Genomic DNA, 55,307 nt, shown 5'->3' with positions numbered 1-55,307 from the left:
CGTCGTGCCCGGCGGCGTGCACGACCTCGCCCTGTCCGCCGACGCGCCACGCCGGGCCTACCTCGACGGCGTCCTGGCGTGGCTCGACGCCCGCCTGCCGGACGTCCGCCCCCCGGGCCTCGAGCCTCCTCGTGCCGTCACCGACCGCACGACCGTCGACACGCTCGAGGACCAGGAGCAGCCGTGAGACCGACCCCCGCGCACCCGTACCTCGACCCCCGTGGCGCCGACGGCGCGCCGGTGCCCGTCCTCGCCCTGGCGCACCGCGGCTTCTCGCACGGCCGGGAGAACCTGGAGAACTCCCTCGCCGCGTTCGCCGCCGCGGTCGACCTGGGCTTCCGGTACGTCGAGACCGACGCGCACGGCACCGCCGACGGCGTCGCCGTCGCCCTGCACGACGCCTCCCTGGACCGCACCACCGACGCCACCGGCCGCGTGGCCGACCTGCCGTGGTCGGTCGTGCGGCACGCGCGCATCGGCGGCACCGAGCCCGTGCCCCGCCTCGACGAGGTGCTCGGCACCTGGCCCGACCTGCGTGTGAACGTCGACGTCAAGGAGGACTCCGGGGTCGAGCCCACGGCCGCCGCGATCGAGCGGACGAACGCGCACGACCGGGTCTGCGTCACGTCGTTCGACGTCGGGCGCCGCCGCGCGACCCTCGCCCGCCTGACCCGCCCGGTCGCGACGTCGGCCGGGCGCCGCGAGGTGGCGGGCTTCCTCGCCGGCGCCCGTCTGCGGGTGGACGCCCTCGTCCGCCGGGCGCTGCGCGACGTGGACGCCCTGCAGGTCCCCGTCTCCGAGGGTCGCGTGCCCGTGGTCGACGCGCGGACCGTCGCCGCCGCCCACCGCGCCGGGCGGCAGGTGCACGTGTGGACGATCAACACCCCCGGGGAGATGGGCCGGCTCCTCGACCTCGGCGTCGACGGCGTCGTCACCGACCGCGCCGACCTGCTGCGCGACGTGCTCGTCGCGCGCGGCCTGTGGGCCTGAGCGCCCCGCCGGTCAGGCCCGCCCCGGGCCCACGCCACCGCCGGACGGCGGCAGCAGCTCGACGCCCCACGTCGCGCGCACCACGTCCCGACCGTCGGAGGTGAGCCGCAGCCCCCGCCCGCTCGTCCGCGCCACCCATCCGGCATCGAGGAAGCGGGCGCCGACGGCGGCGCCGAGCGCACCGGCCAGGTGCACGCGGCGCTCGGTCCAGTCCAGGCAGGCCCGCGTCGTCGGGCGGCGGGCGGCGGCCGCGCCGTCCACGTCCACGCCGAGCCCGCGCAGCCCGTCGGCACCCGCGTCCGTGAGGGCGAGGACGTCGGCGCCGTCCAGCCACCCCCGCGCGACGCACGCCTCGGCCAGCCCCACGCCGAGCCGGCCCGCGAGGTGGTCGTAGCAGAACCGGGCCGCCGCCAGCCGGTCGGCCTCCCGGCTGCGCCGCAGCCCCGCCACGGGCACCGGGCCCGCCAGCGCGCCGAGCGCCTCCAGGGCGTCGGCCACGTCGGGTCCGGCGAGGGCGTAGTACCGGTGCCTGCCGCGGGCCCGGCCGGTCACCAGCCCGGCGGCGACGAGCACCGCCAGGTGCTCCGACGCGGCAGGGGCACCCACGCCCGCCGCCCGCGCCAGCTCGCCGGCGGGGCGTGCCGTGCCGTCCATGAGGAGCCCGACCATCGCCGACCGCGCCGGCGCGGACAGTGCCCGCCCGACGTCGGTGAAGTCCCGGTCCCGCCCGTCACCACCCATGACCCCGACGATACGGTGACGACGCTTCGGCGGACGCCGAGACGTCCCGGGTCTACGGTCGGCGCATGACCGCCTCTGCCGCTCCCGACCCGCAGGACCTCGAGGTCCGCCTGCCCGGCACGCCCGGCGCCCTGGCCGACCTGGGCGAGACGCTCGGGCGCGCCGGCGTCAGCCTGGAGGGCGGCGGCGTGACCAGCCTCGACGGCGGCCGCGTCGCCCACTTCCTCGTCGACGACGGACCCCGCGCGGTCGCCGCGCTGGCGGCGGCGGGTCTCGGCCCCGCGGTCGCCCGCGACGTCGTCACGACCCGCCTCGCCCAGGACGTCCCTGGACAGATGGGCGCGTTCGCGCGCCGCCTCGCGGAGGCGGGCGTCGTCGTGGAGCACCTGTACAGCGACCACGACGGCAACCTCGTGCTGCTCGTCGCGGACGACGACGTCCCGGCGTGCCGGGACGTCGTGCGCGGGTGGGACGCCGAGCGCGAGTCCGCGCGCCCGGCCGGCGGGAGCGCGGGCTAGAGCCCGAGCTGGACCGTCACGCCGGGCCGGCCCGCCGGCGGCTCCTTCGAGATCTCCGCGTAGGCGGCGGCGAGCAGCGTCGGGTCCGGACCCTCGAGGCGCGTCGGCTTCGCCACGTCGTCCAGCACGACGAAGCGCAGCAGGCTGCCGCGCGTCTTCTTGTCGCGCTGCATGGCCGCGAGGAGCTTGTCCCAGCGGTCGCCGCGATAGGTGGTGGGCAGGCCCAGCGACTCGAGGATCGCCCGGTGCCGGTCCACGACGGCGTCGTCGAGCTTGCCCCCGAGGCGGGCGAGCTCGGCCGCGAAGACCATCCCGACCGCGACCGCGGCGCCGTGCCGCAGCTGGTAGCGCTCGGTGAGCTCGATCGCGTGCCCCAGGGTGTGCCCGTAGTTGAGGATCTCCCGCAGCCCCTGCTCCGTGAGGTCCTCGCCCACCACGCGGGCCTTGACGCGCACCGACCTCTCGATGAGCTCGGTCAGCACGGCCCAGGTCTCGGGCGAGGCGTCCGAGCCCTTCCACTCCCGGAGCTCGTCGGCGTGCTCCTCGACGAGCTCGAGGATGCGCGGGTCGGCGATGAAGCCCGTCTTGACGACCTCCGCCATGCCGGCGACGAGGTCCCAGCGGTCGAGGGTCTCCAGGGCCGCCAGGTCGCACAGCACCCCGGCGGGCGGGTGGAAGGCGCCCACGAGGTTCTTGCCCTCGGCCGTGTTGATGCCCGTCTTGCCGCCCACGGCGGCGTCGACCATCGCGAGCAGCGTGGTCGGCACGTGCACGACCTTGATCCCTCGCAGCCACGTGGCCGCGACGAACCCGGCCAGGTCGGTCGTCGCGCCGCCGCCGACGGAGACGATCGCGTCCGACCGCGTGAAGTCGGCCTGGCCCAGCACCTGCCAGCAGAACGCCGCCACCTGGGCGGTCTTCTGCTCCTCGGCGTCCGGGAGCTCGACGGCGAACGCCTCGTAGCCCTGCGCCACGAGGTCCTCGCGGACGGCCTCGCCGGTGGCCTGCAGCGACGCGGGATGCATCACCAGCACCCGCCGCACCCCGTCCCCGAGCAGGCCCGGCAGCTCGCCGAGCAGGTGTCGGCCGACGACGACGTCGTAGGACGGGGCTTCGTTCGTGCTGCCCTGCACGGTCACGCGGACCGTCATGACTGGACCTCCTGTGCCGATGTGCCCGCGGCCGCGTCGTGCTGCGCCGCGCCTTGCTGTGCCGAGCTGCCCCTCAACGCGGCGTGCACCTGGGCGGCGACCTCATGCGGGGGCCGCTCGTCGGAGACCACGTGCACCGTGGCGAGGCGCTCGTAGGTGGGCCGACGCGCCTGCATCAGCTCGACCCACCGCGCCCGCGGGTTGCCCACCAGCAGCGGACGGGACTGGTTGAAGCCGACTCGGGGCGCGGCGTGCGCGAGGGAGACGTCCAGGAAGACGACGGTGCCGCCACCCGCGACGTAGCCCTCGAGCGCCCGCTGGGTGTGCTCGTCCATGATCGCGCCGCCGCCGAGCGCGAGGACGCCGGGGTGGCAGGCCAGGGCCGTGGTGACGGCCTCCCGCTCGAGCTCGCGGAACCGCGGCTCGCCGTCCTCCACGAAGATGTCGGCGACCGGCTTGCCCGCGGTGTCCTCGACGTCGGCGTCCGTGTCCCGGAACGCGACGCCGAGCCGCTGCGCGAGCAGGCGGCCGACCGTCGTCTTGCCGCTGCCGGGCGGGCCGATGAGCACCGCCCGCGGCACACCCGCGCTCATCGCAGCAGCTCGGGGATCGAGCCGAGGTAGGCCTCGGCGTTGCGCCGCACCTCGGCCACCGAGTCCCCGCCGAACTTCTCCACGACGGCCTGCGCCAGCTCGAGCGCCACCATCGCCTCCGCGACGACGGCGGCGGGCGGCACCGCGCACACGTCCGAACGCTGGTGGTGGGCGGTGACGGCCTCGCCCGTCGCGACGTCGACCGTCGCCAGGGCGCGCGGCACGGTGGAGATCGGCTTCATCGCGGCCCGCACGCGCAGCACCTCGCCGTTCGACATGCCGCCCTCGATGCCGCCGGCCCGGTTGGAGCGGCGGTGGATGTGGCCGTCGTCCCCGCGCTCGATCTCGTCGTGCGCGGCCGAGCCGCGGCGGCGGGCGGTGCGGAAGCCGTCGCCGACCTCGACGCCCTTGATCGCCTGGATGCCCATGAGCGCGCCCGCCAGCCGGGCGTCGAGGCGCCGGTCGCCCTGCACGTAGCTGCCGAGGCCGGTCGGCACGTCGTAGGCGAGCACCTCGACGACGCCGCCGAGGGTGTCGCCGTCCTTGCGGCACTCGTCGATCTCCGCGACCATCGCCGCGCTCGTCGTGGCGTCGAAGCAGCGCACCGGGTCGGCGTCGAGGGCGGCGACGTCGTCGGGCGCGGGCAGGTCGGCGCCCTCGGGCACCTCGACCGGGCCGATCGCCACGACGTGCGACACCAGGCGGACGCCGACCGCCTGCTCGAGGAACTTCGCGGCGACCAGGCCGAGCGCGACGCGCGTCGCGGTCTCGCGGGCCGACGCCCGCTCGAGCACCGGTCGCGCGTCGTCGAACCCGTACTTGCGCATCCCGACGAGGTCGGCGTGGCCCGGGCGGGGCCTCGTGAGCGGACGGTTGCGCGCGATCTCGCGCTCGTCACCGGTGCCGGCGTCGACGAGCAGCGCCTCGCGGTCGACGGGGTCAGGCGACATGACGTCGGTCCACTTGGGCCACTCGGTGTTGCCGATCTCGAACGCGAGCGGGCCACCCTGCGTGACGCCGTGGCGCAGGCCGCCGAGGACGCGCACCGCGTCCTGCTCGAACTTCATGCGGGCTCCGCGGCCGTAGCCGAGCCGCCGGCGCGCGAGCGCGGCCTGGATGTCCGCGGTCACCACCTCGACGCCGGCGGGCAGGCCCTCCAGCACCCCCACGAGTGACGGACCGTGCGACTCCCCCGACGTCATCCAGCGCAGCATGCCTGCGATTCTTCCACGCTCGCGCCGCCGGTCCGTCCGGTGGTCAGCGGGCGGACGCCGGCGCCGCCAGGGCCCGGCCGAGCGCGTCGTCCATGGCCGCGATCGGGGCCGTGCGCCCGGTCATGAGGCGCACCTGCTCCACCGCCTGGTGCAGCAGCATCCGCTCGCCCCCGACGACGATGCCGCCCGCGTCCGACCAGGCGGTCGACAGCGCGGTGGGGCGCGGGTCGTAGACGACGTCGAGCAGGACGCCGGCGGGTGTGCCGCCGTGGGCGGCGAGCGCGGCCGCGACCGGGTCGGCGGCGTAGGCCGGCATGGTCGAGACCACGACGTCGGCGTCCCGCAGCGCGCCGAGCGACGCCGTCGGGTCGAGCACCTCGAAGCGCGGGCTCACGCCCATGCGCGCCGCCGCCTCCTGCAGCCCGGCCGTGCGGCCGAGGGAGCGGACGAGGACGCGCGGCGTCGTGCAGCCGAGCTCGCCCAGCGCGGCGAGCGTGGACGCGGCGGTGGCGCCGCCCCCCAGGACGACGGCGCTCGCCGCTCCCGTGCCGCGACCGCGGCCCTGGGCGCCGAAGCCCTCGCGCAGCGCGGTGACCAGGCCGTAGACGTCGGTGTTGGTGCCCGTGAGGGTCACGCCGCACTGCGCCGGGCCGACCAGCACCGTGTTGACGGCGCCCACAGCCACGGCGAGCGGGTCGACGTGGTCCACCAGGTCCATGACCGCGTGCTTGAGGGGCATCGTGACGCTCAGGCCGGCCCAGCCGAGGTCCAGGCCGCGGACGAGCGCCGGCAGGTCCTCGACGGTCGTGTCGATCGCCGAGTACTCCCAGCCCTCGAGGCCGAGGGCGTCGTACGCGGCGGTGTGCAGGATGGGCGAGAGGGAGTGCGCGACGGGGTGGCCCAGCACCGCCGCTCGTCGGGTGACGGTCATGTCAGCCGGCGTTCTCCGAGGCCCACTTCTGGTACTCGGCGCGGTACTCGAGGAACTCCTGGTAGTTGTCCGTGAACTTGGTCTCGCCGGTGTCCAGGTTCACTGTCACGTACCAGTTCCAGTCGCCCTCGGGCGGGTCGAGGACGGCCTCGACCGACGCCTGCCCGGGGTTGGCGATCGGCGTGGGTGGGAGCCCGGTGTTCTTGCGGGAGTTGTACGGGTCGCTCGCGTCCGCGAACTCCGACTTCGTGATCTCGTCCGCCGGCTTGCCGAGCCCGTAGGAGTTGATGGCGTCCAGGTACAGCGCCTCGTCGCGGTCCAGGCGGTTCTCGATCACGCGCGCGACCTCGCCCCGGTACCCGTCCGGCGCCTCCTTCTCGACCAGCGACGCCTTGTTCAGGACGTCCTGCCAGTCGGACTTCTCGACCCCGAGCGACTCCAGCTCCTTCTTCGTCTGGTTCACCATCGCCGCGAGCAGCGTCGCCGCGTCGTCGCCCGGCTGCACGGTGTACGTCTTCGGGAACAGCCAGCCCTCGGCGTTGCCCTCCGCCTGCTTCGGCAGGCCGAAGGACTCCGGGTCGTCCAGCGCCTTCTCGAGCTGCTTCGGCGTGATGTCCGTGACCGAGCCGACCTTGTCGACGACCTGCTCGACCGTGTACCCCTCGGGGATGGTGACGTTGGTCTGCAGCTTCTCGTTCTTCACCAGCGCGGCGACGGCGTCCGAGGCCTTCATCTCGGCCTGCAGCTGGTACGTGCCCGGCTGGATCCCGGCGGCGGCCGGGTTCTGGCTGAACGCGTCGCTGAACGCGCCCACGCTGGCGACGACGCCGGCCTCCTGGAGCACGGTGCCCATCTGGCCGCCCGACGCGCCCTCGGGAATGACGACCTCGACCGGGTCGCCCCCCGGGCCCGGGTAGTCCTCGTTCTGCGAGCCGATGAACGGCAGGTCCCCGACGAGCGAGTCCATGCGGTCCCAGAGCAGGTAGGCCCCGGCGCCCACGAACCCGAGGACCACCACCAGGACCACCGCGGTGCGCTGCCTGCGGCGGCGCTTGCGCTTGGCGGCGGCCCTCCGGCTGGCGGCCGAGCGGCGCCGCGAGGGTGCCGCCGGCGCCTCCTGGAGGGCGGGGTGCTCGAAGAGGTCCGTCACGCCGGGTTCTTCCTTCTGACAGGGCCTGGGGTGGGCACGGTGGGTCGGGTGCTGCTGTCCGGGCTGGTCAGGCGCCCGGTCGCTGCCGCTCGACGAGCTCGCCGGCGCGCTCCCCCGCCGACCGCTCCACGTCGAGTGCAGATTGCAGAATGATAACGGCTGCGGCCTGGTCGACGACAGACCGGTGGGTCTTGGTGCGTCGCCCCGCCGAGCGCAGCTGCGCGTGCGCCGTCACGGTCGTCATCCGCTCGTCCACCAGACGCACCTCGACGGGCGCCACGGCGGCCGCCAGCCGGGTGGCGAAGTCGCGCGCGTCCGCGGTGGCCGCACCCTCCGCCCCGGACAGGTGCCGCGGCAGCCCGACGTACACGACCGCGGCGAACCGCTCCTCGGCCTCCGCCGCGATGCGCGCGACGTCGGGCGTCACCGCGGGCGCCCCGTCGGCGCCCGCGGGCACGTCCAGGACGCGCGGCACGGTCTCGACCGGCGTCGCGACGAGGCCGTCGGGGTCGCTGCCCGCGAGCCCGATGCGCGCCTTGCCGACGTCGACCCCGAGCCGCGCGCCCCGCGGCAGCCCGCGGGGCGCGTCCGGCTCCGGCAAGCCCGACCCGTACGGTCCCGTCACGCGCCCGCCTGGGCCGCGCGCACGCCCTCGGCCACGCCGGCCAGCGCGGCCGGCAGCGCCGACGCGTCGGTGCCGCCGCCCTGGGCCAGGTCCGGCTTGCCGCCGCCCCCGCCGCCCAGCGCCTTCGCGGCCACCTTGACGAAGTCGCCGGCCCGCAGGCCCGCGTCGCGCGCCCCGGCGTTCGTGCCGACGACCACCAGGGGACGTCCGCCCGCGACGCCGCCGACGGCGACGAGGACGGCCTCCGCGTCGCCCAGGCGCCCGCGCACGTCGAGCACGAGGGCGCGCAGGTCGTCGGCCGAGGCCACCTCGCCGGCGTCGTGCGCCACCACCCGCACGTCACCGACGCGCTCCGCCTGCGCGGCGAGCGTGCCCGCCGCGGCGAGGATGCGGTCCTGGCGCAGGCCCGCCAGCTCCTTCTCGGTGTCCTTGAGGCGCGTGAGCAGCGAGCCCACGCGGTCGGCCAGCTCGTCCGGGCGCGCGCCCAGGAGGCCGGTGAGCTGGCCCACCAGGGCGTGCTCCTTGGCCTGGAAGCCGTACGCGCCGTCGCCCACGAGGGCGTCCACGCGGCGCACGCCGGAGCCGATCGAGGCCTCGCCGAGCAGCGCGACGCGGCCCACCTCCCCGGTGGCCTTGACGTGCGTGCCGCCGCACAGCTCGCGCGACCAGTCGCCGCCGATCGAGACGACGCGCACGGTGTCGCCGTACTTCTCGCCGAACAGCGCCATGGCGCCCAGCTCACGGGCGCGGGCGATCGGCATCGTCGCGTCCGTCACCTCGAGGTTCTCGGTGAGGCGCGCGTTGACCCGCTCCTCGATCTCCCCGAGGGCGTCCGCCGCCACCGGCGTCGGCGACCGGAAGTCGAAGCGCACGCGGCTCGGGGCGTTCTCCGACCCGGCCTGGGTGCGGTCCGGCCCGACCATCTCGTGCAGCGCCTTGTGGATCATGTGCGTGGCCGAGTGGGCGCGGCTGATCGCGACGCGACGGGCGACATCGATCGTCGCCGTGCCGGGGTCGCCCAGCGCCACCGTGCCCTCGACCAGGCGGCCGCGGTGCACGGACAGGCCCTTGACCGGGCGCTGCACGTCGTCGACCTCGATGGTCGCGCCGCCGTCGAGCACGATCGTGCCCTGGTCGGCGAGCTGGCCGCCGGCCTCCGCGTAGAACGGTGTGCGGTCGAGGACGACCTCGACGTCGGCGGGCGCGGTCGCCGCGGGGGCGGGCACGCCGTCGACCAGCAGGCCCGCGACGGTCACCGCAGACTCGGTGTCCGTGTACCCGAGGAACTCGACCGGCGCGGAGAGCTCCTTGTTCAGGGTCTCGTAGGAGCGCAGGTCGGCGTGGCCCGTCTTCTTCGCGAGCGCGTCGGCGCGGGCGCGCTGCTTCTGCTCCGCCATGAGGTCGCGGAACGCCTTCTCGTCCACCTGCACGCCCTGCTCGGCCGCCATCTCGAGCGTGAGGTCGATCGGGAAGCCATACGTGTCGTGGAGCTGGAACGCCTCGGCGCCGCCGAGCACCGGGGTGCCGCCGTCCGCTCCGTCCGAGGCCCGCGACTTCGCACGACCCACGGCCGTGTCCAGGATGGTCGTGCCCTGCGCGAGGGTGCGGCGGAAGGCGTCCTCCTCCGCGTACGCGACGTCGCTGATGCGGGCGAAGTCGGCCTCCACCTCCGGGTAGGACGCCTTCATCGCGTCCTTGGACACGGGCAGCAGCGAGGGGAGCGCGACCTCGTCGACGCCGAGGAGGCGCACGGCGCGCACCGCGCGACGGACGAGGCGGCGCAGCACGTAGCCGCGACCCTCGTTCGACGGGCGCACGCCGTCCCCGATCACCATGAGCGACGAGCGGACGTGGTCCGCGATCACACGCATCCGCACGTCGTCCTCCGGGTCGGCACCGTAGCGCTTGCCCGTCAGCTCCTCGACGCGCGCGATGACGGGGTACACCTCGTCGATCTCGTAGAGGTTCTCCTTGCCCTGCAGCAGGTAGGCGATGCGCTCCAGGCCCGCGCCGGTGTCGATGCTCTTGTGCTCGAGCTCGCCCAGCAGCGGGTAGTTCTTGCCCTGGCCCTCGCCGCGCACGAACTGGTCGAAGACGAGGTTCCAGATCTCCAGGTAGCGGTCGCCGCCCGGGTCGACCGTGCCGCCCACGGCGTCGGGGCCGTACGCGGGGCCACGGTCGTAGTGCCACTCGGCGCAGGGGCCCGCCGGGCCGGGCTGGCCCGTGTCCCAGAAGTTCTCCTCGCGGGGCAGGCGCACCACGTGCTTCGGGTCGAGCCCGACGCCCTTCGTGAGCGCGTCGAAGGCCTCGGCGTCCTCCTCCCAGATGGTCACCCAGAGACGGTCGCCGTCGAGGCCGTACCCGCCCTGGCCCTGGTCGGTCGTGAGGAGCTCCCACGCGAAGTCGATCGCCTCGCGCTTGAAGTAGTCCCCGAACGAGAAGTTGCCGTTCATCTGGAAGAACGTGCCGTGCCGCGTGGTGCGGCCCACGTTCTCGATGTCGTTGGTGCGGATGCACTTCTGCACGCTCGCGACCCGCGGCCACGGCGCAGGCTCCGTACCGAGGATGTACGGGATGAAGGGCACCATGCCCGCGATCGTGAACAGGATCGACGGGTCCGGCGAGACCAGGGGTGCGCTGGGCACGATCGCGTGGTCCTTCGACTCGAAGTAGTCGAGCCAACGCTTGCGGATCTCGGCGGTGCGCATGGTGTCCTTCAATGATGTCGAGGCTGATGACGAGCCTGACGTCGAGGCCGATGTCGAGGCTGACGTCAGACCGGTACGGCTGATGACGGGCGTGACGAGCGGGTGGCCGCCCGCCGGGGGCGGCCGCCCCCTATTCTCGCGCCCGCCGGGGGATGGTCGGAACGGGATTTCGCGGAGCGGGTGTCAGAACGAGTAACCGAGGTCCGCCTCGTCGGCGGCGATCTCGGCCTCTGCGTCAGGCACCGGGTCGCGCCGTCCGTCGGGCGCCGACGCCGCGTGCCGGGCCCGTCCGGGCCCTCCGCGCAGGTCGGCGGCGCGCAGCCCGCTCGCGCGGACGTCGTCCGGGTCGGGCTGCCCCTCGGCGAGCAGCGCAGCGGTGAGCTCGGCCTCCCGGGCGGTGCGCGCCTGGGAGAACTCCCGCCGGAACGTGGCGACGAAGGTCTCCGCCCGGCGTCCGGCGTCCTGCGCCGCACGCTCCGCGCGGTCGACCACCGCCTCGGGCGCGTACTGCGCCACGATCTTGCGGCCCCGCTGGACGACGACGACCGTCACCACGACGCCCACGCCGACCCAGAACAGCCGGCGCATCAGCGGCCGGCCTTCGCGTCGTCGCCGCGGCTCGAGCGCGAGGCCCGGGCGAACGCCTGGCGCACGCCGTAGGAGAACGCCGCGACCTTGACCAGCGGGCGGCCGAGCGTCGAGGCGTACAGGCCGGCGAGCGCCGACACGTTCTCGCTGACCTGGGCAGCCGAGGTCGTGATCGTGTCCACCTTGACCAGCTGGTCGTTGGTGGAGGCCACCGTGGTGGCGGCCTCGTCGAGGATCGGCACCGAGTGCTCCGTGACCTCGCGGATGGAGCGCGTCGCCTCGTCGAGCACGCGGCCCAGCTTCACGAGCGGGATCGCGAGCAGGCCCACGAGCAGCACGAACGCGACGGCCGCGATGAGCCCGGCCACGTCACCCATCGACATCAGATCTCTCCTCGCACAGGCGTCAGACGGTCGGTCGTCACCCTATCCCGGGTGACCGGCCACGAACGGCGGACGCCCCGCCCCCCGCGAGGCGGGTGACGGGGCGTCCGAGGTGCTGCGGGCTCGTCCGCGGCGATGCGCAGGATCAGCGCGCGTAGAACTCGACCACGAGCTGCACCTCGCAGGTCACGGGGACCTCGGCGCGCTTCGGCTTGCGGGTCAGCGTGGCCGACAGCTTCTCGAGGTTCACGTCGAGGTAGCCCGGCACGGCCGGCAGCACGTCGCGGTGCGCGCCGGCGGCGGCGACCTGGAACGGCGTGGTGGTCTGCGACTTCGGCTTGACCTGGATGGTCTGGCCCGGCTTCACGCGGAACGACGGACGGTCGACGATCTTGCCGTCCACCAGGATGTGACGGTGCGTCACGGCCTGGCGGGCCTGCAGGATGGTGCGGCCGAAGCCGGCACGCAGCACGAGCGCGTCGAGACGCGTCTCGAGGTCCTCGACCATGACCTCACCGGTCAGGCCCGGGTGCTTGCGGGCGTTCTCGTAGACCTTGAGGAGCTGCTTCTCGCGCAGCGCGTACTGGGCGCGCAGACGCTGCTTCTCGCGGAGGCGGACCGCGTAGTCCGACTCGGTGCGGCGGCGGGCGCGGCCGTGCTCACCCGGGGGGTACGGGCGCTTCTCGAAGTGGCGGACGGCCTTCGGGGTCAGCGCGAGGCCGAGCTTGCGGCTCAGGCGGACCTGGCGGCGCGACTTGGTGACAGCGGTCACTGGTTGCTTCCTGTCCTGTGGTGATGGATGAGGTCACACCCGACGTCCGCCCCGTGAGGGGAGGTCTCGGGTGCGGGACCAGCCGATGGAGCTCCTGCGCGGGGCGGGTGCTCACGGGGCCGAGGTCCCAGGCGGTCGCCGGAAACGGCAACCGCAGCATCTTACCGCATCCCGCGGGGCGCCCCGGCCCCGCGGACCCCACCACCGCCTCCTCCGGCGAGGTCTTGTCGCCGGCGTCGCCCGGGCGGTTGACTGTGCACCGCCGGCACGTCGCCGGTCGATCGCCCGAAGGAGTCGCCCCGATGCCCTCCCCCGTCACGCTCTCGCCCCGCTCCGCCGAGGTGGTCCGCTCCACCCTGCCGGTGGTCGAGGAATCGATCGACGACATCACCACGATCTTCTACCGGACCCTCCTGGACGAGCACCCCGGCCTGCTCGGGTCGATGTTCTCCCCCGAGCGCATCGCCGACGGCAGCCAGCAGCGCGCGCTCGCGGCCGCGATCACCTCGTGCGCGGCGATGCTCGTCGCCGACGAGGACGCCGACCCCCGCGACGTGCTCGCCCCCGTCGCCCGGCGGCACCGCGCGGTCGGCGTGGAGCCGGCCCAGTACGAGGTGGTCCACCAGCACCTGTTCGCCGCCATCGTCGCGGTGCTGGGGGACGCGGTGACGCCGGAGGTGGCGGCCGCCTGGGACGAGGTCTACCGGACGATGGCGGGCACCCTCGTCGAGCTCGAGGCCGCCTGACGCACGGTCGCCGCCGGTGGCGCGTGTCAGGCGTCGTCCAGGATCTGCCGGATCCGCGCCACCCGGTCGGTGACCTGCTTCTCGAACCCTCGGTCGCTCGGGTCGTAGTACCGCCGACCGGAGAGCTCGTCGGGCAGGTACTGCTGCGCCGCGATCGCGTGGGGCGCGTCGTGCGCGTACCGGTACCCCTTGCCGTGCCCGAGCCCCTCGGCGCCCGCGTAGTGGGCGTCACGCAGGTGCGGAGGGACGACCCCTACCCTCCCCGCCCGCACGTCCGCGAGCGCCGCGTCGATCCCCTGGTACGCCCGGTTGGACTTCGGCGCGGTCGCCAGGTGCACGACCGCCTCCGCGAGGACGATCCGCCCCTCGGGCATCCCGATGAGCTGGACGGCCTGCGCCGCCGCCACCGCGGTCTGCAGGGCGGACGGGTCGGCCATGCCGACGTCCTCCGCCGCGGAGATCACGAGACGTCGCGCGATGAAGCGCGGGTCCTCGCCCGCGGCCACCATCCGGGCCAGGTAGTGCAGGGCGGCGTCCACGTCCGAGCCCCGGATCGACTTGATGAACGCCGAGACGACGTCGTAGTGCTGGTCGCCGTCGCGGTCGTACCGCACGGCGGCGACGTCGACGGCGCGCTCGACCGTGTCGAGGTCCACGGCGACCGGGTCCCCGGGCGTGCGGCCGGGGACCGCGTCGGCGAGGGCCGCGCCGGCGGCGGCCTCCAGGATGGTCAGGGCCTTGCGCGCGTCCCCGCCCGCCATGCGCACGAGCTGGTCCTCGGCCTCGTCCGTCAGCTCGACGGCGCCGTCCAGGCCGCGCTCGTCCGCGACGGCGCGGCGCACGAGGGCCCGGACGTCGTCGCCGGTGAGCGGCTTGAGCGTGAGGAGCAGGGACCGGCTCAGCAGCGGGGAGTTGACCGAGAACGACGGGTTCTCCGTGGTGGCGGCCACCAGCGTCACCCAGCGGTTCTCGACGCTCGGCAGCAGCGCGTCCTGCTGCGTCTTGGAGAACCGGTGCACCTCGTCGATGAAGAGGACGGTCTCCTCGCCGCCCGTGGCGAGACGCCGCCGGGCGTCCTCGACGACCTGGCGCACCTCCTTCACGCCGGCGGTGACCGCGGAGAGCTCGACGAACCGCCGCCCGGAGACCGTCGCGACGAGGTACGCCAGCGTGGTCTTGCCCACGCCGGGCGGCCCCCACAGGATCACGGACCCCGGGGCGGCACGGCGCGCTGACTCGTCGTCCGGCTCCACCAGTCGGCGCAGCGGCGATCCCGGCACGAGCAGGTGCGCCTGGCCCGCGACCTCGTCGAGGGCGGCCGGCCGCATGCGCACGGCCAGGGGGGCGCTCGGGCCGCTGCGGCCGGTCGCCGGCGTGCCGCGGGTGCCGGTGAGCGCGGCGTCGAACAGGTCCATGCGGTCCAGCCTACGGAGCGCCACCCACGCCCCGGGCCCGCGTCACGGCTCGGGGGCTGTGATGTAGCGCTCGACGGTCGGGGCGAGCCAGGCGACGACGTCCGCGCGGGACATCTCGGCCGCGGGCCCGAACTTCAGCACGTACCGCAGCAGCGCCATCCCGAGGATCTGCGACGCGACCAGCGTCGCGCGGCGGGGCGCGTCGGCGGGGTCGCGGCCGAAGCGCTCGGCGGCGGGGACGAGCTGGTCCCGGAAGACGCCGCGCAGGCGCTCGGCGCCCGCCGGGTCGGTGACGCCGACGCGCAGCAGCGTGACGAGCACGCCGTCGCGCTCCCACAGCTCCAGGAAGTGCGTGACCAGCACGCGGCCGAGGTCGTCGGCGGGGATCCGCGCGGGGTCGGGGATGTCGAGGGCCACGTCCACCACCCGCGCGAAGAGGCCCTCCTTGGAGCCGAAGTAGCGGATGACCATCGAGGGGTCGATGCCCGCCTGCCCGGCGATGGCCCGCACCGTCGCGCCGTCGTAGCCGTCCTCGGCGAACCGGTCCCGCGCGGCCTCGAGGATCGCGGCGCGGGTGGCGTCCGAGCGCCGGGGTGCGGGGGCGACCTCCATGCCGGGAGCATATGCCAACACCTGTTGACCTCGCGGGCCGACAGGCCTACCGTCGAACATGCCAACGCTTGTTGACCTCGGGAGGGACCATGAGCGCGCGCAACAGGACGACACCGGACTCGGTGGCGGACGTGGTGGCGGACGTGGTGGCGGACGTGGTGGTGGTCGGGGCCGGGCCCACCGGGCTGCTCCTCGCCGGCGACCTCGCCACGGCGGGGGCGCGCGTGACCGTCCTCGAGAAGCGGCCGGCGGGCCTGAGCAACCTCACCCGCGCGTTCGCGGTGCACGCGCGCAGCCTCGAGGCGCTCGACGCGCGCGGGCTGGCGGACGAGCTGCTCGCCACCGGTCGGCGGGTGCGGAGCATCCGGGTGTTCGGGCGGGCCGACGTGCGCCTCGACACGCTGCCCGGTCGGTTCCCGTTCGTGCTCGTCACGCCGCAGTACGAGGTGGAGCGGCTGCTGCGCCGGCGGGCGGAGGAGGCGGGCGCCCTGTTCCGGCACGGGATGCGCGTCGCCGACGTGGGCCAGGACGACGCCGGGGCCTCCGTGCTGGCGGTCGACGAGACCGGCGACGGGGCCGGCCACGAGGGAGGCGACGAGGCTGCCGGCGCCCCGGTCCGGTTCCGCGCGGCGTGGGTCGTCGGTACGGACGGCGTGCGCTCGACGGTGCGCCGGGCGGCGGGCCTGCCGTTCCCCGGGGAGACGGTGATCCGCGCGATGGTGCTGGCCGACGTCCGCCTCGCCCGGCCCCCGCAGGACGCGCTCACCGTGGCGTCGTCCGGGGGTGCGCTCGGCTTCCTCGCCCCGTTCGGCGACGACTGGTACCGGTTCATCGGCTGGGACGAGGCGCTCGACCCCGGCCACGAGGGGCCCGTGAATCTCGACGAGGTGCGCGCCGTCGCGCGGGCGACGCTCGGCGACGACCACGGCATGGCGGAGCTGCGGTTCGCCACCCGGTTCGCCGCCGACGAGCGCCAGGTGCCGCGGTACCGGGTGGGGCGCGTGCTGCTCGCGGGCGACGCCGCGCACGTGCACAGCCCGGCGGGCGGGCTCGGCATGAACACGGGGCTGCAGGACGCCGCGAACCTGTCGTGGCGCCTCGCCGCCGTGGTGCGCGGCGCAAACGACGCGCTGCTCGACGGGTACTCGGCGGAGCGCCACCCGGTGGGTGCCCAGGTACTGCGCGCGAGCGGGACCCTGCTGCGGCTCGCCACCCGCCCGGGACCGGCCGCAGCCGCCCTGCGCGCGGCGGGCGCCACCCTCCTGTCCCGCGCGGCGCCCGTGCGCCGCCGGGCCGCGGGCGTGGTGTCGGCGCTCGGCGTGCGCTACCCGGCACCGCCCGGGGCGCACCCCGCCGCCGGGCGCCGCGTGCCCGACCTGCCGCTGGTCGCGGGACCCTCGGGGTCGCGCCTCGCCGAGGCCCTGCGCGAGGGGCGCTTCGTGCTCGTCGGGCCCGCGGAGGGTGCCCCTGCGGAGGTCCCGCCGGGACCCGGCGAGCTCGACGTCGCCGAGCGGGTGGTCGTGCGGCGCGCGGACGGCCGCGACCCGACGCTGCTCGTGCGCCCCGACGGCTACCTCGCCGACGCCCGCGTGCCGACGACGACGTCAGGGGCGTGAGCTCTCGAACTCCTGGCCCAGGACGTACCCCAGCCGCCGGTACACGCTGCGAGCGGCGACGTTGTGGGCGTAGGCGCCGAGGGTGACCATCGACGCCTCAGCGACGCCTGCGCGGGTCGCCGAGGCCGTCACGGCCGCCCCGATCCCCCGGCCCCGCCACGCCGGGTCCGTCCCGATCGACCCCAGGGTCCACGGCCTCCCCGGCACACGGCGCGACGCGCCCGCCACGGCGCGCACGACGCCGTCGTCGTCCCGCCAGCCCCACCAACGGGACCGTGGCTCGCCCACGGGCAGCTCGCCGTCCGGGTTCGCGACCGCGAGGCAGGAGGCCGCCTCGGCGCGTCCGGCGTCGCCCAGCAGCTCGCCGACCCGCTCCTCACCCGTGACGACGGCGGGCGGTTCCGTGACGGCGTACCAGTCCCAGGCGTCGAACGGCGGGTGGTCGAACGGCGCGGGGACGACGACGCCGTCGCGCGCGCCGAGCGCCGACACCGCGGCGTAGGTGCCGCGCGGCATGGACGCCCGCACGACCGGCCCCAGCCCGTCGGGGCGCAGCTCCGCCTCCGCGGCGATGAGCAGGCGTGCCGCACCCTCGGCGCCCCCCACGGCCAGCAGGCTGACCCCGGTCGCGTCGTGGTCGACGGCCAGCGGGCGGCCGCCGTCGATCCGCTCGCGCCAGCGCAGCCGCACGAGGAACGCGTCGTCGTCGTGCCAGACGTGGCTGGCGTCCCACCCGCCGTGGGCGGCCTCGGCGACCACCACGGGGTGGTGCGCCCAGCGGGGAGGCACGCTCGCCCCGGCCACCTGGGTGACCGGGGCGAGCGACGACGCGTCGGGGAGGAGCGTCACTCCTCGTCGGCCTGGGGGACGGCGTCCACCCCGGCCTCCTTGCGCTGCTCCGGCGTGATCGGGGCGGGAGCCTCGGTGAGGGGGTCGTAGCCGCCGCCCGACTTCGGGAACGCGATGACGTCGCGGATCGACGCCGACCTCGTCAGCAGCGCGACGATGCGGTCCCAGCCGAACGCGATGCCGCCGTGCGGCGGGGCGCCGAACTTGAAGGCGTCGAGGAGGAAGCCGAACTTCTCCTGCGCCTCCTCGGGGCCGATGCCCATGACGTCGAACACGCGCTCCTGCACGTCGCGGCGGTGGATTCGGATCGAGCCGCCGCCGATCTCGTTGCCGTTGCAGACGATGTCGTAGGCGTAGGCGAGCGCGTTGCCCGGGTCGGACTCGAAGCTGTCGACCCACTCCGGCTTGGGCGACGTGAACGCGTGGTGCACGGCGGTCCAGGCGGAGTGGCCGAGCGCCACGTCACCCTCGTCGGCGGCATCTCCTGTCGGCTTGAACAGCGGCGCGTCCACGACCCACACGAACGCCCAGGCGTCCTCGTCGACCTGCCCCGTGCGGTGCGCGATCTCGAGGCGGGCGGCGCCCAGGAGCGCGCGCGCCTCGGCGGTCTTGCCGGCCGCGAAGAACACGGCGTCGCCCGGCTGGGCGCCGGTGGCGGCCGCGAGGCCGTCACGCTCGGCGTCGGACAGGTTCTTGGCGACCGGGCCGCCCAGCGTGCCGTCCTCGCCGTAGGTGACGTACGCGAGACCCTTGGCCCCGCGCTGCTTGGCCCACTCCTGCCAGGCGTCGAACTGGCGGCGCGGCTGCGACGCGCCCCCGGTCATGACGACGGCACCCACGTACTCGGCCTGGAAGACCCGGAACGGGGTCTCGGCGAAGTAGTCCGTCAGCTCGACCAGCGGGTTGCCGAAGCGCAGGTCGGGCTTGTCCGTGCCGTACAGGCGCATGGCCTCGGCGTAGGTCATGCGGGCGATCGGCGTGGGGATCTCGACGTCGATCAGCTTCCACAGGGCGGCGAGGACCTGCTCGGCGAGCGCGATGACGTCGTCCTGGTCGACGAAGCTCAGCTCGACGTCCAGCTGCGTGAACTCCGGCTGGCGGTCGGCGCGGAAGTCCTCGTCGCGGTAGCAGCGGGCGATCTGGTAGTAGCGCTCCAGCCCGCCGACCATGAGCAGCTGCTTGAACAGCTGGGGGCTCTGCGGCAGCGCGTACCAGGAGCCGGGCGCCAGACGCGCGGGCACCAGGAAGTCGCGCGCACCCTCGGGCGTGGACCGGGTCAGCGTGGGCGTCTCGACCTCGACGAAGTCGTGCTCGTCGAGCACGCGGCGGGCCGCCTGGTTCGCCTTGGCGCGCAGCCGCAGGGCGTGCGCCGGCGCGGGGCGGCGGATGTCGAGGTAGCGGTGCTTGAGGCGCGCCTCCTCGCCGATCACCTCGGTGTCCGCGAGCGCCGTCGACACCTGGAACGGCAGCGGCGCGGACTCGTTGAGCACGACGACGTCCTTGGCCACGAGCTCGATCTCGCCGGTGGCGAGGTTCGGGTTGGCGTTGCCCTCGGGGCGGCGACCGACCTCGCCAGTGACCTGGAGGACGAACTCGGAGCGGAGCGGGTGCGCCACCGCCTCGTCGCGGATGACGACCTGGGCGATGCCGGACGCGTCGCGCAGGTCGATGAAGGCCACTCCCCCGTGATCCCGGCGCCGATCGACCCACCCCGTGAGGGTGACGGTCTGACCGATGTGCTCGGCCCGCAGTGAGCCGGCCGTGTGGGTGCGGAGCACGGAGTGTTCCTTTCGAACGGGGTGGGGGACCGCGTCGCCGGTGGCGACGTCCGGGCGCGCTGGCGCGCCCGTGCGAGTCTAGTCGGTGGCCGGCCCCCTTCTGCGAGGAGATTCCCATGGCACCACGGATCGCCACCACGACCGCCGTCGACCGCGACGGGCTGCTGGAGGTGCTGCGGGAGCGTCGGCACGGCGTGCTCGTCACCACCCGGCGGGACGGCTCGCCGCAGCTGAGCCCGGTGACGTTCGGCGTGGACGCGGCCGGCCGGGTGGTGGTCTCGACGTACCCGGACCGCGCGAAGGCCGTGAACCTGCGGCGGGACCCGCGGGCGTCGTTCCTGGCCCTCGGCGACGACTTCGACGACGCCTGGGTGCAGGTGGACGGCGCGGCCGAGGTGATCGACGTGCCCGACTCGGTGGAGCCGCTGGTCGAGTACTACCGGGCCGCCGCGGGCAAGGAGCACCCCGACTGGGACGAGTACCGGGAGGCGATGCTGCGCCAGGGCAAGAGCGTCGTGCGGATCACGATCGAGCGGTGGGGCCCCGTCGCGACCGGCGGGTTCCCCGCCCGGCTGGTCGAGGGCGCCTGAGAGCCTGGTCACACCCACGGCACGGCCCGCCCGGCGGGCCGTAGCGTCGACCCCATGGCGACGTTGCCCGACCCCGTCTGGCCCGTGCTCGTGCTCGCGTTCGTCTCCGCGGGCGACGCGCTCCTGTGCGTGAAGCCGGTGGCGTTCATCGCGCAGTGCTTCCGGGACGTGAACTTCCCGGAGCGCTGGTGGTGGGTGATGCCGTGGATCAAGGCCGCCGCCGCGGCCGGGCTCGTCGCGGGGATCTGGATCCCCTACCTCGGGCTCGTGACCGTCGTCTGCCTGGTCGTGTACTTCGTGCTCGCCCTGACGTTCCACGTCCGAGCGCGGGACTTCGGCCGCAACTTCTTCGTCAACGCCACGGGCATGTTCCTGATGTGCCTGTTCGTGCTGTGGTTCTCGTTCCTGCGCTGAGCCCCACTGTGCCTCGGAAGAGCACCGGGCCTCAGAAGAGCACCTGCTCGACGCCCGTGCCGGCCACCTGGAGGCCGCCGCCGTCGCGCGGCATCCCTGCGAGCGCCCCGACCGGGTAGTCGCCCTCGTCGTGCGGCGTGAGGTCGTCCGGGAACCTCCCCGTGGCGCCCGACCGCGAGCGGTGCCCGGACGAGCGGAAGCCGCGCTCGGTGAGGAGCGGCTCGACCCGGTCCCACAGCCACTGCCGGTAGGCCTCGAGCGCGTAGGTCCCGCGGGCGTACACGCGCCCGTAGCCGGCGACGGCGCGCGGGTGCTCACGCTCCAGCCACTGCAGGTACCACTCGCGGGTGCCGGGCTTGAGGTGCAGCGGCACCACGGTGACTCCCGTGGCTCCGGCGTCCGCGACGGCGTCCAGCAGGCGGCGCAGGTGGTCGCGGGAGTCGGTCAGCCAGGGCAGCACCGGGGCCACCATGACGCCGCAGGGCAGACCCGCCGCCCGCACCGCGCGGATCAGGTCGAGGCGCGCGCGGGGTGTCGGCGTCCCCGGCTCGACCGACTGCTGCAGCTCCTCGTCGGCGGGCGAGTCGGCGAAGCCGAGGGAGACCCCGAGCCCGACCTCCACGCGCTGCGCCGCCTCGGCGATCAACGGCAGGTCCCGACGCAGGAGCGTGCCCTTGGTGAGGATCGAGAACGGCGTGCCCGAGTCAGCGAGCGCCCCGATGATGCCGGGCATGAGGCGGTACCGCCCCTCGGCCCGCTGGTACGGGTCGGTGTTGGTGCCCATCGCCACCGGCTCCCGCGTCCACGACGGCCGGGCAAGCTCGGCACGCAGCACCTCGGCCACGTTCGTCTTCACCACGACCTGGGAGTCGAAGTCCCGACCGGCGTCGAGATCGAGGTATTCGTGAGTGGGGCGGGCGAAACAGTAGGTGCATGCATGACTGCATCCCCGGTACGGGTTGACGGTCCACCCGAACGGCATCTTCGATGCGGCGGGCACCTTCGACAGCGCGCTCTTCGCGAGCACCTCGTGGAACGTGACGTCGGCGAACTCCGGCGTCCGCACCGTGCGCACCAGGCCGAGCCGCCCCAGGGCGGAGCGTTCGAGCCCGGGCAGGGCGCCGTCGTCCGCGCCGACGGTCTGACCATCCCATCTCACGCCATCATTCGAACAGACGTTCGACTCGTTGTCCAGCCCCGCCCGGCGTCAGCGGCGGAGCCGCGCGAGCGCCCGGCGGCCGCGCTCCCGCCACGGCAGCGGGCGCCGCCCGAGCTCCGCGAGCAGCACCGCGACCGTGTCCAGGGCGGCCGCGGTCACCTCGCGCGGGCGGGGCTTGTCGGGGTCGGCCCAGTCGTCGCCGGGCGGGACGGGCAGCAGGTCGGCCAGGTCGCCGTGCACGGTCACGTGCCGGTCGCGCAGCCAGGCGACCCAGGTCTCGCTGAGCCCCGCCACCCACAGGTGGTCGTCAGGCCCCAGCGCGATGGGGGTCGAACGCCGCGGCGCGAGCGCGTCCCCGGCGACGATGCCGTCGACGAGCGGCGACAGGGCGCCGCCACGCCGCACCTCGTCCCCGAGCCGGCGGTTGAGGCCGCGCAGCACCTGCGCCTCGGGCGCCCCGACCGAGGCGTTCGACCGCTCGGCGTCCCGCGGCGCCCAGGCGGGGTCGACCTCGACGGCCTCCAGGAAGCGGAGCCAGAGCGCGTCCCCCGCGCCGCCCGGCGGCGGCGCCGTCACCACGTGGACCCGCGACGCGGGGAGGTCCGCGGCCCACACGGTCAGCACGTGGGTCGGGTCCACGGAGTCCAGGAACGCGGACCGCCCCGCCCTGACCCGGTCGAGGTAGGCGCGCAGCGTCGTCCTCGCGCCGAACTTCAGCGTCTCCTGCCATCCGCTCGCGAGCTCGCGCGCCAGGTCGCGGACGGTGAGCACCACGTGGACCTCGGCGCGGGTCGCGGCCAGGTCCGCGAGCACCCGGGCCGCCTGGTCCCGGTCCGCCCTCGCCAGCAGCTCGTGGCTGAGGACGACGTCGCCCCGCGCCCGTCGCACCTGGCCCACCAGGCGGTCCCATGCGCCGCGCAACCGCCGTGGGTCGATGCCGTGGCGCGCCCCCGTGGCGTCCAGCGCCGCCCAGTAGTGCACCCGCGGCTCGCCCAGCGGCCCGCTGGGGTACAGCACCCCGTGCCGGCGCAGGTCGTGGCGGTTCGCGTGGAGACGTGACTGCAGGTAGGTGGTGCCGGACTTGGGCGCGCCCACGTGCAGGAAGACTCGGCTCGGCATGGGCCCAGCGTCGCACGACGCCCTGTGCGAGCCCTGGACGGCGGCCGCCCGGGGCGCGGCCGGTCACAGCGCCAGCGAGACCCCCGACCGCGACGTGGCGAACAGCCCGTCCGTGCCCTGGAGCGTGAGCGCCGGGACCGGCGCCGCGGCGAGGTCCGACGGCCGGTAGCGCTTGAGGTCCCCGCGGTAGACGACGGTGCCGGGCACGTCCAGCAGCGTCTGCGGTCGCACCTTCCAGCGCGGGACGCCCAGGTCGCACACCCCCGCGTCGCGCAGCACGTGGTAGACGAACTCGGAGCAGAAGAACCGCCGGTCGTCCTCGGACCCGCGTCCGAGCAGCCCGGTCACGAGGCCGGGGGCGTTGTAGGCGTAGGTGTGGCTGTCGAGGAGGAACTCCGCGACGCGCGCCCCCACGGCGTCCCGCTGGCGGGACGTCACGGGGACCTCGAGGACGACGCCCGGCAGCCGGTCCATCCCCCGGTACAGGTCGTCGTCGAGACGCTCGCGCTTGAAGCAGCCGACGAACGGGTTGGACGCGCGGCGGCGCCCGAAGCTGAACATGAGCTCGAGGTCGGCGTCGAGGGCCAGGGCCGCGTGCGTGTACTCGTCCCGCGTCGCGAGGCGGATCGTCCGCGACAGGACGGTGCTGCTGCGGGACAGGACCACGTAGATGCTCACGGCGGTCACCGTACCGTCCCCCGGGCGCCGTCCGGCCAGGTCAGCGGCGAGATCAGGGTGAATCTCAGGGGCGCCTCAGGGTCTTCGGGGGACAACCCCCGCGGGATGGCCCCCGATCAGTTCCGACCGCCCGCGGGGTCCACCCCTCAGGCCGGTCCCCGCCGGCCGCTTCCCGACCCGAGGAGACCCCCGTGATCACCGTGCAGCGCGGCTTCAGCAGCTTCTCCGTCGACGACCTCGACGCCGTCGAGTCGTTCTACCGGGACGTCGTGGGGCTCCGCGTGCACCGCACGTCCATGGGGCTCGAGCTGGACGTCACCGGCGGCAGCGCCGTCTTCGTCTATCCGAAGGGCGAGGCCCACGAGCCCGCGAGCCACACCGTGCTCAACCTCGTCGTGCCCGACGTCGCCGCCGCGGCGGCGGACCTGCACGCCGCCGGCGTGGACCTGGTGCGCTACCCGGGGTTCGCCCAGGACGCCGACGGCGTCGTACGCAGCGACGACCCGCGCCAGGGCCCGACCATCGGCTGGTTCCGGGACCCGGCGCGCAACGTCGTCGCGCTCATCGAGGAGGCCTGAGGCTCATTCCGCGGCGGGCACGACCCGCGGGAAGAGGTCCTCCGCCGGCGGCTGCCACGTCGCGGCGTCCGCGTCCACCTGCTCCCCCGAGCGGATGTCCTTCACCTCTCCGGACAGGACGGCGGGCTCGGTGCCGTCCTCCCCCGGCTGCGCCGGGAACCACACGAACGGGATGCCGCGGCGGTCGGCCACCTTGATCTGCTTGCCGAACTTCGCCGCCGACGGCGCGACGTCGGCGGGGACACCGCGGGCGCGCAGGGCCGTCGCGACCGCGTCGGACCTGTCCCGGTGCGCCTCGTCCGTGACGGCGACCAGCACGGCCGTGGGCACGCCGCGCGTCGTGGCGACCAGCCCCGCGGACAGGAGCCGCGAGACCAGGCGGGAGACGCCGATCGACAGGCCGACGCCCGGGTACGTGTTCTTGCCGTCGGAGGCGAGGGTGTCGTAGCGCCCGCCCGAGCAGATCGAGCCGAGCTGCTCGTGCCCCACCAGCACCGTCTCGTAGACCGACCCGGTGTAGTAGTCGAGGCCCCGCGCGATCTTCAGGTCCGCGACGACGACGCCGGGCGCGCGACGTGCGGCCGCCTCGATCAGTGCGGCGAGCTCGCCCAGCCCCGTCTCGAGCAGCTCCGTGCCCGCGTCGTAGGACGCCGCGAGCGCCCGGACCCGGTCCACCACGGTCGAGTCCGCCCCCGAGATCGCGGCGAGCTCGAGGCACGCCTTGGCCTGCTCGGGCGTGGCGCCCTGCTCCACCTGCAGCAGCTCCGCGACGGCGTCCGGCCCGACCTTGTCGAGCTTGTCGACCTGGCGCAGCACGCCCTCGACGTCGTCGAGCCCCAGGCCACAGTAGAAGCCCTCCGCGACCTTGCGGTTGTTCACGAGGATGCGGACCTCGGGCACGCCGACGTCGCGCAGCGCGCCGAGCGCCTCGGCCATGACGAGCGGGAGCTCGACCTCGTAGTGGTAGGGCAGCTCGCCCGCGCCGACGACGTCGATGTCGGCCTGGACGAACTCGCGGAAGCGGCCGTCCTGGGGGCGCTCGCCCCGCCAGACCTTCTGGATCTGGTAGCGCTTGAACGGGAAGGCGAGCCGGCCGGCGTTCTCCAGCACGTAGCGCGCGAACGGGACGGTGAGGTCGAAGTGGAGGCCGAGCTGCTTCTCGGCCGCCGCACCCCTGTCGCCCCGCGACGCCGCGTCGTCGCCGGCCTGCTCCTCCTGCAGCCGGCGCAGCACGTAGACCTCCTTGGAGGTCTCGCCCTTGCGCAGCAGCTGGTCGAGCGGCTCCACCGCCCGCGTCTCGATGCCGGCGAACCCGTGCAGCTCGAACGTCCGCCGCAGCGTGTCGAGCACGTGCTGCTCGACGACGCGACCGTCGGGGAGCCATTCGGGGAAGCCGGAGAGCGGGGTGGGGCGTGCCATGGGCCTCATCTTCCCAGACGCCGGGGCCGTCTCGGGACCCGTCCCACCGCCGGAGGCGGGGCGGGCGGGACGGATCAGCGCAGGTGCGGGCGCAGGAAGGGGTTCGTCGCCAGCTCACGGCCGACGGTGGTGGTCGGGCCGTGGCCGGGCACGACGCCCAGCTCGGGGTCGAGCGCGCCCACGACGTCGCGCAGCGTGCGTGCCATGGTGGCGGCGTCGCCGCCCGGCAGGTCGGTGCGCCCGACCCCGCCCGCGAAGAGCACGTCGCCGGCGAGGACGACGCCGTCGCCGCCGTCGTGGTCGCCGTCCCGGACGACGAGGAGCGTCGAGCCCTCCGTGTGCCCCGGCGCGTGCAGCGTGCGCAGGCGCACCGCCCCCGCGGCGAGCGCCCCCTCGCCGTCGGGTCCCAGGTCGAGCGGCTCGACGACGGCCGGCGCGCGGTAGTCCTCGGCCCGCCGGCCCGTGGCCGCGAGCGCCTGCGCGAGGGCGCCGCTCACCCCAGGGTCGCCGCCGTCGCGCACCGCGGCGAGGCCCAGCGTGCCGAACGGGTCGGCCAGGCGGTAGGCGTCCGCGGGATGGATGCGGAACGGCACGTCGTACCGCTCGCAGAGCGCCGCGGCGTCCCAGGTGTGGTCGACGTGCCCGTGCGTCGCGACGACGGCGCGCGGGACCAGGCCGCGCTCGGCGACCAGGCGCTCGACGTCGGGGGCGACGCCCGCCCCGGCGTCCACGACCACGCAGTCGGCGTCCCTGCCCTCTGCGCCGGCGACCACGACGCTGCAGTTGGTGGCGAAGACGGGCGCGACGACGAGGAGGATCTGCACCGCGCCACCGTAGCCGCCACGACCCGGCCCGGGGTCGCCGCGGCCGTAGCGGATGTGACCTGCGTCCCGGCCTCTAGACTGTCCCCCGCGCGCGGGAGTTCCCGTGCGGCCACCGGGACGAGGCGAGGAGGACCGCGCGTTGGCGGCCACCAAGCGCGAGCGGGAGTACGCCCGCAAGCGGCAGGAACAGTGGGAGCAGCGGCAGGCGCAGGCACGCGCCCGGCGGCAGCGGACGTTCGCGATCGTGGCGATCGTGGCGGTGCTCGCCCTGGTGGGCGGCGGGTTCGTCGTCGCGAACCTGGGCGGCGCCGCGAACCCCGCAGCGTCGTCGACGCCGCAGGCCGCGGGTGACTGCCCCGCGGCGGAGGTCGGCGCCCGCGACGGCGGGGACCTGCCCGACCCTTCGGCCGCCGAGGACCGCACGTGGACCGCGACCGTCGACCTGTGCGCGGGCGGCACGCAGACGGACCTCGTCCTCGAGCTGGACGGCACCGCCGCCCCGCAGGCCGTCGCGAGCTTCGTGTCGCTCGCGGACCAGGGCTACTACGACGGCACCCCCTGCCACCGCCTCACCACCCAGGGCATCTACGTCCTGCAGTGCGGCGACCCCACGGGGACCGGGACCGGTGACCCCGGCTACTCGTACGGCCCGATCGAGAACGCCCCGAAGGACGACGTCTACCCCGCCGGGACCATCGCGATGGCCCGCCGTGGCAACGACGGCGAGTCGATGGGCTCGCAGTTCTTCGTCGTGTACCAGGATTCGACCATCCCGTCCGACACCGCGGGCGGGTACACGGTGCTCGGCACCGTCACGTCCGGCCTGGACGCCGTCCAGGCAGTCGCTGACGAGGGCGTCGACGGAGGGGCCGGCGACGGCTCCCCTGCGACCCCCGTCATCATCGAAGGAGTGGAGACCCAGTGAGCGAGAGCACCCCCGGCTCGACCGGCCCCGAGGAGACCCCGGCCGGCACCGAGGAGACGGCCGAGACTCCATCGCAGACGACCCCGGACGAGGCGACCCCGCCGGCTCCCGCGGCGGACCCGCAGCCCGCCGCGGGCGAGACCACGGACACGGCTCCCCCGGCCGAGCCCGCGCAGGAGGCCCCGGAGCCCGAGACCGCGGAGCAGGCTCCTGCCGCCGAGGCCGCCGAGACGACCCCCGTGGCCGAGTCGACCGAGACCACGGGGGCGACCGAGCCGGCCGCTGAGCCCGAGGCCGTCGAGCCGACCCCCGCCCCGGCGACTCCCGCGGCGCCGAAGCCGTCCGCCGTGCCGAAGCCGCCCCGCCCGGGGGCGCCCAAGCCGTCGGCGCTGCGCCGCCCGGCCGCGCCCACTCCCGCCGACGTGCCGCCGGCCGAGCCCACGACCCCCGCGGCGCCGGTCGTCCCCCCGGCGCTGGACGCGGCCGCGGCGTCCGCCGCGGAGGCGTTCGGTCGGGTGGACGACGACGGCACGGTGTTCGTGCGGGAGGCCGCCGGCGAGCGCCAGGTGGGCCAGTTCCCCGGCGTGGACGCCTCGGAGGCGATGAGCCTCTACGTGCGGCGCTACCTGGACCTCGACGCCAAGGTGGCGCTGTTCGAGACCCGGCTGGACAGCGCCGACCTGTCGGTGCGCGAGATCGACCAGACCCTCGCGAAGCTCGCGGACGAGACGGGTGAGCCCGCCGCCGTCGGCGACCTGGACGCCCTGCGGGCCCGCGTGGAGGGCCTCAAGGCACGCGCGGCAGAGCGCCGGGCCGCGCTCGAGCAGGAGCGTGCGGCCGCCAAGGCCGAGGCCGTCGCCGCCCGCACCGCGATCGTCGAGGCCGCGGAGAAGATCGCCGCCACCGACCCCGCCAAGATGCAGTGGCGCCCGGCCGGCGAGGAGCTGCGGGGCCTCCTGGACCGGTGGAAGGAGGCGCAGCGCAGCGGGCCGCGCATCGACCGCCCCTCGGAGGAGGCCCTCTGGAAGCGGTTCAGCCACGCGCGCACCGCGTTCGACCGGGAGCGGCGGCACTTCTTCGCCGACCTCGAGCAGCGCAACTCGGCGGCCAAGGCGGCCAAGGAGCAGCTGGTCGCCGAGGCGGAGTCCCTGCAGACCAGCACCGACTGGGGGGCGACCGCCGCCGCCTACCGCGACCTCATGGCGCAGTGGAAGGCCGCGGGGCGGGCCAGCCGCAAGGACGACGACGCGCTCTGGGCCCGGTTCCGGGCGGCGCAGGACGCGTTCTTCGGCGCCCGCGACGCCGAGAACGCGGCGATCGACGCCGAGTACGGGCAGAACCTCGAGGTCAAGGAGGCGCTGCTCGCCGAGGCCGAGGCCCTCCTGCCCGTCAAGGACCTGGCTGCGGCGAAGGAGAAGCTGCGCGACCTCCAGGACCGCTGGGAGGAGGCCGGCAAGGTGCCGCGCGGGGACATCCAGCGCGTCGAGGCCCGCATGCGCGCGGTCGAGACGGCCGTCCGGGGTGCCGAGCAGGCTCGCTGGGACCGCACCAACCCCGAGACCCGCGCGCGGGCCGAGGGTGCCGCGGCACAGCTCGAGGCCGCCATCGAGGGGCTCGAGCGCGATCTCGCGGAGGCGCGCGAGTCGGGCGACGCGCGGCGCGTCGAGGAGGCCGAGACGGCGCTCGCCGCGCGGCGCGCCTGGCTCGAGCAGGTCGTCCGCGCCGCGGAGGACACCCGCGGCTGACGGCGCACGGCCGCCGGCCTGACCGGGTGGGCGGCCCGACCGGACGTCGCGTGCGCGCGACGATCCACAGGCGGTCCCCGACGGGGCTCACGACCGGATAGTTTCCGCGTCGTGAGCCCCTTCGTCGTCCTCCCCGCGCCGCCCGGCCCGCCCGCGGGCGACCGCCTCCGGTCCCCGGCCGCTCCGCGGCGGCTCGGCGACCTGCTCGCGGCGCCAGGACGTCCGTCCGGTCCCCTAGTGCGCCCTGCGGACGTCGGCGGGCGGGCGGCGTGGGACGTCCTCGTGCGCGACGGCTCCCTCGAGGCGGTGCGGGACGACGCGGCCGTCGTCGCCGGCACGACCGTGACCCCCGTGCTGCGGGCCGTGCTGCTGGCCGGGTCGCTGCCCGCGGGGGCCGTGGCCGCCGGGCGCACGGCGGCGTGGGTGCACGCCGGCGGGCGGGCGGGCACCCGGTCCGCCGAGCACCTCGACGTCGCCTACGCGGCCGGCGGGCACCGGCCCGAGCTCTGGGGAGCGGGGCTCGTGTGGCAGGCGCCGATGCTGCGCGGCGACGTCGTCGAGCTGGCCGGGGTGCGGGTGACCGCGCCGCTGCGGACGGTCGTCGACGTGGCGGTGCACGTGCCGGGCGAGGAGGACGCGGCCCGCCTCGCCCGCGACGTCGCGGACTCCTGCGGCCTCGCGCTCCCCGACGCGGCCGCGCTGCTGGAGCGCCGTGCCCGCGTCGTCGGGCGCCCGCGTGCCCGCCGCGTGCTGGCCCGTGCCGCCGCCCTCCGTGCGGCACCCGCCGCCCTGCCCTAGGTTGAGCCGCATGGCCTCCGCCGCACCCGCCGTCGAGCTCGACGCCGCTGGCCGCGCCGTACGCGTCTCCAGCCCCGACCGCGTCGTCTTCCCCGAGCTGCCCGACCGCCCCGGCCTCACGAAGCGTGAGATCGTCGAGTACTTCCTGTCGGTGGGCGACGGGATCCTCGGGGCGCTGCTGCACCGGCCCACGACGCTCGAGCGGTGGCCGAAGGGCTGGTGGCCCGAGGCGGTGATGGCGACGCGCGCCGACAACCGCGGCGACGCGTTTTACCAGAAGCGGCTGCCCAAGGGGGCCCCCGACTGGGTCGAGACCGCGACCATCGCCTTCCCCAGCGGGCGCACCGCCGACGAGGTGGCGCCGACCGAGCTCGCCGTCGTCGCCTGGGCGGCGAATCTCGGCACCCTGACCTTCCACCCGTGGCCCGTGCGCCGCGACGACGTCGAGGCGGTCGACCAGCTGCGCATCGACCTCGACCCGCAGCCCGGCACCTCCTTCGACGACGCCGCGGCCGTCGCGCCCCACCTGCGCGACCTGCTCACGGAGCTCGGCCTCACCGGGTACCCCAAGACCTCGGGCGGGCGCGGCCTGCACGTCTTCGTACCGCTCGCGCCCCGCTGGTCCTTCCAGCAGGCCCGGCGCGCCACGATCGCGGTCGGCCGCGAGCTGGAGCGCCGCCTCCCCGACCAGGTCACGACGAAGTGGTGGAAGGAGGAGCGGGGCGAGGCGATCTTCGTCGACTACAACCAGATGGCCCGCGACCGCACCATCGCCTCCGCGTACTCCGTCCGGGCGAACAAGCGCGCCACCGTCTCCACGCCGCTGGAGTGGGACGAGGTCGGCGAGGTGCACCCGGACGACTTCGACGTCACGACCGTCCCGGCCCGGTTCGCCGAGCGCGGCGACCTGTTCGCCGCCCTGCGCGCCGACCGCGATCCGGAGCTCGACTGCTCCCTCGACGCGGCGCTCGAGCTCGCGCGCCGCGACGAGGAGGAGCACGGCCTCGGCGACCTGCCCTACCCGCCGGAGTATCCCAAGATGCCCGGCGAGCCCAAGCGTGTGCAGCCCAGCCGGGACACCGACCGCAAGCGCACCTGACCGTCAGGGACGCGTGTAGCGCAGGAAGACCGACCCGTCGCCGAGCGGGACGCACTCGGCGCGCGTGAGGTCGGCCTGCATCCCGTCGGGCAGCAGGCGCAGCCCGCCGCCGGCGACGTGCGGCACCACGCGTACCGTCATCTCGTCGACCGCGCCGGCAAGCAGCGCCCCCGCGGCAGTCGTCGGGCCCGAGACCTCGACGACGCCGTCGGTCCCCGCCGCGATCTCGGTCAGGCGCTCGGGGGTGAGCCGCGCCTCGAGCGTGGTGCGGGGCGCGTCGACCGTGCCCTGCTCCGCGACGAGGCCGTCGGAGCAGACGATCTTGTCGATCCCGCGCCAGATCTCGGCGAACTCGTCCGCGGCGTCGCTCTGCCCGAGCTCCCACGTGTCCCACACGCGCATCGTCTCGAACATGCGGCGGCCCACGACGAAGGTCCGCACGTCCCGGACCCGGTCGTTGATGAACGCGTGGACGGCGTCGTCCGGCGCGCCCCAGTCGAAGTCGCCCGACGCGTCGGCCACGTAGCCGTCGATGGAACAGCTCATCAGTCCGTATCTCAGTGTGCCCATGCTCCCCAGACCTGCCCCGGGGCCTCGACTCATCGGCGGCCCGCCGAGCGGTGCGGCTCAGGCGGTGCCCGGCGCCCCGGGCAGGAGGCTCGCGAGGTCGTAGCCGACCGGTTCCTCGAGCTGGTCGTAGGTGCACGACGACGGCTCGCGGTCGGGGCGCCACCGCTTGAACTGCGCGGTGTGCCGGAAACGCGCGCCCTCCATGTGGTCGTAGCCGACCTCCAGCACCCGCTCCACGCGCAGCGGAGTGAAGGAGAGGTCCTTGCCGGCGCTCCAGCGCGACTGCGCTCCCGGGCGCCTCTCGCCCGCGCTGCCGTCCGCGACCGCCGGGTCCTGCCAGTCCGCCCACGGGTGCGCGGCGGCGTCCTCGGTCCCAGGTTCCACGACGAGCGGTGCGAGCTCGGCGTGCAGGGCCGCACGGCGCGCGGCGGGGAACGACGCGGAGACTCCGACGAACTGCAGGCTGTCGGGGTCGTCCTCCTGTGCGTACAGGCCCAGCAGGAGCGAGCCGATGAGCGGCTTCTCGGGCGTCGACGTCTTGTGCAGCCGGTAGCCGGCGAGGACCACGTCGGCCGTGCGGGCGTGCTTGATCTTCAGCAGCGCCCGCTTGTTCGGCTGGTACGGGTCGTCGAGCCGCTTCGCGACCACACCGTCGAGGCCCGCGCCCTCGAACGCCTCGAACCAGTCGCGCGCGACGCCGGCGTCCTGCGTGCGGGGCGTGGCGTGCACCTGCGGCCCGTCGAGCGCCAGCCCGTCGAGCGCCTCGAGCCGTTCGCGCAGCGGCCTCCCGGACAGGTCGTCGTCGCCGAGGGCGAGGACGTCGAAGACGACGAGGCTGGCCGGCGTCTCCGACGCGAGGAGCCGCACCCGCGACTCGGCGGGGTGGATCCGTTGGCCCAGGGCGTCGAAGTCCAGGTGCGCCGTCCGGGCCGCGCCGTCCCCCGGGCGCGCGACCACGATCTCGCCGTCGACGACGCAGCGCTCCGGCAGCGCGTCGAGCGCAGCGTCCACCACGTCCGGGAAGTAGCGCTGCATCGGCCGACCGTTGCGGGAGTCGATCCGCACGTCGTCACCGTCGCGGAACACCAGGGCACGGAACCCGTCCCACTTCGGCTCGTACACCCAGACGTCGTCGTCCGCGGGCTGGTCCGGCACGTCCGGCACCGACTTCGCGAGCATGGGCAGCACCGGCGGTTCGAGCGGCAGCGTCATGCTGGCGAACCTACTCCGGGAGGTGTCCCGGCACCTCCGCTCGCCGGAGCCCGGTCGCCTCGAGCCGCACCCGGACCGTCACCCTGCCGGCGTCGTCCCGGTGCGCGACCGCGTGCCCTCCACGCTCCGCGCCGTCGAGCTCGACCGTCAAGGGAGCACCCTCGCCCAGGAAGTTGCGCCACCAGCTCTTGGCGTCCGGCATCCCGACCCCGATGACGACCTCGTCCCCCCGGCGTCGGAACCCGACCGGGATCGCGAACTCGCGCCCCGACCGACGCCCCGTGTACCGCACGATCGTGAGGGTGCGGCGCAGCGCCCCGCCCCACCGGGGCGAGCCGCGCCAGGCGAGCACCCCGGCGTTGAACCGGGTGACGAAGCGGCGGGCGCGGGGCGAGCCCAGGCTCGGCACGAGGTGTTCCTCCCTGACGTGCGGCGGGACGCCGGTCGGCGCCCCGTCACGCTAGCAAGGCGACCGGAACGGCTCGTCCACGTCCGCCGTCGAGCACGTGCGCGCGCGGCAGGCGGTCGACAGGGGTTTCGGCGCGGCGTTCCTCGCGGCGCTCCCGGAGACGGCCGCCGTCGAGAGCGAACGGGACCTCAGACTCCCGCCGACTCCTGGTGCACGTCGGCGGCCCTCGTCCCGGTGATGCGGTAGACGTCGAAGACGCCGTCCACCTTGCGCACCGCGGTGAGCACCTGCTGCAGGTGGCCCGGCTCCGCCATCTCGAAGACGAACTTCGACAGGGCGATCCGGTCGGACGACGTCGAGACCGACGCCGACAGGATGTTGACGTGGTAGTCCGACAGCACCTTCGTGACGTCGGACAGCAGCCGCGAGCGGTCGAGCGCCTCGACCTGGATCTGCACCAGGAACATCGTGTTGGCGCCCGTGGTCCAGGACACGTCCACCATGCGCTCGGGCTGCGCCTTGGCCAGCTGCTCGGCGTTGGCGCAGTCCGCGCGGTGCACGCTGACGCCCGCGCCGCGGGTCACGAAGCCGACGATCGAGTCGCCGGGCACCGGGGTGCAGCACTTGGCGAGCTTCACCCAGATGTCGTCCACGCCCTTGACGACGACGCCGGGGTCGCCGGTGCGACCGCGACGCGACGGGCGGCCAGGGGCCGCGGCCTCCGCGGCGTCCTCCTCGGTGCCCTCCTCGCCGCCCAGCGACTTGACCAGCAGGTCGACGACGTGCGGCGCGGACGCGTGCCCCTCGCCCACCGCCGCGTAGAGCGCGGAGACGTCGGCGTAGCGCATGTCGTTCGCCAGCCCGACCAGCGCCTCGTGGCTGAGCAGGCGCTGGATCGGCAGGTTCTGCTTGCGCATCGCCTTGGTGATGGCGTCCTTGCCCTGCTCGATCGCCTCCTCGCGCCGCTCCTTGGTGAACCACTGGCGGATCTTGTTGCGGGCACGCGCCGACTTCACGAAGGCGAGCCAGTCGCGCGAGGGGCCCGCGGACTCCGCCTTGGAGGTGAGGATGTCGACCGTGTCGCCGTTCTGCAGCGTCGAGTCCAGCGGCACGAGGCGTCCGTTGACGCGGGCCCCCATGGTGCGGTGGCCCACCTCGGTGTGCACCGAGTACGCGAAGTCGACCGGCGTCGCCCCGGCGGGCAGCGCCATCACCTCGCCCTTCGGCGTGAAGACGTACACCTCCGCGCCGCCGATCTCGTAGCGCAGCGAGTCGAGGAACTCGCTCGGGTCGGCGGTCTCGCGCTGCCAGTCCACGAGCTGGCGCAGCCACGCCATGTCGTTGGCGCGCGGGTCGTCCGACGTCGTCTTGCCCGCCGGAGCCATCTGCTTGTACTTCCAGTGCGCGGCGACGCCGTACTCCGCACGACGGTGCATGTCGTGCGTGCGGATCTGGATCTCGACGGGCTTGCCGCCCGGACCCACGACCGTCGTGTGCAGCGACTGGTACATGTTGAACTTCGGCATCGCGATGTAGTCCTTGAACCGGCCCGGGACCGGGTTCCAGCGCGCGTGGAGCGCGCCGAGCACCGCGTAGCAGTCCCGCACCGTGTCCACGAGGACGCGCGTGCCGACGAGGTCGTAGATCTCCGCGAAGTCGTGCCCGCGCACGATCATCTTCTGGTAGATCGAGTAGTAGTGCTTCGGGCGGCCGGTGACCGTCGCCTTGATCTTCGCGCTGCGCAGGTCGGCGGAGATCTGCTCCCGCACCACCGACAGGTACTCCTCGCGGGCGGGCGCGCGCTCCGCCACCAGGTGCACGATCTCGTCGTACACCTTGGGGTAGAGGGTCTGGAAGGACAGGTCCTCCAGCTCCCACTTGATGGTGTTCATGCCCAGCCGGTGCGCCAGCGGGGCGTAGATCTCGAGCGTCTCGCGCGCCTTGCGCTGCGCCGACGAGCCGGAGACGTACTTCCACGTGCGGGCGTTGTGCAGCCGGTCCGCGAGCTTGATGACCAGCACGCGGATGTCCTTGGCCATCGCGACGACCATCTTGCGCACGGTCTCCGCCTGGGCGGCGTCGCCGTACTTCACCTTGTCCAGCTTGGTGACGCCGTCGACGAGCATGGCGATCTCCTCGCCGTACTCGCGGGTCAGCTCGTCGAGCCCGTAGTCCGTGTCCTCGACCGTGTCGTGCAGCAGCGCGGCCGCCAGGGTCGCGCCGTCGAAGCCGAGCTCGGCGAGGATGGTCGCCACGGCGACCGGGTGGGTGATGTACGGATCGCCGGACTTGCGCTCCTGGCCCCGGTGACACCGCTCGGCAGTCGCGTAGGCGCGCTCGAGCACCGAGAGGTCGGACTTCGGGTGGTTGGTGCGCACGGCCTGGAGCACCGGCTCCAGCGCCGGCGTCGTGGGCGGCGCGCCCCGCACCCCCAGCCGGACGAGCCGGTTGCGCACGCTCCGCCCGGACCCCGAACCGCGGCCCGGGACGGCGCCCTGCCCGGTCGATCCCTGAGGCGCGTTGGCGGCGCGCACGACCTTCGTCTCGTCGCTCATCTGCGCCTCCTTCCGCAACCACCGCGGGGTCGCCGCCGGCCGGGACGGCAAGTCTACGACTCCACGCGGAGCAGAGCCTCGACCGTCCGTCCGGTCAGCCTGTCGCGTCCGCCCAGGCCGGCGAGCTCGAGCAGGAACGCCAGGGCGACCACCTGACCGCCCGACCGTTCCACGAGCTCGGCCGCCGCGCGCGCCGTGCCGCCGGTCGCGAGCACGTCGTCGACCAGGAGAACACGCGCCCCCGCCTCGAGTGTTCCCGTGCGCAGCTCGATCGCGGCCGAGCCGTACTCGAGGTCGTAGTCCACCCGCTCCACCGGCGGCGGCAGCTTGCCCGCCTTGCGCAGGGGGAGGAACCCCACCCCCAGGCGAGTGGCGAGCGGCGCCCCCAGGAGGAAGCCCCGCGCCTCCATGCCCGCGACGACGTCCACGCCGCCGTCCGCGTCCACGAGGCGGGCGAACGCCTCCACGACGTCCGCCAGCGCCGGGCCGTCCGCGAGCAGCGGGGTGATGTCGCGGAACACGACGGGCGGGTGCGGGTAGTCCGGCACGTCGCGGATCAGCGCGCGCACCTCCGCCGCCCGCTCGGCGCCGAGCCCCCGCAGCCCGTCCAGGACGATGTCGTCCGGACGGTCGCCGGGGCGCCCGCCGCCGGGCGCGTCGAAGCCTGAGCTGTCATCCATCGCGTGGCCCCCGGCTCAGTGTCCGCGCTTGCGGCGCGGCTGGGCGCGGTTGCCCTGGTGCTGGCCCGGGATCAGCTGCGCGGAACCGGTCGTGAACGCCGCGACCTCGGCGTCGTGCCCGCCCTCGGCGACCAGGCCGGCGCGCTCCGCCAGGACCGTCTTGGTGTGCGCGGCGATCTTCGGCTCGCGCTCACGCAGGGCCACGTCGAGCGGCGTCGCGAGGAAGAGCGACGACGCCGCGCCGACGGCGATACCGACGAACAGCGACAGCGACAGGTCGCGGAGCGTGCCCGCGCCCAGCAGGAACGCGCCGACGAAGAGGATGCTCGCCACCGGCAGGAGCGCCACGACCGACGTGTTGATCGAGCGCACGAGGGTCTGGTTCACGGCGAGGTTGGCGCGCTCCGCGTACGTGCTGCGGGTCTGCGTGAGCACGTCCGCCGTGTTCTCGCGGACCTTGTCGAACACGACCATCTTGTCGTAGAGCGAGAAGCCGAGGATGGTGAGGAAGCCGATGATCGTCGACGGCGTGACCTCCCAGCCGATGGCGGCGTAGACCCCGGCCGAGATGAGCAGGTCCGCGAGCATCGCGACGATCGCCGCCACGGACATCCGCCAGGCGCGGAAGTACACGGCCATGAACAGCGCCGCGGCCACCACGAACACCACGGTGCCCCACAGGGCCCGCATCGAGACGCCCGCGCCCCAGGTCGGGCCGACGAAGGACGTCGTCACCGCGGACTCGTCGACGTCGTACGCGGTGGCGAGGCCCGTGACCAGGGCGGCCTCCTGCTCCGGCGTGACCGTCTCGGTCTGCACGCGCACCGCCGAGCCGCCCACGATCGCGACGCGGGGCTCCTCGTTCGGGAGCACCTCGTGCACGGCGTCGATCGCCAGCTGCTGCTCGGTGGAGGTCACGTCGTTGACCGTGAACTCCGTGCCGCCGCGGAAGTCGATGCCGAGGGTGAGCCCCTTGATCAGGATGATCGCGATCGAGGCGATCGCGAGGATTCCCGCCACCGTGAACCAGCGCTTGCGGCGCTGCACGATCGGGTAGGAGCGGCGGCCCGTGTAGAGGTCGTTGCCCCACTGGGCGAAGTGCATGCCGGCCATCAGCGGCTCTCCTCGTTCGTGCCGGAGTGGTTCTCACCGGTCGCCGAGGGCGATCCGTCGTCCGGTCCCGCGTCCGGTTGCGGGTCCGCCTCCTCGGCGGCCGCCCGACGCTCGGCCGCGCGCCGCTCGGCGATCGTCAGCCTGCGCCCGGAGGCGTCGGTGACGGGGGCGGCGGGGGCCTGCCGTGCACCGCTGTGCACGGGCTCGGCGACCACGCGCTCGCCCGGCGCCTCGGCGCCGGCGTCCGGGCCCTCGGCGGCGCCGGCCACGGCGGGCTGCGGCATCCGCACCCGGCCGGCGCCCGCGTACCGCGGGCCGGAGCTCGCGCGCAGGCGCTCGGGCGACAGGCCCGACCAGAGGTGGCCGTCCCGGAAGAACGGGATCTTGGTGAGGACCTCCATCATCGGGTGCGTGAACCAGAACACGACGGCGACGTCGATGATCGTCGTCAGACCCAGGGTGAACGCGAAGCCCTGCACGCCGCCCACGGCGAGGAAGTACAGGATGATCGCGGAGATCAGGTTGACGGCCTTGGCGGCGAGCACCGTGCGCCGGGCGCGGGCCCAGCCGCGCTCGACCGCGTAGGCGAGGGTCCGCCCGTCGCGCAGCTCGTCGCGGATCCGTTCGAAGTACACGATGAACGAGTCCGCCGTGAAGCCGATGGCGACGATCAGGCCGGCGACGCCCGCGAGCGAGAGCCGATAGCCCATCCCCCAGGAGAGCAGAGCGATCGACACGTAGGTGATCACGCCCGCGACCACCAGCGACGCGACCGTCAGCAGGCCGAGCGTGCGGTACTGCAGCAGCGAGTACACGACGACGAGCGCGAGGCCGATGAGGCCGGCGATCAGGCCGTTGCGCAGCTGCTCGGAGCCGAGGGTCGCGGAGATGACCTCCTGGCTCTCGACCGTGTACTGCACCGGCAGAGCACCGAAGCTGAGCTGGTTGGCCAGCGTGGCCGCGGAGTCGCGCGTGAACGACCCGGAGATCGTCGCCTGGCCGTTGGAGATGATCGTGCCCGGGGACAGGGACGGCGCCGAGACGACGAGCCCGTCCAGGACGATGGCGAACTGGTTGCGCGGCGCCTCGAGGCCCTGCAGACGGGTCGTGGTCTCGCGGAACTCCTTCGTGCCCACGGAGTCGAAGTTGAGGAAGACGCCCCACTCGTTGGTGGTGGTGCCGTTCGCGCCGGGGACCAGGCCGGAGCTCGCCGACGAGATGTGCACGCCGTCGACCTCCATCGGGCCGAGGATGTACTTCAGCCCGTCCTGCTCGCCGCACGTCACCAGCGGCCTGTCCGGGTCGTCCCCGCCGCCGCCCTTGAGGTTGGCGGGGTCTGTGCAGTCGAGCTCCTCGAACTGCTTCTGGATCTCCGGCGTGATCTGCGCCAGGTCGCTCGGGTCGGTCGCGGCAGCCTCGTCCGTGGCGCCCTCGTCCGTCCCCTCGGTCGCCGTAGGCGACGGGTCGGCGCCGTCGCCCGACGTCGCGGTGGCGGTCGGCGTGGCCGACGGGTCGACGTCCGTCGGGACGGCCAGCGGCGCACCCGCGCCCTTGCCGCTCGGCGCGTCGGCGGCGCCGTCCTCGGCGGTCGCGTCCTCCTTGGCGGCGTCGTCCTTGGCCGCGTCGTCCTGCGCCGCGTCGCCGGCGTCGGCGCTGGGCGAGGCGGACGGCTCGGGGGTCGGCGTGCCCGCGGCGTACGTCAGCACCGGGCGGAAGCGCATCTGCGCCGGCTGCGAGATGAGGTCGATGGTCTCCTGCGACACCTCGCCGGGGATGCCGACGACGATGTTCTGGGAGCCCTGCGCGGTGATCTCCGCCTCGGACACGCCCGAGGAGTCGATGCGCTGACGGATGACGTTGATCGACTCGTCGATCGTCGCCGACGTCACCTGCGACCCGTCGGTGGTGTCCGCCTTCAGGATCAGCTGCGTGCCGCCCTGCAGGTCGAGCGCCAGCCCCGGGGCCCAGCTCGCGCCGTCCGGGTTGGAGTCGGACTTGGCGTCCCAGAAGACGCCGGCGCCGAGGGCGAGGAACGGCAGGACGATCGTCAGGATCGTGAAGACCACGAGGGTGCGTACCGGACGCGACCGCTTCGTGCGTGAGTTCGCCAACTTCTGTCTCTTCCCGTCTGCGCGCCGCCGCAGGGCCGACGCGTGATGGCGCCGGCCGGGATCGCCCCGACCGGCGCGTCGTCAGGCCGACGGGCGCGAGCGCCCGCCGTCCCATGTCGCTGGTGCTGTCACTTCGATGCTGTCACTTGGTGGTGCCGGGCTCGCCCTCGTCACGACGCTGCTGCTCCCGGTACTCCCGCTGCGCGGTGTCCAGGCTCGACAGGTCGTCGGGGACGTCGATGTGACCGTCGCCGGAGGTGATCGTACCGGTCGCGGAGGAGTCGGTTGTGACGTCGGTCTCGTCGGCCTCGGCCACGGGCTCCTCGACCGGCGTGTCCACGCGCTTGGCGATGGCCGCGCGCAGCCAGCGGGTCTGCGCGCCGCCGGGGCCGGTCTCGATGGTGACGGTGTCGGTCGCCTCGTCGATCTCCACGACCGTGCCGAACAGGCCCGAACCGGTCATGACCTCCTGACCCGGCTCGAGCTGCGACCGGAACTCGGCCTGCTGCTTCTGCTGCTTGCGCGTCCGCTGGCTCATGAAGAACATGAGGCCGGCGAGGACCACGAAGAGGATGATGAGTTCCACGGAGCGTCCTTGTCTGTCGCTGCCCGACGGTCGTCGACCGACTGCCGGGCGTCGGGGGCGCACCGGTCGGCACGCCGGCGCAGTGTCCTGCGCACACGGCCCCAACGAGCACGGCACCCGTCGAGTTCCGGCCCTGGGCCGTCGGCGGCCGGGGGCGCTCCCAGTCTACTGGGGCGGCCCGGCGTCCCTGTCGGACGCGTCGGACCCGGCGGACCCGGCGGACCCGTCGAACAAGGTCCCCCCGAGCGGCGCGCCCCACGCGCCGGGCGGCGGCTCGAGCCCGAGGTGCTCCCAGGCGGCCTGCGTCGCGACCCGGCCGCGCGGCGTGCGGCCCAGGAGCCCCTCGCGGACGAGATACGGCTCGGCCACCGTCTCCACGGTGTCCGGCTCCTCCCCCACGGTCATCGCGAGCGTGCCCAGTCCCACGGGACCGCCGGCGAACCGGCGGCAGACGGCGTCGAGCACGGCACGGTCCAGCCGGTCCAGGCCGATCGGGTCGACCTCGTAGACCTCCAGCGCCGCCCGGGCCGCCCGGAGGTCGAGGCTGCCGTCCCCGCGCACCTGGGCCCAGTCGCGCACGCGGCGCAGCAGGCGGTTGGCGATGCGGGGGGTGCCGCGCGACCGGCCCGCGATCTCGTGCGCTGCGGCGTGCTGGATGTCGACGCCGAGCAGGCCGGCGGACCGGGTGATGACGCGCTCCAGCTCGGCGGCGTCGTAGAAGTCGAGGTGCCCGGTGAACCCGAAGCGGTCGCGCAGCGGGGCGGGCAGCAGGCCCGACCTCGTCGTCGCGCCGACGACGGTGAACGGCGGCAGCGCCAGCGGGATCGCGCTCGCGCCCGCCCCCTTGCCGACGACGACGTCGACGCGGAAGTCCTCCATCGCGACGTACAGCAGCTCCTCGGCCGGGCGGGCCAGCCGGTGGATCTCGTCGATGAAGAGGACCTCGCCCTCCTCGAGCGAGGAGAGCACCGCCGCCAGGTCGCCCGCGTGCTGGATCGCCGGGCCGCTCGTGACCCGCAGCGAGGTGCCGAGCTCGGCGGCGATGATCATCGCCAGCGTCGTCTTGCCGAGCCCGGGAGGTCCGGACAGGAGCAAGTGGTCGGGAGACGCGTCCCGCGCCAGCGCCGCCTGGAGCACCAGGGAGAGCTGGTCGCGCACCACCCGCTGCCCGACGAACTCGTCCAGCTTCTTCGGTCGCAGCGCCGCCTCGGCCGCGCGCTCGACGTCGTCGGCCGAGGAGGTGACGAGCCGCTCCCCGCCGTACTCCGCGTCCGCCTCAGCCACGGCGGCCGCCCAGGGAACGCAGCGCCGCGCGCAGCGTGGCCGCGACGTCGATCGGGCTGTCGGCCGGGTTGTCGTCGCCCGCGTCCGCGAGGACCCGGTCGACGGTGTCCTGGGCGACCTTGGCGGCCCAGCCCAGGCCCACGAGCGCCTCGACCACCTGGTCGCGCGCCGGGTCTCCCGCGGCGACGGGCGGCGCGTCGGGCACGACGGCGCCGGCGGCGGACGTCGGGGCGCCCAGCTTGCCGGACAGCTCGAGCACCAGGCGCTGGGCGCTCTTGGGGCCGACCCCGGGAACACGGCGCAGCGCCGCGAGGTCTTCGGACGCGACGGCGCGGCGCAGGGCGTCGGGGGTGAGCACGGCGAGCATGGCGAGAGCGATCCGGGGTCCGACGCCGGACACGGACTGGGCGGTCTCGAAGACCTCCCGCTCGTCCGCCTCCGCGAAGCCGAACACCGTCATCGAGTCCTCACGGACGACCAGCGTGGTGTGGAGCTGGGCCCGCTCCCCCACCCGCAGGCCGGCGAGGGTGCCGGGGGTGGCGTGCACGAGGTACCCGACCCCGCCGACGTCGAGCACGGCCCGCTCCAGCGTCACGTGCGTGACCGTGCCGGTCAGGGAGGCGATCACCGTGGTCCTTCCGTCGAAGAGGCCGTCGACGTGGCCGTCGAACACCCGTACGAGGCGTCACTGTAACAACCGGTGCCGACGCCGGGGCGGGCGACACTCGACGAGCCGCACGACGGCGACCGGGTGGCCCGGGTCCCGCTCAGCGCCGGGCTCGGGAGGGTGCGCCGCGGTGCGAGCCGGTGCGCGCGGTGCGCTCGGCAGCGGCCCAGGCGCGCTGGGCCGGGGTGAGCTCGTTCCGCTCGCCGCCCTGGAGCGCTCCGGACGGTCGCCACAGGTGGGTGACGGCGAGCGCGAGGGCGTCGGCTGCGTCGGCCGGCCGCGGCAGCTCGTCGAGCCCGAGGATGCGCGCGATCATGCGCTGCACCTGCTCCTTGTCGGCGCGGCCGGACCCGGTGACGGCGGCCTTCACCTCGCTCGGCGTGTGCATCGCGACCGGGACGCCGCGCCGGGCCGCCGCGACCATCGCGAGGCCGGCGACCTGAGCGGTGCCCATCACGGTGCCGCGGTTGTTCTGGGCGAAGACGCGCTCCACGGCGACGACGTCCGGCACCGTGCGCTCGAGCCACTCCTCGAGCCCCTCGGCGACGCGCAGCAGCCGGAGGTCGACGCTCAGCTCGGGCTCGCTGCGCACGACCCCGACGTCGACCATCCGGGCCCTCCGGCCCGGCAACGAGTCGACGACGCCGACCCCGCACCGGGTCAGACCCGGGTCCACCCCCAGCACGCGCACGTCGTCACCCTCTCACGCGGGCGGCCGCGGACGGCCGACCCGCGCCGGGAGCCGTCACTCCTCGTCGAGGGCCGCCATGACCTCGTCGGAGGCGTCGAAGTTCGCGTAGACGTTCTGCACGTCGTCGCTGTCCTCGAGCGCGTCGATGAGGCGCAGGATCTTGCGCGCGCCCTCCACGTCGACCTCGACCTCCATGGAGGGGTGCCAGATGGAGTCGGCCGAGTCGTACTCGATGCCGGCCTCCTGGATCGCCGTGCGCACGGCGACGAGGTCGGTGGCCTCCGAGAGGACCTCGATGACGTCGCCCTCGTCGCTGACCTCCTCGGCGCCCGCGTCGAGCGCGGCGAGCATGACGTCGTCCTCCGTGACGCCCTCCGCCTTCGGCACCACGACGAGGCCCTTGCGGGAGAACAGGTAGGACACGGAGCCCGGGTCGGCCAGGTTGCCGCCGTTGCGGGAGAACGCGAGGCGCACCTCGGAGGCGGCGCGGTTCTTGTTGTCCGTGAGGCACTCGACGAGGACGGCGATGCCGTTCGCGCCGTAACCCTCGTACATGATCGTCTGGTAGTCGACGGCGTCGGCGCCCTCGCCGGAGCCGCGCTTGAGCGCGCGGTCGATGTTGTCGTTGGGGACCGACGACTTCTTCGCCTTCTGGATGGCGTCGAACAGCGTGGGGTTACCGGCCGGGTCGCCGCCGCCCGTGCGCGCGGCGACCTCGATGTTCTTGATCAGCTTCGCGAAAAGCTTGCCGCGCTTGGCGTCGATCGCCGCCTTCTTGTGCTTGGTCGTGGCCCACTTGGAGTGACCTGACATGCGCTCCCTAACTCCTTCGCGATGCTTGGACGAGCCGGACGAACAACCCGTGCACGCGCGCGTCCCCCGTGATCTCCGGGTGGAACGCGGTGGCGAGCAGCCGTCCCTGACGTGCTGCGACGATCTTACCGGCGGCGGGCCCCACCGCGGAGCCGTCCGCCCAGCGGTCCGGTATGCGGGCGAGCACCTCGACGTCCGGCCCCGCCTCCTCGACCCACGGAGCGCGGATGAAGGCGGTGCGCACCGGACGCCCGCCCGGCGCGTCGGAGACGCCCGCGACCTGCAGGTCCGCCTCGAACGAGTCCACCTGGCGGCCGAACGCGTTGCGCCGCACGACGACGTCCATCCCGCCCAGCGTTCGCTGGTCGGCGGTGCCGCCCTCGATGCGGTCCGCGAGCAGGATCATCCCCGCGCACGAGCCGAACACGGGCAGCCCCTCGCCGATCAGCCGCCGCAGCGGGTCGGCGAGCTCGAACAGCCGCAGCAGCTTGTCGATCGTCGTCGACTCGCCGCCGGGCAGGACGAGCCCCTCGACCGCGTCCAGCTCGGACGGGCGGCGCACGCCCACGGCGCGCGCCCCCGCCTGCTCGAGCGCGGCCGCGTGCTCGCGGACGTCGCCCTGCAGGGCGAGGACTCCGATCGTCGTGGTCACCGGGGCAGTGTAGGGCGACCGTCGGCGAAGCCCGCAGCGTGCTCAGGAGCAGGTGCCCAGCAGGCCGAGCGTGATCGAGTACCGCCGCGTGCCGGACCACGCCGAGCTCCAGGTCGTGCCGCCCGGGTAGACGCGGTCCGCGCGGACCCGAGCCGTCGCGTTGGTCGCGGCCGCAGTGACCTGGTAGGTCGTCGTCCCCGCGGCCACCTGCGCCTGCGTGCTCCCGCCCGGACCGTAGCCGAAGGTGTAGCGGGTGGCGCCCGCCGCCGCCGTCCAGTTGAACGTCACCGACCCGATCCCCAGCAGGCCGCACGTCAGGTTCGTCGGGGCGGAGACCGTCGCGGCGGAGACCGCGGCGCTGGTCACCGTGCCCGTGTCGGTCCACGAGGTGCCCGGGATCGTCGCCGCCAGCGCCACGGACACGCCGCCGCTCTGGCCCTGCGTGGTGGAGGGGGCCGTGGCCGAGACCGCCACCGCTACGCACAGCGCCACGGTCCCGCCCGCGGGGACCGTCGCGGTGCCACCGGACCCCCCGCCGCAGCCGGTCCCCGTGTCCGCCGCCCCGAACGACGCGCTCGTCGTGAACGCTGTGCCGAGCGTCCCGGTCCGCGAGGTCGTCGCGGTCACCGTGGCGGAGCGGGAGCCGCCGTTGCGCACCGTGACGACCTCGGACGCGCCGGATCCCGGCACCGCGCCGGGAAGCGTGAGAGCGGGGAGGCTCACCGTGCCCCCGCGGCCCACGAGGCCGTTGCCGAGGTTCGCGACCTGCACGTCCACCGTGCCCGCAGAGATCGGCGTCGTCGGCGCCGTGGCGGTGCCCGACCCGCGCCACCAGGCCCAGGCGATCCCGCCCCCGGCGAGCACGCACACCATCGCCGCGACCACGAGGACGGCGACGCGGCGCACGGTCGCGCCGGGCCGCGCCGGCTCAGCCACGGTGGCCGCCCCCTCGTGCGCGGCCACGGCGCAGCAGCACGCCCGCCGCGACGGCGACCACCGCCGCGAGCAGAGCCGGCAGCGGCTGTCCACCGGTGCGCGCCAGCGCGCCCGGGCCGTCGCGGACGTCGTCGGCCGGGACGCGCCCGCCGTCCTGCTCGCCTCCGGTGTCCGCGGTTCCCGGCGGCCCGTCGCCCGCCAACGTCACGAGCACGTCGACGGGCGCGGTCTCGCCCCGCGTCTCGTTCCCCGCCGCGCCGTCGAGCGAGGCCTCCACCGTGACGGGCAGCACCTCCGACTCGGCCAGGAGCACCGGAGCGGACCCCGCGCCGTCGGACCACCGACCCCCCTCCGGACGCACCCGGACCCGCACCGCGTCCGCGAGGGCGGAGGCCCCGCGGCCGGTCACCCCCTCCCCGACCGAGACGGCGACGCGGCTGCCGGCCGGTCCGGGTCCGTCGTTGCGCACGAGCAGCACGGCCCGGCGCGTCTCGCCCGGCGTCCAGGGCGCGGAGCCGAAGAGCGCCGCCTCGAGGTCGGTCGTCCAGCGGCGGCCGTCCACGCTCAGCGCCACGCCTCCCGGCTCGACGCCGCCCTGCGCTCCCGCGGCCGCAGCCGGCGCCAGCAGGACCCCGACGACGAGCGCGGCCCCGCACGTGGCGACCCGGCGCCCGCCGCCCCTCATCGGCGGCCGTCCTTCCGGGCACCGCCCGCGGCGGGCGGCGCCGCCGGCCACCAGGTCGCGAGCCCCTCGGGCGCGGCGCTCCGCCCCGTGCCCGACGCCGGGGCGGGGGGCGACTCAGGCTCTCCCGCGCCGGGCGACCGGCGCCCCCGGCGCTCCCGGACCTCGCCCGCGACGAGCCACGACGCGTATGCCAGGAGGAGCACCGCGACCCCGGTCGTGAGGAACCGGCGCTGCTCAGGCGTCCCGAGACCCATGAGACGGCCCAGCTGCGGGACGGCGTACCAGAGCGCGCCGCGCACCTGCACGGCCTGCACGGGCTCCGGGTCGGCGACCTCGTTCGCGTCGCCCCGGGTCAGCAGCGTCCGCTCCCCGTCGACGGTGGTGCCGAGGCCGACCACCCGGTGCGTCACGACCGTGGGATCCCCGGAGCGCAGCTGGTAGGTGACCACCTGTCCGGTCGTGATCTCGTCCACGTCGACCGGGCGCACCACCACGAGCGTGCCGACGTCGAACGCGGGGCGCATCGACCCGGTCGCCACGCCGTACGGTGTGGCGCCGGCCAGGCGCGGGACCACGACGACGAGCAGCAGGGCCCCGCCCGCGACCAGCAGGACGACGCACGCGAGGACGCGCCCCGCCATGCGCCACACGGCACGGGGCGGGCCCGGCGGCGCCGCAGCAGCCACGGCGTGCTCAGGGGGCGGGGACGACGTGCGCCTGCGTGACCTGGACCGTGACGTCCTCGAGCGCGGCGGTCAGCGCCTGCGTGTCGTTCCCGGCGGCCGTGTCGAACGCCGCCTCGAGGTTGACGACGAGCGAGTCGGTCTCACCCACCGGCACCGGGGCGGTCAGCGGGAGCTCCAGGGTCTCGCCGCCCAGGGTCGCCGAGGTGAGGCTGAGGTCGAGCGCGCCGGTGAGCGCGTTCTCCGCCGCCCAGGTCGGCGACGAGACGGTGATCTCGCCCAGCGCCAGGTGGTCGCCGGTGCCTCCCACCGCCAGCGTGCAGGTGGTGGTGACCGTGTCGCCCGGCACGATGCCCGCCGCGACCGAGCCGCCGCCGTCGAGGGTCCAGTCACCGCACGCCCCGTCCGACATCGTGAGCGTGCCGGCGGTGACGTCAGACCCGGTGGCCGTGCCCTGTGCCGTCCAGTAGGCGATCGTCTGGGCGCCGCCGACGAGCAGGACGGCGGCCCCTCCTACCGCGATCGCAGCCTTCGTCAGTCGGTTCACGTCGACGTCCCCCTGCCGCTCTGTCCGCACCTCGGCGTGCGGACCCGATGAGACGACGGTAGCCAACTGCTGCCCGGGGCGCGCGTCGGCGGCCGGGGACGGGCGGCCGGGGACGTCGGGAGGGTCAGGGCGTGCGGGTACCCAGCTCCTCGGGGTCGGACGGCTCGTCGTCGTGCTGGACGCCGAGGTGGCGGACGCTGCCGTCCCACCCCCGGGCCAGGTCCTCGACGACGTCCGGCAGGCTGGTCGGGAAGACCTCGCGCGTCTCGGCGCGCAGCTCGGCCGTGGTCAGCCAGCGCATCTCGTCGAGGACGTCGCGCTCCTCCGCGGTCCACCCGTCGTCGGTGGGCCGGTGGCCGCCGTCGACGCGCGCCAGGAAGAAGACCTCCTGCTGCCGGCACGTCTCCGCGAAGAAGTGGAAGTACGCGTCGCGGGTCAGCACCGGGCCCACGAGGTCGTGCGGCGCGAGCGCGAGCCCGGCCTCCTCGCGCAGCTCGCGCAGGGCGGCGTCGACCTCGCTCTCACCGGCGTCGATGCCGCCGCCGACGGTGAACCACCACGAGCGTTCCGGCTGGTCGGCGTCGTGCCCGCGGACCAGGAGCACCCGGTCCGCGTGGTCGAGCACGATCACGCGCGCGGCGCGCCGCTGCCGCAGCCCGTCCGGCCCGACGGCCCAGTCGTCGCCGAGGGCGGGCGTCACCAGCCCCGCTCCGCCAGGCGCGTCGGCAGCAGCTCGGACTCGACGTCGGCACCGTGGTCCACGGCTGACGGGGAACGGGCATCCATGGCGCCCATGGTAGCCACGGAACGTCGCCACGAGACCAGGCGTCCCCGCTCACCGCCGAGGCTTCGCTCGCCTGGTCGGGAGGGCCGACAGAGGGTCCTCCGGCCACGGGTGGCGAGGGTAGCGTCCTCGCAGGTCGGCCCGGACCCCGGGATAGCCCTGTCTCCAGAAGGACGCGAGATCGCTGGTGATCGCGACCGGTCGTCCGGCGGGGGACAGCAGGTGCAGGACGACCGGGACGCGGCCGTCCGCGACGGCCGGGGCCGCGGTCCAGCCGAAGACCTCCTGCAGCTTCACCGCGAGGACCGGCGGCTCGGCACCGTCGTACGCGAGCCGGACCGCGGAGCCCGACGGTACCTGGAGCCGTTCCGGCGCCAGCTCGTCGAACCGGGCTGCCGCGGGCCACGGCAGGAGTCGACGGAGCGCCGAGGCCACGTCGATGCGGGCGAGGTCGCGCGAGCCTCGCACCGAGGCGAGCTCCGTCCCCAGCCACGCGTCGAGATCGGCGAGCAGCGCCTCGTCGTCGACCGCGGGCCACGGGCCTTTGAGGTGGGCGTGGCAGAACGCGAGCCGCTGCCGCAGGGCGAGCGCGGTCTCCGACCAGCGCAGGACGGACAGGCCGCTGCCCCGGATGCCGTCGCGCACCGCCGCCTGGACGAGCAAGCGGTCGGGGTCGGTCAGCGGGACGTCGCCCAGCACGATCGCGCCGAGCGCCTCGACCCGCCGCGTCACGATCCGGCCGTCGTCCCAGCGGATCCGGTCGGTGGTCGAGACGAGATCGCCGGCGACGTCTCGCGCGGTCTGCTCGTCGATCGGCGCCGCGGACCGGATCCTGGCGTCGGCGCGGCCGGGTGCCCGGTCGGCGACCGCGATCGCCAGCCAGGCGGTGCCCCGCCACGGCGACCGCGGATCCAGCGCGGCACCCGTACCGCCGGACATCTGGTACGTCGTCGAGTCGGTCGCCCGGGCCCGCGCGATCCGGTCCGGGTATGCCAGCCCCGCCACGATGCCCACCGCGAGATCGTCCGGCACCCCGGGCGTCCCCCGACCGGCCCGCCCGTCCGACGCGTGGCCCGTCGGCGCGCCCCGGCCGAGGCGCGCCGACTCCTCCCGCCAGCGGGCCGTCGCCCCGCGGTCGTCACCGCGGCGGAGGGCCCGCAGGCGTGCCGGCAGGTCGTCGCCGAGAGCGCGGCCCGAGTCGTCCGAGAGCATCGCGACGATCTCCCGCGCCCGGTCGGCGCCGACCCGCGGGGCCCCGTCCAGCAACGCACGGGCGAGGCGGGGATGCGCCCCGATCGCCCGCATCCGCCGGCCCCGCCCGGTGATCCTGCCGTCGTCGTCCACGGCGTCGATGCGGCGCAGCAGCGCGGTGGCCGCCGTCATCGCGGGCGCGGGCGGCGCCTCGAGCAGCGTCAGGCCGGCCCCCGCGGGCGCGCCCCAGGCCGCGAGGTCGAGGGCGAACGCCGCCAGGTCGGCGACCGCGATCTCCGGCGCCGCATGATCGTCGAGACGCGCGTGGTCGGTGGCGGACCAGCACCGGTAGACCCGGCCCGGCCCTTCCCGCCCGGCGCGACCCGCCCGCTGGTCGGCCGACGACCTCGAGACCCGGCAGGTGACCAGCGTCCCGAGACCCCGCGACTGGTCGGTCCGCGGTTCCCGGGCGAGCCCCGCATCGACGACGACCCTGACCCCGGGCACCGTCAGCGAGCTCTCCGCCACCGACGTCGTCACCACGATCCGACGCACGGCGGACGGCACCAGGGCCCGCTCCTGCTCGGCCCTGGACTGGCGGCCGAACAGCGGCAGGACGTGGAGGTCGGCCAACCGGCGGACCATGCCGTCGATCTCGGCCTCGCCCGGGACGAACACGAGGACGTCGCCGTCGTTCTCGGCCAGGGCGCGCCGGACGACGGCCGCGACGTGGTCCAGCAGGCGCGGGTCGACCCGACCGCCGGGAAGCAGGGGCGTGGGCAACGGCGGGGGCGCCCACTCGGTCGCCACGTCGAACAGCGCTGCGGTCGCCGTGATCACGGGTGCGGGAGCGCCCGCGCCGAGCGCGTGGCTCAGGCTCACCGTGTCCGCCGTGGCCGAGGTCGCGACGACGGCCAGGTCGTCCCGGAGGTTCGCCCGGACGTCGACGAGGAGCGCGAGCAGCAGGTCGGCGTCCAGGTGCCGCTCGTGGCACTCGTCGATCACGATCGCCGTGACGCCCGGCAGCTCCGGGTCCTGCTGCAGCCGGCGCACGAGGAGCCCCGTCGTCACCACCTCGACGCGGAGGTCCTTGCCTCCGCTGCGCTCACCGCGCATCGCGTAGCCGACCCGCCGTCCGAGCGGCTCGTCGACCAGCGCCGCCAGCCGGGTCGCCGCGGCACGGGTGGCCATCCGGCGCGGCTCGGCGACGACGATCGTGCCGCCGAGCGCGTCGGCCAGGGCCAGGGGCAGCAACGAGGTCTTCCCCGACCCGGGCGGCGCGACCAGCACCGCGGCGCCGCTCGACCGCACCGCGTCGACCGTGGCAGGAAGGACCGCCCGGACGGGCAGGTCCGCACCCGGCACCGAAGGTTCAGGGAGCAGCACGCCCCGACACTAGTCGAGCGCGACCAGGGGTCCCGCGGACGCGATGTCGGCGGGACCCCCTGGTCGCGGTCAGAGCTGGTGCTACCAGCCGCGCTCGGCCAGGCGCACCGGCGCCGGCTCGGCCTCGACGTTGATGCCGACCATGGCCTCTCCCAGCCCGCGGGAGACCTTGGCGACGACGTCCGGGTCGTCGTGGAAGGTGGTCGCCTGGACGATCGCCTTGGCGCGCGCGACCGGGTCGCCCGACTTGAAGATGCCGGAGCCGACGAACACGCCCTCGGCGCCGAGCTGCATCATCATCGCGGCGTCCGCCGGGGTGGCGATGCCGCCCGCGGTGAACAGCACGACCGGCAGCTTGCCGGCGCGCGCCACCTCGGCGACGAGCTCGTAGGGGGCCTGCAGCTCCTTGGCGGCGACGAACAGCTCGTCCTCGGGCAGCGAGGTCAGCCGGCGGATCTGCGCACGGATCTGGCGCATGTGCGTGGTCGCGTTGGAGACGTCGCCCGTGCCGGCCTCGCCCTTGGAGCGGATCATCGCCGCGCCCTCGGTGATGCGGCGCAGCGCCTCGCCGAGGTTGGTGGCGCCGCACACGAACGGCACGGTGAACTGCCACTTGTCGATGTGGTTGGCGTAGTCGGCGGGGGTGAGCACCTCCGACTCGTCGATGTAGTCGACGCCCAGGGACTGCAGCACCTGCGCCTCGACGAAGTGCCCGATGCGCGCCTTCGCCATCACGGGGATCGAGACGGCGTCGATGATGCCGTCGATCATGTCGGGGTCGCTCATGCGGGCGACGCCGCCCTGCGAGCGGATGTCGGCGGGCACCCGCTCCAGGGCCATGACGGCGACGGCGCCGGCGTCCTCGGCGATCTTCGCCTGCTCGGGCGTGACGACGTCCATGATGACGCCGCCCTTGAGCATCTCGGCCATGCCGCGCTTGACGCGGGCGGTGCCCACCTCGCCCGCGGGGATCCGGCCGTCGCTGCCGATGGTCTCGCTCAACGCAACCTCGCTCGTGTCGCAGTGGGACGCGTGACCGCTGTCACGCACCCTCCATCCTAGTTCCGCGCGTCAGGCCCCGGAGAGCCCCTCCGGCATCTGGTCGTCCAGCTCGACCATGCGCGGCAGCGCCGCGTGCCCCGAGAGGCGCAGCAGGCGCACGTACCAGGTGCGTCGCACCCGTCGCGCCTGCGCGACGGCCTCGTTGTGGAACCGGCGGGCCAGCTGGGCGCGGTACCAGGCCGCCGAGAGCTGCCCGACGAGCTCGTCGCCACCGGGCGCCCGGCGCAGCTCCGCCAGCGCCTCGTCGTCGCCGAGCGCGGAGCGCAGCGTCGCGGACAGCTCGCTCTCGGCGCGCTCCCGGTCGGGCCCCATCCCCTCGAGAGCGAGCACGGCGCCGGCCGTCGGCGCGGGCCCGGTGTCGTCCTCCAGGGCGGCGAACGCCGCGTCCGCGACGAGCACGGCCCCCGCCGGGTCGAGCAGCCCCGAGGAGGCCAGGTCGACGGCCGCGCCCGCGCGGCGCGCGAGCTGGGCCTGCAGGGCGATGCGCGACGCGACGACCTTGCGGTGCAGCCGGTCGAGGCGCGACGCCGAGATCCAGGCGAGCCAGACCGCGACGGCCGCGACGACCAGGACGAGGAGCGCGAGCTCGGACCAGGTCATGCGCCCTCACCTCCCCCGGCCCGCCGGGTGCGCAGCCAGCCGACGGCGCTCTCCGTGCGCGACGGGGCCACCGGGGAGCCCAGCGCCTCCCCCGCGGCGAGCGCCATCTCGTAGACCGCGAGCACCTGCGCGGTCACCGCGGACCAGTCGAACCGGCGCACGAACGCCGTGGCGCGCTCGCGCCGTTCGCCGGTGCCCGCGGGGTCCGCCAGGGCCGCGAGGATCGCGCGCGCCAGGTCGTCGGGCTCACCGGTCCGGAAGAGGCGCCCCGCGGCGCCGTCGTCGAGCACCCGTCGGAACGCCCCGAGGTCGCTGGCGACGACGCCCGCGCCGGCGCTCATGGCCTCGACCAGCACGATGCCGAAGCTCTCGCCGCCCGTCTGCGGCGCCACGTACAGGTCCGCCGACGCGAGCAGCGACGCCTTGTCCTCGTCGCTCACGCCGCCGAGGAACTCGAACGACCCGGCGTGCGGGCCGAGGGCCTCGAGGGCCGCGTCCCGGCCGTCGTCGCCCTTGCCGGCCACGAGGAAACGCGCCCCCGGGACCTCCTCGAGCACCCGCGGCGCGGCCGCGGCGAGCACCTGGAGTCCCTTGCGCGGCTCGTCGAGCCGGCCGAGGAAGGCGATCGTCGGTCCCTCGGGAGTGCCGCGCCACCGGTCGGACGGCGCGGCGGCCGCGAAGGTGTCCACGTAGACGCCGTTGGGGATGACGACGGCGTCGCCGCCCACGTGGTCGACGAGGGTGCGGCGCGCGTCCTCGGAGACCGCGATCCGCGCCGCGATCTTCTCCAGCGACTGACGCAGCAGCGGGTACGCGACCTGCAGCGCCCGCGACCTCGTCTGGGACGTGTGGAAGGTGGCCACCACGGGCCCCTCGGCGGACCACAGGGCGAGCATGGACAGGCTGGGCACCATCGGCTCGTGCACGTGCACGACGTCGAAGCGCCCCGCCTCCAGCCAGCGCCGCACCCGGGCCGCGGTGCGGGGGCCGAACGTCAGGCGCGCCACCGAGCCGTTGTAGCGCACCGGCACCGCGCGGCCCGCGGACGTGACGACGTCGGGCACCGGGGTGTCGTCGTCGGCCGGCGCGAGCACGGAGACGTGGTGCCCGGCGTCCTGCAGCGCGCCGGCGAGGTCGCGCACGTGGAACTGCACGCCGCCCGGCGCGTCGAACGAGTACGGGCACACGATCCCGACGCGCAGCGGGCGCGACGGCGTCGCGGCGGCGAGGTCGGCGGGCGCGCTCATGCCTCGCCCGCCTCGGCCCGGGTGCGGGCGTACCGCTCGGCGTCGAGGTCGTCGACGAAGACGCGCTGGAGCATGTGCCAGTCCTGCGTGGACTCCTGCAGGGTGACGGCGACGGCGTCCACCCAGCCCTGCGTCATGCGCGCCACGCGCTCCTTGCGGTGCAGCCCGGAGTCGTCGGGCACCGGGACCGGCGGGTAGAACCGGATCACGATGCCCCAGGCCGTGCCGGCGGCGCGGCGGCGCTCCCCCGTGAGCCGCTCGTAGGTGATCCCCACCGGGACGAGCGGGACCTTGGCCGCGAGCGCCAGCGCGGCGGGGCCGGCGGCCACGCGGGCGCGGTGCCCGCAGAGGTCGACCTCGACGCCGGACGACGTGAGGTCGCGGTCGGCGAGCAGCGGGATGATGGACCCGCCCCGCACCGCGCCGCGCACGAGGTTGCGGAAGACGTCGTGGTCGCCGAGCGGCAGCACCTCGATGCCGATCGAGCGGCGGAACTCGACGAACTCGACGAAGAGCTCCTCGGGCTTGAGCCGCTCCGCGACCGTGAGCACGGGCGCGATGTGCGGCGTCGCGTACGCGCCGGCGAGGTCCCAGTTGCCCAGGTGGGCCAGCGCGAGCGACACGCCCTGCCCGTCGGCGACCGGGCCGGCGAGGTTCTCGTAGCCGTCCACGCGCACGCGGGCGGTGACCTGTTCGGCGGTGGCCCCCTGCAGGGTGAACGCCTCGCGGAAGTACCGCATGTACGAGCGCATGCCCGCCCGGGTGAGGCGGCGCAGCTCTGGACCGTCGAGGTCGGGGCGCACGCGCGCGTAGTTCGCCTCGAGCCGCCGCACCCCCTCGGTGCGACGCAGCCAGGTGAGGTCCGCGACGGCGGTGAACGCCGCGCGCAGGACGGGCTCGGGGATCTTCGGCGCGTGGCGCCAGGCGAACGTGTACAGGCGGGCGACGTCGAACCGCATCAGGCCTCCGGGTCGGGACGGTCGGTGGGGGCGTGCGGGACCGGCCCCGCCGGGGCGAGCTGCCGCCGCACGGTCGCCACGCGCTGCACCACGGTGACGAGGCTGGCGACGGCGAGGAGCGTCAGCGCGACCACGGTCACGATCAGCGGCAGCCCCACCTGGGTGAAGGCCACGGCCGCGAGCGCCACGACGAGCCGGTCGGTGCGCTCGGCGATGCCGACGGCCGCGGTCGCACCGACGCTCTCGGCCCGGGCGCGGGCGTACGGCACCACCGAGCCGAGCACGAGGCACGCGAGCGACGCCACGATGCCCCAGGTCGCGTACGGCAGGTCCGGGTGGAGCAGGAACCACAGCGTGATGCCCGCGAAGACGGCGCCGTCGGAGATCCGGTCGAGGGTCGAGTCGAGGAACGCCCCCCACGGCCCGGTGCGGCCCGACAGGCGGGCCATGACGCCGTCCATCGAGTCCGCGAGCGCGAACAGGCCGATGAGGACGCCGCCGAGCAGCACGTGCCCGGTGGGCAGCAGCGTGAGCGCGAGGGCCACGACGACCAGCGTGCCGGCGATCGTCACGGCGTCCGGCGACACCCCGAGCCTCAGGAGCAGCCGCGCGGGCGGGGTGAACAGCCGCTGCATCGTCGCTCGTAGGCCGCCGAGCATCAGCGCCCTCCGTCGTGCTCGGCGTCGGGACGGGGCCAGGCCGCGGCGAGCCGGGCGCGCGTGTCCGCCAGCAGCTCCGGGAGGGCCTTGGTCTGCCCGACGACGGGCAGGAAGTTCGCGTCGCCGAGCCAGCGCGGCACGACGTGCTGGTGGAGGTGCGCCGCGATGCCGGCGCCGGCGACCTCGCCCTGGTTCATGCCGATGTTGTACCCGGCCGGCGCGTAGACCGCGGTGAGCGTGCGGATCGCCGTCTGCGTCATCGTGGCCAGCTCGGCGGTCTCCGACGCCGTGAGGTCGACGTAGCCCGACACGTGCCGGTACGGCAGCACCATGAGGTGCCCGGAGTTGTACGGGTACAGGTTGAGCACCGCGTAGCACTCCGCCCCGCGGGGGGGGGGGGGGGGGGGCCGGGGGGCGCCCCCCCCGCGCCCCCCGCCCGGGCGCGCCCGCCCCCCCCCCGCCGGCGGGGGGTGGGGAGCCCCCCAGCGGAGCACCGC

Annotated in this window: 57 protein-coding genes (1 of these 57 cut by a window edge); 12 read left to right on the top strand and 45 right to left on the bottom strand. The window is 75.0% G+C overall.

Annotation, left to right across the window (positions count from 1 at the left end; all coding sequences use genetic code 11):
* Together ACFQ8T_RS05065 and ACFQ8T_RS05060 are read left to right on the top strand one after the other, a co-directional pair.
* A protein-coding gene (locus tag ACFQ8T_RS05065) for an alpha/beta hydrolase (protein WP_430545461.1) crosses the window boundary here: on the top strand, positions 1 to 187 show its final stretch. It extends 920 nt beyond the left edge of the window; 187 of the gene's 1,107 nt are visible here — the last part of the coding sequence; its start codon lies beyond the left edge, outside the window; it ends in the stop codon at positions 185 to 187.
* Positions 184 to 990, top strand: a complete 807-nt coding sequence (locus ACFQ8T_RS05060; RefSeq protein WP_430545460.1) for a glycerophosphodiester phosphodiesterase — start codon at positions 184 to 186, stop codon at positions 988 to 990. The genes ACFQ8T_RS05065 and ACFQ8T_RS05060 overlap by 4 nt, the downstream gene beginning before the upstream one ends.
* A gap of 12 nt (positions 991 to 1,002) precedes the next feature.
* Here the strand turns inward: ACFQ8T_RS05060 and ACFQ8T_RS05055 are convergent, their stop codons facing one another.
* On the bottom strand, positions 1,003 to 1,731 hold the full coding sequence (locus ACFQ8T_RS05055; protein WP_430545459.1) for an ArsR/SmtB family transcription factor: 729 nt from the start codon (positions 1,729 to 1,731) through the stop codon (positions 1,003 to 1,005).
* A gap of 65 nt (positions 1,732 to 1,796) precedes the next feature.
* On the opposite strand from ACFQ8T_RS05055, the gene ACFQ8T_RS05050 reads away from it, so the two are divergent.
* Positions 1,797 to 2,249 carry a hypothetical protein gene (locus tag ACFQ8T_RS05050; protein WP_430545458.1) on the top strand — a complete coding sequence of 151 codons (453 nt, stop codon included), beginning with the start codon at positions 1,797 to 1,799 and terminating at the stop codon, positions 2,247 to 2,249.
* Here the strand turns inward: ACFQ8T_RS05050 and aroB are convergent.
* The 10 genes from aroB to rpsD all read right to left on the bottom strand — a co-directional run bounded on the left by aroB (position 2,246) and on the right by rpsD (position 12,364).
* Entirely contained in the window at positions 2,246 to 3,400 is a 1,155-nt protein-coding gene (gene aroB / locus ACFQ8T_RS05045; RefSeq protein WP_430545457.1) for a 3-dehydroquinate synthase, read from the bottom strand. The genes ACFQ8T_RS05050 and aroB overlap by 4 nt on opposite strands.
* Entirely contained in the window at positions 3,397 to 3,993 is a 597-nt protein-coding gene (locus tag ACFQ8T_RS05040; RefSeq protein WP_430545456.1) for a shikimate kinase, read from the bottom strand. The genes aroB and ACFQ8T_RS05040 overlap by 4 nt, the downstream gene beginning before the upstream one ends.
* Positions 3,990 to 5,207: a chorismate synthase gene (aroC, locus tag ACFQ8T_RS05035; protein ID WP_430545455.1), complete on the bottom strand. Its 1,218-nt coding sequence runs from the start codon at positions 5,205 to 5,207 to the stop codon at positions 3,990 to 3,992. The genes ACFQ8T_RS05040 and aroC overlap by 4 nt, the downstream gene beginning before the upstream one ends.
* A gap of 43 nt (positions 5,208 to 5,250) precedes the next feature.
* On the bottom strand, positions 5,251 to 6,138 hold the full coding sequence (locus tag ACFQ8T_RS05030) for a shikimate dehydrogenase (protein ID WP_430545454.1): 888 nt from the start codon (positions 6,136 to 6,138) through the stop codon (positions 5,251 to 5,253).
* Between the two features lies 1 nt (position 6,139).
* A complete protein-coding gene (gene mltG, locus ACFQ8T_RS05025; RefSeq protein WP_430545453.1) occupies positions 6,140 to 7,288 on the bottom strand; it encodes an endolytic transglycosylase MltG in 1,149 nt (382 codons plus the stop codon).
* 67 nt (positions 7,289 to 7,355) lie between these two features.
* Complete coding sequence (gene ruvX / locus ACFQ8T_RS05020; RefSeq protein WP_430545452.1) at positions 7,356 to 7,913, bottom strand: Holliday junction resolvase RuvX; 558 nt, start codon at positions 7,911 to 7,913, stop codon at positions 7,356 to 7,358.
* Positions 7,910 to 10,621 carry an alanine--tRNA ligase gene (gene alaS, locus ACFQ8T_RS05015; protein WP_430545451.1) on the bottom strand — a complete coding sequence of 904 codons (2,712 nt, stop codon included), beginning with the start codon at positions 10,619 to 10,621 and terminating at the stop codon, positions 7,910 to 7,912. Before alaS ends, ruvX begins: the two co-directional genes overlap by 4 nt.
* A 183-nt stretch (positions 10,622 to 10,804) precedes the next feature.
* Positions 10,805 to 11,209, bottom strand: a complete 405-nt coding sequence (locus ACFQ8T_RS05010; protein ID WP_430545450.1) for a hypothetical protein — start codon at positions 11,207 to 11,209, stop codon at positions 10,805 to 10,807.
* A complete protein-coding gene (locus ACFQ8T_RS05005; RefSeq protein WP_430545449.1) occupies positions 11,209 to 11,592 on the bottom strand; it encodes a DUF948 domain-containing protein in 384 nt (127 codons plus the stop codon). The genes ACFQ8T_RS05010 and ACFQ8T_RS05005 overlap by 1 nt, the downstream gene beginning before the upstream one ends.
* 145 nt (positions 11,593 to 11,737) lie before the next feature.
* Complete coding sequence (gene rpsD, locus ACFQ8T_RS05000) at positions 11,738 to 12,364, bottom strand: 30S ribosomal protein S4 (RefSeq protein ID WP_429729429.1); 627 nt, start codon at positions 12,362 to 12,364, stop codon at positions 11,738 to 11,740.
* Positions 12,365 to 12,666: 302 nt separating this feature from the next.
* On the opposite strand from rpsD, the gene ACFQ8T_RS04995 reads away from it, so the two are divergent.
* Positions 12,667 to 13,110: a globin domain-containing protein gene (locus ACFQ8T_RS04995; protein ID WP_430545448.1), complete on the top strand. Its 444-nt coding sequence runs from the start codon at positions 12,667 to 12,669 to the stop codon at positions 13,108 to 13,110.
* Positions 13,111 to 13,136: 26 nt separating this feature from the next.
* Here the strand turns inward: ACFQ8T_RS04995 and ACFQ8T_RS04990 are convergent, their stop codons facing one another.
* Positions 13,137 to 14,525 carry a replication-associated recombination protein A gene (locus ACFQ8T_RS04990; protein ID WP_430545447.1) on the bottom strand — a complete coding sequence of 463 codons (1,389 nt, stop codon included), beginning with the start codon at positions 14,523 to 14,525 and terminating at the stop codon, positions 13,137 to 13,139.
* Positions 14,526 to 14,567: 42 nt separating this feature from the next.
* Positions 14,568 to 15,137, bottom strand: a complete 570-nt coding sequence (locus ACFQ8T_RS04985) for a TetR family transcriptional regulator (RefSeq protein WP_430545446.1) — start codon at positions 15,135 to 15,137, stop codon at positions 14,568 to 14,570.
* An 89-nt stretch (positions 15,138 to 15,226) separates the two neighbouring features.
* Between ACFQ8T_RS04985 and ACFQ8T_RS04980 the strand changes: the two genes are divergently transcribed.
* Positions 15,227 to 16,753: an FAD-dependent monooxygenase gene (locus ACFQ8T_RS04980; RefSeq protein WP_430545445.1), complete on the top strand. Its 1,527-nt coding sequence runs from the start codon at positions 15,227 to 15,229 to the stop codon at positions 16,751 to 16,753.
* Here ACFQ8T_RS04980 and ACFQ8T_RS04975 read toward each other — a convergent pair.
* Positions 16,742 to 17,602, bottom strand: a complete 861-nt coding sequence (locus tag ACFQ8T_RS04975) for a GNAT family N-acetyltransferase (protein WP_430545444.1) — start codon at positions 17,600 to 17,602, stop codon at positions 16,742 to 16,744. The two genes, ACFQ8T_RS04980 and ACFQ8T_RS04975, sit on opposite strands and share 12 nt — an antisense overlap.
* Positions 17,599 to 19,380, bottom strand: a complete 1,782-nt coding sequence (gene aspS, locus ACFQ8T_RS04970) for an aspartate--tRNA ligase (RefSeq protein ID WP_430545443.1) — start codon at positions 19,378 to 19,380, stop codon at positions 17,599 to 17,601. Before aspS ends, ACFQ8T_RS04975 begins: the two co-directional genes overlap by 4 nt.
* A gap of 116 nt (positions 19,381 to 19,496) precedes the next feature.
* Between aspS and ACFQ8T_RS04965 the strand changes: the two genes are divergently transcribed.
* Together ACFQ8T_RS04965 and ACFQ8T_RS04960 are read left to right on the top strand one after the other, a co-directional pair.
* Positions 19,497 to 19,970: a PPOX class F420-dependent oxidoreductase gene (locus ACFQ8T_RS04965; protein WP_430545442.1), complete on the top strand. Its 474-nt coding sequence runs from the start codon at positions 19,497 to 19,499 to the stop codon at positions 19,968 to 19,970.
* Positions 19,971 to 20,024: 54 nt separating this feature from the next.
* Complete coding sequence (locus ACFQ8T_RS04960; protein WP_430545441.1) at positions 20,025 to 20,384, top strand: DoxX family protein; 360 nt, start codon at positions 20,025 to 20,027, stop codon at positions 20,382 to 20,384.
* A 31-nt stretch (positions 20,385 to 20,415) separates the two neighbouring features.
* Here ACFQ8T_RS04960 and ACFQ8T_RS04955 read toward each other — a convergent pair whose 3' ends face one another.
* The 3 genes from ACFQ8T_RS04955 to ACFQ8T_RS04945 form a co-directional block, all read right to left on the bottom strand.
* On the bottom strand, positions 20,416 to 21,543 hold the full coding sequence (locus tag ACFQ8T_RS04955; protein WP_430545440.1) for an Rv2578c family radical SAM protein: 1,128 nt from the start codon (positions 21,541 to 21,543) through the stop codon (positions 20,416 to 20,418).
* 48 nt (positions 21,544 to 21,591) lie between these two features.
* Positions 21,592 to 22,662, bottom strand: a complete 1,071-nt coding sequence (locus ACFQ8T_RS04950; RefSeq protein ID WP_430545439.1) for a hypothetical protein — start codon at positions 22,660 to 22,662, stop codon at positions 21,592 to 21,594.
* 63 nt (positions 22,663 to 22,725) lie between these two features.
* Complete coding sequence (locus ACFQ8T_RS04945; protein WP_430545438.1) at positions 22,726 to 23,340, bottom strand: hypothetical protein; 615 nt, start codon at positions 23,338 to 23,340, stop codon at positions 22,726 to 22,728.
* A 191-nt stretch (positions 23,341 to 23,531) separates the two neighbouring features.
* Between ACFQ8T_RS04945 and ACFQ8T_RS04940 the strand changes: the two genes are divergently transcribed.
* Positions 23,532 to 23,918, top strand: coding sequence for a VOC family protein (locus ACFQ8T_RS04940; RefSeq protein WP_430545437.1), 387 nt, complete (start codon positions 23,532 to 23,534; stop codon positions 23,916 to 23,918).
* Between the two features lie 3 nt (positions 23,919 to 23,921).
* On the opposite strand, the gene hisS is transcribed toward ACFQ8T_RS04940, so the two are convergent.
* Both hisS and ACFQ8T_RS04930 read right to left on the bottom strand, forming a co-directional pair.
* Positions 23,922 to 25,337: a histidine--tRNA ligase gene (hisS, locus tag ACFQ8T_RS04935; RefSeq protein WP_430545436.1), complete on the bottom strand. Its 1,416-nt coding sequence runs from the start codon at positions 25,335 to 25,337 to the stop codon at positions 23,922 to 23,924.
* A gap of 74 nt (positions 25,338 to 25,411) precedes the next feature.
* Entirely contained in the window at positions 25,412 to 26,161 is a 750-nt protein-coding gene (locus tag ACFQ8T_RS04930) for an MBL fold metallo-hydrolase (protein WP_430545435.1), read from the bottom strand.
* A gap of 139 nt (positions 26,162 to 26,300) precedes the next feature.
* Between ACFQ8T_RS04930 and ACFQ8T_RS04925 the strand changes: the two genes are divergently transcribed.
* The 4 genes from ACFQ8T_RS04925 to ACFQ8T_RS04910 all read left to right on the top strand — a co-directional run bounded on the left by ACFQ8T_RS04925 (position 26,301) and on the right by ACFQ8T_RS04910 (position 30,728).
* The gene (locus ACFQ8T_RS04925) at positions 26,301 to 27,086 is read left to right on the top strand and encodes a peptidylprolyl isomerase (RefSeq protein ID WP_430545434.1); all 786 of its coding nucleotides are present in this window, start codon (positions 26,301 to 26,303) and stop codon (positions 27,084 to 27,086) included.
* The gene (locus ACFQ8T_RS04920; protein WP_430545433.1) at positions 27,083 to 28,831 is read left to right on the top strand and encodes a DUF349 domain-containing protein; all 1,749 of its coding nucleotides are present in this window, start codon (positions 27,083 to 27,085) and stop codon (positions 28,829 to 28,831) included. The genes ACFQ8T_RS04925 and ACFQ8T_RS04920 overlap by 4 nt, the downstream gene beginning before the upstream one ends.
* A 111-nt stretch (positions 28,832 to 28,942) precedes the next feature.
* Complete coding sequence (locus ACFQ8T_RS04915; RefSeq protein WP_430545432.1) at positions 28,943 to 29,629, top strand: hypothetical protein; 687 nt, start codon at positions 28,943 to 28,945, stop codon at positions 29,627 to 29,629.
* 10 nt (positions 29,630 to 29,639) lie between these two features.
* Entirely contained in the window at positions 29,640 to 30,728 is a 1,089-nt protein-coding gene (locus ACFQ8T_RS04910; RefSeq protein ID WP_430545431.1) for a DNA polymerase domain-containing protein, read from the top strand.
* Between the two features lie 3 nt (positions 30,729 to 30,731).
* Here the strand turns inward: ACFQ8T_RS04910 and ACFQ8T_RS04905 are convergent, their stop codons facing one another.
* From ACFQ8T_RS04905 to ACFQ8T_RS04785, 25 genes are all read right to left on the bottom strand, one after another.
* Positions 30,732 to 31,274: a dihydrofolate reductase family protein gene (locus tag ACFQ8T_RS04905; protein WP_430545430.1), complete on the bottom strand. Its 543-nt coding sequence runs from the start codon at positions 31,272 to 31,274 to the stop codon at positions 30,732 to 30,734.
* An 81-nt stretch (positions 31,275 to 31,355) separates the two neighbouring features.
* A complete protein-coding gene (locus ACFQ8T_RS04900) occupies positions 31,356 to 32,510 on the bottom strand; it encodes an ATP-dependent DNA ligase (RefSeq protein ID WP_430545429.1) in 1,155 nt (384 codons plus the stop codon).
* 10 nt (positions 32,511 to 32,520) lie between these two features.
* Positions 32,521 to 32,919, bottom strand: coding sequence for a hypothetical protein (locus tag ACFQ8T_RS04895; RefSeq protein ID WP_430545428.1), 399 nt, complete (start codon positions 32,917 to 32,919; stop codon positions 32,521 to 32,523).
* A gap of 188 nt (positions 32,920 to 33,107) precedes the next feature.
* A complete protein-coding gene (locus ACFQ8T_RS04890; protein WP_430545427.1) occupies positions 33,108 to 35,474 on the bottom strand; it encodes a RelA/SpoT family protein in 2,367 nt (788 codons plus the stop codon).
* A gap of 53 nt (positions 35,475 to 35,527) precedes the next feature.
* Complete coding sequence (locus tag ACFQ8T_RS04885; protein WP_430545426.1) at positions 35,528 to 36,154, bottom strand: adenine phosphoribosyltransferase; 627 nt, start codon at positions 36,152 to 36,154, stop codon at positions 35,528 to 35,530.
* A 15-nt stretch (positions 36,155 to 36,169) separates the two neighbouring features.
* Positions 36,170 to 37,267 carry a protein translocase subunit SecF gene (gene secF, locus ACFQ8T_RS04880; RefSeq protein WP_430545425.1) on the bottom strand — a complete coding sequence of 366 codons (1,098 nt, stop codon included), beginning with the start codon at positions 37,265 to 37,267 and terminating at the stop codon, positions 36,170 to 36,172.
* Positions 37,267 to 39,333: a protein translocase subunit SecD gene (secD, locus tag ACFQ8T_RS04875; protein WP_430545424.1), complete on the bottom strand. Its 2,067-nt coding sequence runs from the start codon at positions 39,331 to 39,333 to the stop codon at positions 37,267 to 37,269. Before secD ends, secF begins: the two co-directional genes overlap by 1 nt.
* Positions 39,334 to 39,520: 187 nt before the next feature.
* Complete coding sequence (gene yajC / locus ACFQ8T_RS04870) at positions 39,521 to 39,964, bottom strand: preprotein translocase subunit YajC (protein WP_430545423.1); 444 nt, start codon at positions 39,962 to 39,964, stop codon at positions 39,521 to 39,523.
* Positions 39,965 to 40,129: 165 nt separating this feature from the next.
* Positions 40,130 to 41,248 carry a Holliday junction branch migration DNA helicase RuvB gene (gene ruvB / locus ACFQ8T_RS04865; RefSeq protein ID WP_430545422.1) on the bottom strand — a complete coding sequence of 373 codons (1,119 nt, stop codon included), beginning with the start codon at positions 41,246 to 41,248 and terminating at the stop codon, positions 40,130 to 40,132.
* Positions 41,241 to 41,876, bottom strand: a complete 636-nt coding sequence (gene ruvA / locus ACFQ8T_RS04860; protein ID WP_430545421.1) for a Holliday junction branch migration protein RuvA — start codon at positions 41,874 to 41,876, stop codon at positions 41,241 to 41,243. Before ruvA ends, ruvB begins: the two co-directional genes overlap by 8 nt.
* A 139-nt stretch (positions 41,877 to 42,015) precedes the next feature.
* A complete protein-coding gene (ruvC, locus tag ACFQ8T_RS04855; RefSeq protein WP_429729494.1) occupies positions 42,016 to 42,606 on the bottom strand; it encodes a crossover junction endodeoxyribonuclease RuvC in 591 nt (196 codons plus the stop codon).
* A 54-nt stretch (positions 42,607 to 42,660) separates the two neighbouring features.
* Positions 42,661 to 43,419, bottom strand: coding sequence for a YebC/PmpR family DNA-binding transcriptional regulator (locus ACFQ8T_RS04850; RefSeq protein WP_430545420.1), 759 nt, complete (start codon positions 43,417 to 43,419; stop codon positions 42,661 to 42,663).
* 7 nt (positions 43,420 to 43,426) lie between these two features.
* Positions 43,427 to 44,071 carry a pyridoxal 5'-phosphate synthase glutaminase subunit PdxT gene (gene pdxT, locus ACFQ8T_RS04845; protein WP_430545419.1) on the bottom strand — a complete coding sequence of 215 codons (645 nt, stop codon included), beginning with the start codon at positions 44,069 to 44,071 and terminating at the stop codon, positions 43,427 to 43,429.
* 42 nt (positions 44,072 to 44,113) lie between these two features.
* A complete protein-coding gene (locus tag ACFQ8T_RS04840; RefSeq protein ID WP_430545418.1) occupies positions 44,114 to 45,007 on the bottom strand; it encodes a hypothetical protein in 894 nt (297 codons plus the stop codon).
* Positions 45,000 to 45,692: a hypothetical protein gene (locus ACFQ8T_RS04835; protein WP_430545417.1), complete on the bottom strand. Its 693-nt coding sequence runs from the start codon at positions 45,690 to 45,692 to the stop codon at positions 45,000 to 45,002. The genes ACFQ8T_RS04840 and ACFQ8T_RS04835 overlap by 8 nt, the downstream gene beginning before the upstream one ends.
* A complete protein-coding gene (locus ACFQ8T_RS04830) occupies positions 45,689 to 46,333 on the bottom strand; it encodes a signal peptidase I (protein ID WP_430545416.1) in 645 nt (214 codons plus the stop codon). The genes ACFQ8T_RS04835 and ACFQ8T_RS04830 overlap by 4 nt, the downstream gene beginning before the upstream one ends.
* A 52-nt stretch (positions 46,334 to 46,385) precedes the next feature.
* Positions 46,386 to 46,922: an alternate-type signal peptide domain-containing protein gene (locus tag ACFQ8T_RS04825; RefSeq protein WP_430545415.1), complete on the bottom strand. Its 537-nt coding sequence runs from the start codon at positions 46,920 to 46,922 to the stop codon at positions 46,386 to 46,388.
* A 124-nt stretch (positions 46,923 to 47,046) separates the two neighbouring features.
* Entirely contained in the window at positions 47,047 to 47,622 is a 576-nt protein-coding gene (locus ACFQ8T_RS04820) for an NUDIX hydrolase (RefSeq protein WP_430545414.1), read from the bottom strand.
* A gap of 135 nt (positions 47,623 to 47,757) precedes the next feature.
* Positions 47,758 to 50,283 (bottom strand): ATP-dependent helicase HrpB, encoded by a 2,526-nt coding sequence (hrpB, locus tag ACFQ8T_RS04815; RefSeq protein ID WP_430545413.1) that lies wholly within the window; start codon positions 50,281 to 50,283, stop codon positions 47,758 to 47,760.
* 81 nt (positions 50,284 to 50,364) lie between these two features.
* Entirely contained in the window at positions 50,365 to 51,285 is a 921-nt protein-coding gene (gene pdxS, locus ACFQ8T_RS04810) for a pyridoxal 5'-phosphate synthase lyase subunit PdxS (RefSeq protein WP_430545412.1), read from the bottom strand.
* Positions 51,286 to 51,354: 69 nt separating this feature from the next.
* Positions 51,355 to 51,945: a hypothetical protein gene (locus ACFQ8T_RS04805; RefSeq protein ID WP_430545411.1), complete on the bottom strand. Its 591-nt coding sequence runs from the start codon at positions 51,943 to 51,945 to the stop codon at positions 51,355 to 51,357.
* Entirely contained in the window at positions 51,942 to 53,147 is a 1,206-nt protein-coding gene (locus tag ACFQ8T_RS04800) for a glycosyltransferase family 4 protein (RefSeq protein WP_430545612.1), read from the bottom strand. The genes ACFQ8T_RS04805 and ACFQ8T_RS04800 overlap by 4 nt, the downstream gene beginning before the upstream one ends.
* A gap of 41 nt (positions 53,148 to 53,188) precedes the next feature.
* Positions 53,189 to 54,151 carry a phosphatidylinositol mannoside acyltransferase gene (locus ACFQ8T_RS04795; RefSeq protein WP_430545410.1) on the bottom strand — a complete coding sequence of 321 codons (963 nt, stop codon included), beginning with the start codon at positions 54,149 to 54,151 and terminating at the stop codon, positions 53,189 to 53,191.
* Positions 54,151 to 54,810, bottom strand: coding sequence for a phosphatidylinositol phosphate synthase (gene pgsA / locus ACFQ8T_RS04790; protein ID WP_430545409.1), 660 nt, complete (start codon positions 54,808 to 54,810; stop codon positions 54,151 to 54,153). Before pgsA ends, ACFQ8T_RS04795 begins: the two co-directional genes overlap by 1 nt.
* The coding region (locus ACFQ8T_RS04785) for an HIT family protein (protein ID WP_430545408.1) at positions 54,810 to 55,307 on the bottom strand (498 nt) is incomplete at its 5' end. The genes pgsA and ACFQ8T_RS04785, both read right to left, overlap by 1 nt.

Source organism: Isoptericola sp. NPDC056618, from assembly GCF_042792715.1.
Taxonomy (GTDB): domain Bacteria; phylum Actinomycetota; class Actinomycetes; order Actinomycetales; family Cellulomonadaceae; genus Isoptericola; species Isoptericola nanjingensis.
The sequence above is the reverse complement of the archived record's forward strand: the minus strand, read 5'-3'. Positions and strand labels throughout refer to the sequence as shown.

What these genes read in the sequence shown, in the direction of transcription:
- ACFQ8T_RS05055 (WP_430545459.1), bottom strand. Translation starts at nt 1,731, where the DNA reads ATGGGTGGTGACGGGCGGGACCGGGACTTCACCGACGTCGGGCGGGCA.
- ACFQ8T_RS05050 (WP_430545458.1), top strand. Translation starts at nt 1,797, where the DNA reads ATGACCGCCTCTGCCGCTCCCGACCCGCAGGACCTCGAGGTCCGCCTG.
- aroB (WP_430545457.1), bottom strand. Translation starts at nt 3,400, where the DNA reads ATGACGGTCCGCGTGACCGTGCAGGGCAGCACGAACGAAGCCCCGTCC.
- ACFQ8T_RS05040 (WP_430545456.1), bottom strand. Translation starts at nt 3,993, where the DNA reads ATGAGCGCGGGTGTGCCGCGGGCGGTGCTCATCGGCCCGCCCGGCAGC.
- aroC (WP_430545455.1), bottom strand. Translation starts at nt 5,207, where the DNA reads ATGCTGCGCTGGATGACGTCGGGGGAGTCGCACGGTCCGTCACTCGTG.
- ACFQ8T_RS05030 (WP_430545454.1), bottom strand. Translation starts at nt 6,138, where the DNA reads ATGACCGTCACCCGACGAGCGGCGGTGCTGGGCCACCCCGTCGCGCAC.
- alaS (WP_430545451.1), bottom strand. Translation starts at nt 10,621, where the DNA reads ATGCGCACCGCCGAGATCCGCAAGCGTTGGCTCGACTACTTCGAGTCG.
- ACFQ8T_RS05010 (WP_430545450.1), bottom strand. Translation starts at nt 11,209, where the DNA reads ATGCGCCGGCTGTTCTGGGTCGGCGTGGGCGTCGTGGTGACGGTCGTC.
- ACFQ8T_RS05005 (WP_430545449.1), bottom strand. Translation starts at nt 11,592, where the DNA reads ATGTCGATGGGTGACGTGGCCGGGCTCATCGCGGCCGTCGCGTTCGTG.
- ACFQ8T_RS04995 (WP_430545448.1), top strand. Translation starts at nt 12,667, where the DNA reads ATGCCCTCCCCCGTCACGCTCTCGCCCCGCTCCGCCGAGGTGGTCCGC.
- ACFQ8T_RS04990 (WP_430545447.1), bottom strand. Translation starts at nt 14,525, where the DNA reads ATGGACCTGTTCGACGCCGCGCTCACCGGCACCCGCGGCACGCCGGCG.
- ACFQ8T_RS04985 (WP_430545446.1), bottom strand. Translation starts at nt 15,137, where the DNA reads ATGGAGGTCGCCCCCGCACCCCGGCGCTCGGACGCCACCCGCGCCGCG.
- ACFQ8T_RS04980 (WP_430545445.1), top strand. Translation starts at nt 15,227, where the DNA reads ATGAGCGCGCGCAACAGGACGACACCGGACTCGGTGGCGGACGTGGTG.
- ACFQ8T_RS04965 (WP_430545442.1), top strand. Translation starts at nt 19,497, where the DNA reads ATGGCACCACGGATCGCCACCACGACCGCCGTCGACCGCGACGGGCTG.
- ACFQ8T_RS04960 (WP_430545441.1), top strand. Translation starts at nt 20,025, where the DNA reads ATGGCGACGTTGCCCGACCCCGTCTGGCCCGTGCTCGTGCTCGCGTTC.
- ACFQ8T_RS04950 (WP_430545439.1), bottom strand. Translation starts at nt 22,662, where the DNA reads ATGCCGAGCCGAGTCTTCCTGCACGTGGGCGCGCCCAAGTCCGGCACC.
- hisS (WP_430545436.1), bottom strand. Translation starts at nt 25,337, where the DNA reads ATGGCACGCCCCACCCCGCTCTCCGGCTTCCCCGAATGGCTCCCCGAC.
- ACFQ8T_RS04910 (WP_430545431.1), top strand. Translation starts at nt 29,640, where the DNA reads ATGGCCTCCGCCGCACCCGCCGTCGAGCTCGACGCCGCTGGCCGCGCC.
- ACFQ8T_RS04905 (WP_430545430.1), bottom strand. Translation starts at nt 31,274, where the DNA reads ATGAGCTGTTCCATCGACGGCTACGTGGCCGACGCGTCGGGCGACTTC.
- ACFQ8T_RS04900 (WP_430545429.1), bottom strand. Translation starts at nt 32,510, where the DNA reads ATGACGCTGCCGCTCGAACCGCCGGTGCTGCCCATGCTCGCGAAGTCG.
- ACFQ8T_RS04890 (WP_430545427.1), bottom strand. Translation starts at nt 35,474, where the DNA reads ATGAGCGACGAGACGAAGGTCGTGCGCGCCGCCAACGCGCCTCAGGGA.
- ACFQ8T_RS04885 (WP_430545426.1), bottom strand. Translation starts at nt 36,154, where the DNA reads ATGGATGACAGCTCAGGCTTCGACGCGCCCGGCGGCGGGCGCCCCGGC.
- secF (WP_430545425.1), bottom strand. Translation starts at nt 37,267, where the DNA reads ATGGCCGGCATGCACTTCGCCCAGTGGGGCAACGACCTCTACACGGGC.
- ACFQ8T_RS04850 (WP_430545420.1), bottom strand. Translation starts at nt 43,419, where the DNA reads ATGTCAGGTCACTCCAAGTGGGCCACGACCAAGCACAAGAAGGCGGCG.
- ACFQ8T_RS04835 (WP_430545417.1), bottom strand. Translation starts at nt 45,692, where the DNA reads ATGAGGGGCGGCGGGCGCCGGGTCGCCACGTGCGGGGCCGCGCTCGTC.
- ACFQ8T_RS04830 (WP_430545416.1), bottom strand. Translation starts at nt 46,333, where the DNA reads ATGGCGGGGCGCGTCCTCGCGTGCGTCGTCCTGCTGGTCGCGGGCGGG.
- ACFQ8T_RS04805 (WP_430545411.1), bottom strand. Translation starts at nt 51,945, where the DNA reads ATGACCTGGTCCGAGCTCGCGCTCCTCGTCCTGGTCGTCGCGGCCGTC.
- ACFQ8T_RS04795 (WP_430545410.1), bottom strand. Translation starts at nt 54,151, where the DNA reads ATGCGGTTCGACGTCGCCCGCCTGTACACGTTCGCCTGGCGCCACGCG.
- pgsA (WP_430545409.1), bottom strand. Translation starts at nt 54,810, where the DNA reads ATGCTCGGCGGCCTACGAGCGACGATGCAGCGGCTGTTCACCCCGCCC.